Here is a 44,015-nt window from a genome sequence, read left to right as displayed (position 1 = left end):
GAGCTTTAGCTCAGGGCGGTGTAGATCTGATATTCATAGAGACGATGATGGATCCGAACGAAGCAGCCGCCGCCGTCAAAGCGGCTAAGAAAGTCTGCGATCTACCCGTCTTCGCCTCGATGAGCTATAACGTGGATAAAAAGGGGTTTAGAACGATGATGGGGACCTCACCGGAACAGGCCGTTAAAATACTGATCGAGGCGGGCGCGGACGTCGTGGGGGCAAACTGTGGAGATGTGCTTGCATCGATGATGCCATCCCTCATCCGTCAGATGAAAGAGGCCGGAGCGAAACTGGTTGTGGTCGAACCGAACGCCGGGGTGCCCAGGATAATCGACGGCAGAACCGTTTTCCCTCAGACGCCCCAGGAGATGGCCAGGAGCGTCCCTGAGATGATCGAGGCGGGCGCGGATGTGATCGGCGGCTGTTGCGGCACCACACCTGAGTACATCCGCCTTATCGCCCGGATCGTGAAAGGTGAACGAAAATGAGCATAGTGGTCGTCGGATCGGTCGCCCTCGATTCCATCGAGACCCCTTATGGCAAGCTCGAAAGAGCCCTTGGCGGATCGGCCACATACTTCTCAATCGCCGCTAGCTTCTTCCATCCCGTCAGACTTGTGGCGATCGTCGGCGAGGATTTCTCATCCGAGCATATCGAACTGCTTAAATCGCACGGCGTGGATTTGGAGGGATTGGTCAGGGCGAAGGGCAAAACCTTCCACTGGAAGGGGCGGTATAACGACCTTAACGTGGCCGAGACTTTATCGACGGAACTGAACGTCTACGCCGACTTCGATCCCGAACTGCCTGATAGCTATCGTAACTCCGAATATATCTTTCTGGCTAACATCAATCCCGATCTTCAACTGAAGGTGCTTGAGCAGGTCAGATCCCCGAAATTAGTGGCCTGCGACACGATGAACCTGTGGATCAACACCGCTCTGGATGAGCTTAAGGAGGTTCTCAGGCGGGTCGATCTGCTCATACTCAACGATTCTGAGGCGAAGATGATCGCCGGAGAGGAGAACCTGATAACGGCCTCCAAGAAGCTACTGGAGCTCGGTCCCGATAGGGTGATCGTTAAAAAAGGAGAGCACGGGGCCATATCCTTGACATCGGAGACTTTTTTTGCCATACCTGCCTATCCCGTCGAAAGGGTTGTGGATCCGACGGGAGCCGGTGACTCCTTTGCCGGCGGTGTCATCGGATATCTCGCCTCAAGGGGGCGGACCGATGAGGGAAGCTGGCGTAAGGCGATCGCATATGGAACGGTGCTTGCTTCCTTCAACGTTGAGGATTTCAGTCTCAGGAAGCTCTCATCGATCTCAAGGGAGGATATCGAGAGGCGGCTCGATCGATTGCATCAGATGACGAGGTTCTAGATGTCGTGGTTTGAGTATTCAGGCGCACTCCACATTCACTCCCGGTACTCCGACGGCGGAGGAACGGTCGAGAAGATAATAAAGGCGGCTCATAAAGCCAACCTCGATTTCATCATCCTCACCGATCATGAGACCTTAAAAGGGCGTGATCGATGGCAGGGATGGCATGACGGGTTGCTCCTTATCGTGGATGAGGAGATCTCACCGTGGATCGGAAATCACTATCTCGCTCTGGGAATCAAAAACGAGATAAGGGCCAAGATGGCGCTCAAAGCTCAACCCTTCATTGATGAAGTCAGACGGCAGGGCGGAGTGGGTATAATCGCCCACCCCTTCGGTGAAAAGAAGGGATTCTTCCCCGTGCTGGATAGACCGTGGATCGATTGGGATGTCATCGGGTTTGACGGAATGGAAATATGGTCGTATATGTATGACTGGATTAAGGATTTGACCCTTCTCACCCTACCCTATTACATCCTGCATCCGAGCAAAGCGATAGATGGCCCCCGGCCTGAGACACTGGCGAAGTGGGATGAGCTTAACCTCTCACGAAAGGTCGTGGGGGTGTGCGGTCTGGATGCCCACGCCAAAAAGGTGCCATTTCTCCCTTTCGTGGAGATCCTCCCCTACGAGTATCTCTTCCGAACCCTCAGAAATCATATCTTGCTCAAGGAACCGCTTGATCCCGCTTCTCCTTCGCGGAGCATATCCATGATCCACGAGGCGATCAGATATGGAAGCTGTTTCATCGGCTATGACCTGATCGCCGATTCCACGGGATTTCTATTCAGGGGTGAAATGGCAGGCGTGGAACTCAATATGGGTGATGAGAGGATTTTCGCGGGAAGGGCTATTCTGAAGGTTAAAACCCCTATTCCGGCGAGGATCAGAATTCTGAGAAACGGCAAGCCGATATTCGACGAGATGAGGTCGGAGGTCGAAATCGGTGTAACCTCCCCGGGCGTATACCGATCGGAGGCCTATCTTGGCCGTAAGCCCTGGATATTCTCCAACCCGATCTACCTCAGATCCCCTCGATCTGCATGATCAACCTGCCTATCTGAAGCCTCAGCAGGAGATGATAGAGCCTGATGAGGAGATTCACCTGTGCTGTAGATGGGATGTTCTCGTCCAGTATCATCTCCGCCATTTTGTCCATCAGCCTTCCCAGACTTTTGGCTTTTTCAAGGGAAGGCCCGCCCTCCGAGGAGGTATCGGCGTTGAAGAACTCCCACATGTGATCCTGTAGCTCCAGCAGATAATTGTGCACGGAGGCCTTGTGTTCCTTCCAGGCCGAATCTATCCAGATCGTATCCGCTCTCCATCCGAGATATATGGCTATCGCTTCGATAAGCACATCTCGAGGGGTTTCCTCGCCCGATATTATCTCCTCGACCTCAGATAGTATCCCCGCGTTGGCATCCAACATCCTGACGTTGTGGTAGTCCTTAACGGAATCGAGCACCTCATGATTGTCGAAGATGAGATGCCATAGCGAAGCGCTTGTCCGAAGTATGGCTTCGATCTGAGATCGTATCTCCTCCGGAAGCCCTGATCGGACGGCGAAGTGGTGTAAGGCGTGAAGCTTATTTCTGAAGCTCCACACATCCTCTGGTGATACCTCAGGAATAGGCTTAAGGAACCACCTCAGGAGGTCATCTTTTATATAGTCGATAACCCTCAAGGATAACTCGGATGACATCGGTTACCCCATATCTCGTTGGGAATACGCCCAGTGAGCTATTTTTGATTTTCAAATGGAACCCGGATGTCATATCTTCCGGGCCTTTCGACCTTGAGTATCCCTTCGCTGAGCATCATCTCAAGCGGCGATTCCTTGATCTGGAGAGGCATTCTGACCACATCCCTGATCCTGACCGACTCATATATGGCCATCATGATCTCCATGGTATATCTCGCCTGTCTGCCGGAACCTCTATGCTCCTCAACTCTGCCTTCGATCCACGCTATCAGTTCCTCAAGCTGGTTCATCCCATCGCCTCGGGGCTGCACCTCGGTCACTCCCTTCTTATTCGTCAGGAATATTCTGCCATCCTGGTATGTTATCATCCCATCCGACCCATACATCAGAGCGGCTGGCATCCCGGGGCCTGGCAGATCGACCTCTATGACTCCTCGGGTGCCGCCCTCGAAGCAGATGATAGCGGCGGAGAAATCCTCTATTCTCATCCTCCTCTCGTATCGATCGGTTTTGCGGGAGATCTGGCCCAGCACCCATAATGTCTCAGGATCGCCGAGCAGGTATCTTATGGTATCAATCAGGTGGGTTCCCCAGTTGAGAAGTCCGCCGATTGCCTTTCTGAAAGCGAGGGTCGGTTGGCCGATGGCGCCTTCCAAGATCAGTTTTCTAGCGGTGACGTTGACGGGTTCGAAGCGGCGTTGATGGCCCACCACCAGCTTAACCCCATTACGGTCACAGGCCTCCAGCATGGTATCCGCCTCGCCGAGGTTTGTGGCCATAGGTTTTTCACAGAGTATCCCCTTGATACCACCTGTCTCAGCGGCAGCCACGGTTATCTCGGCGTGGGACATCGGCCATGTGCAGACGCTGAGTATATCGATCTGCTCCGAATCGAGCATCTCCCGATAATCGGTATATCTGGCCGGTATGTCGAACTCCCTAGCGAAATTGTCAACCGCTTCAGGGTTGATATCCGCTGCGGCGACCATCTGGGTTTTGGGATGTCTTCTGTAGGCGTTAGCATGTGCCCGCGCCACGCCGCCGCAGCCTATTATACCAACCCGGTAGGTATCATCGGACATTTTGCCTCCTCTTACCTTCCGAAACGATATCCCGGTGCGGTCCCTGTTATCTTGAAGAGCGATTTGGCAGCGTTATAGTGGATGACGGAATCGTCATCCTTGATCGCCTCCTGCAGGAGAGAAGCCGCCTTGCGGTTCCCAGAGTCACCCAGGGCGGTCAGAATCCTCCGCCTGAGGCCGATCGGATAATCCGTCTTACGATAGGCATTGATGAGCGCATCGACGGCCTCATCGGTGCCTATCTGACCAAGGGATGAGGCGGCGTTCTTGCGGACGGACTCCTGAGCTGATGTATCGTTGAGGGTCTGGATCAATGCCTGGACGACCTCCTTAGTACTGAAATTACCCAGCGCTTTTGCCGCCTTGTATCTTTCGCTCTCAGCTTTTCCGGAGTTCTGCATTATGCCGATCAGATCCTTGATCACATCCTTTCTGCCGCTATGACCGAGCCCCAGGGCGGCGTTGCCTCGGACAGACTCTGAGCTGTCGGAGAGCATCTCCTTGAGCGTCTTAATCGCCTCGTCGGTACCCGTTCCACCGAGCGCTTCGGCAGCCGTGGCTCGCAGACTTTCAGGCTCCCAGGTATCCTTAAGCCTTTCGATGATAGCCGGCGCGGCCTCCTTGAGTTTCAGCTCCCTCCCGGCCGCAAGGGCCACCTCCTTCCACACATCATCGTATTCGCTTTCATCGTTGAGCCTTTCAAGCAGCGCCTTTGAGGCAGCAGGGTCCTTTATCTTCCCAAGGGCCTCGGCCGCCTTTGCCCTGAGCGAGGTAGGCAGTGATCTGTCCCGCAGGATCGAGATAAGCTTCGCGACAGCTCTTTCGCTTCCTATATCGCCCAACGCCGAAACGACCGCCTCATGAATGGAGAGGGTCTGCGATGTAAGCTCCTCATTCAGAACGGATAACAAGAGGTCCTCAATGCTCGAATCGCCGTATTTGGCGATAGCCGATATGGCGTCCGCCCTGATCGATGGGTCTATCTCAGTTTCGATCGACTTCGCTATCAGGTCGAAGCCTCTGTAATCGCCTATGTTGCCCAGGGCGATGATGGCCTTATCCCTCAGCTCGCTCATCGGAGATCCCGCCGCTCGAATGAGCGGTTTGATCCCCTTCTCATCCTTTATGTTTCCAAGTGTCTCAGCGGCCTTTGCCCTGTTCGTCTTCCATTCCTTCGGGTCAAGCAGTGAATCAACAGCACCGGCTGCTTCCTTCTTCTGAGATTTGACCGCCTTTCGAGTTTTGAAGTTGGCCAGGGCGGTTATCGCGTACCCCCGCACCATTGGGCTCTCATCCGAGGCGGCCACGCGCATTAGATCATCCAGAGCGGCCTTATCGCCTATCTTGCCCAGGCAATATACGGCGCGAGCCCTGACATAAGCCTTGTCGTGATCCAGAAGGCCGATGAGGGGTTTAACGGAGGGCGAGCCGATGTTTATAAGCGCCGTTTCGACCTTAGCTATCACGGCGTCCGATTCTCTCTCCTCTTCGCTCTTGCCTTTATCGCTGAGCACATCCACGAGAGCGCCAACGGCGGATTTATCCTTTATCTCGCTGAGCGCCCAGGCGGCGTTCTTACGGGCGGTTTCGTATTTGTCCTTCTTCATCGTCCTGATGAGAGCTCCGACCGCCTTTTTCGATGCTATTTTACCCAGGGCAACAGCCGCTTCATTACGCACAACCCCCACGTCATCCCCCTTCATCGCTTTTATCAGAGGACCGATTACCTTCTCACCTCCTATCTCCCCGAGCGCCCAGGCGGCATTTTTCCTGACCACAGCCCTGTCATCATCCTTGAGAGCTTTAATCAGCGGATCGACCACCTCATCCCCCTTGATTTTACCGAGGGCGAGGGCAACCTCTCCCCTGATGATTCCGGGGATGGGTTTTATCTCGGCCCACGTCCTATAATCGGTGCCCCACTTGCTGTTAAGCGCTTCGATCGTCTTGAACCTCTTCTTAAGCAATCTCTGATAATCCTTGGGTTTCTCGCGCAGTGCGCTTATGATCCTCAACATCGGCTCAAGTGCCTCTTTAGGCTTTATCTCACCCAGGGCGGCGACGGCGGCTCTCCTTACATCGGGAGTTTCATCCTCAGCCATCATTATCCCTATGAGGTTCTTACTCACCTCGCTCGGCTTGATCGTCTTCAGGACGGTCAGGGCGCTTATCCTGATGCTCTCCCTCTCGTTTTTATCCTCGGCGATCCTTAAAACCGCCTTGACCATATCGGGGTCGTAATACCCGATCGTGTTGAGGGCGTCCAGGACGTTGCTCCTTATCCTCTCATCCACATCCGAAAGGAGCTCGGTAAGACGGGGTATAGCCTTTCTGGCTTTCATCGCCCCCAGAGCTGCCGCTGCTGCGGCCGCGACCTCCTTATCCTGATCCGAAAGGGCCTCGATCAGTGCGTCGACAGCACGTTTATCCAGTGTGGATTTCAACACGTCCGCTGCAGCTACCCTGACCTTGCTCTCAGGGGATTTAAGGGCTTTGATCATAGCGGGCGTGGAGGCGGGACCGAATTTGACGAGCGCTGAGCTGGTACTGCTCCTGAGATCATCATCCGATAGGAAGGGAACGATCTGTGAGATCGCCCTCTCATCCCCTATACTCGCCAGAACGTCCATTGCCCTACCGATCACAGAATTTCTAGCTGATTTCTCCTTGTCTTCCGTCACGGTGGCCGAGGGTGGAAGTGGGACATCGGTCGCCTTGGTCTCGAGGACCTCCAGAAGCGGATTTACCGAGTCCGATCCGAAAGAGATCAGGGCCTCCTTGGCCGCTGTGACGACATAGCTGTTAGTATCGGCCAGTCGGTCGACGAGATCGGGTATCGCCTCTTTGGCGTTCATCTGTGCCAGGAGCTTGACGGCATAGATCTTAGGCTGGGCATATTGGCTCTTAAGCACGTTTCTGAGAGGAGTGACGATCGTTTCTCCCCCTATCAGCTCCAGGGCGATCGGAACCTGATACATCACCTCGTATGATTCAGAGCCGGGCTTGGTCAGATCGGTTATCGGGCCGATAGCCTCCTTGGCATGAAGCCTTCCAAGATAATAAACTGCCTGAGCTTTGATAAGCGGATCGTCGGACTTCAACTCCGATATAAGCGGTCTTACGGCGCTTTGTCCCATTTCCCTGATAACCGCCTCGACTTTACCCCGCACGTCCTCGTCGTAGCACTTCCCCGCTATAAGCATCGCTCTGACCACCAGATCGGAGCTTGATTCCAACAGAGGTTTGGCCCAACCGGTTTTCCTCTCCATCAGATCGGCGAAGCTCTTAGCTAGAAATCCCATAGCGTAGTTTCTGGATCTCACAAGCCTTTCGAGCCTCTTCAGATCCTCCTCATCCGGCTCCTCTTTCGCCTCCAGATCCTTTATCTCCTTCTCCAGAGGCTTGACGTTGTTCAGGCATCTCTCCAGGGCGGTTCGCCAGGCCTCAGGGTCCGGATTGCCCCTGACGGAAAGGATCTCTTTGAAGCATAACGCCTCGGCGTTATCCGGTTCCGTTTGCAAGGCGGCCTGGACCCTTTGAACTGCCCCTTTGAACTCCTGATTTTGGATAAGTTCCCTCGCTTTAAGGATATCCTTGTTCTCCTCCTCACCACAACCCGATAAAATCCAGATTGAAAAGGCAGCGATTAACAGAACACCAAACCAACGAAAGTGGTTCATTTGTCCCTCCCTAATCTTTATTGTATCTGTACGGCCCATACCGGCCTATCTCCTTGATAGCCGACCAGCAGGGTGATGATCTCACCGTCGGCCTTAACCGGAGTTGTGCTGTAGATCTCTCTGGAAAACCAGGAACCGGGCTTTAAAAACACCGCTTTCTCCGGTTCCCTGCCATATCCTCCGAACCTCACGGAGGTCTCCTTCGAAGTCGGATTGATCACCAAGAGGGAGGTTTTCCCATCGTGGACCGGCGAGGCCGCCGCCGTGATTACGCTTCCCTCCCGGACCCTACCGATCGGCTCAATCACCGCCGATGGGGTTGGGAAGTAGTATCCTATCAAAGGGTAGTTTGACCTTGCGGATATGGAGGCGATCTTTCCCCCATCAAGACGGCTTGAAAGTCTTATCATGACGGCACCACATCCGGGTATGAGCTTCCTCATCCTTCTGATCCCGGCATCGCCTTTCAGAGCGATCTCGACCCTTGCTCCGTCCCTGGAAAGGTTCGCTACGAAAAGCTTCCCATCCGTACTGAGAGGACCTAGCATCAGCTTGATCTCCCTTCCCATCTCCTCCACCGGTCGGGCATTGAGGGCGATGACCCCTTTCTCAGATATACCCCGATAACCGCAGATCACATCTCCATCTTTGACCTCGACGATACATATACCCATTTTCCCAACGGGTATTGCCCGAACGGCATTTTCCGGAATGCTCTCCATCGAGGAGTCAACAAGTTCTCCCCTTCGGTTGTAGAGTTTAACGTTAACGACCGCTCCGACGCCGATCTCGGTGGGTAGATCTGCCAGCACCAGATACCCCTTCTCGCTTCTTCCCAGGACGAACCGTCTGGAACGATCGGCCTTGACAAACTGCGATCCGAAAACCCTGCCGTTTTGGCCGATTCCCCAGTAGATCACCTTGAGTTTCCCCGCTGCGAACTTGGCTTGTATCAGTCCCTCGCCTTTCAGCAGCTCATCAACCTTGATCCTCACGGTGGTGTATGGCTGGACGACCTTAACCAGCGTCTTGATCCCATCACGACCTACAAAGGAGATGAGGGCGTCGACCGCATCCTCCGTGACATTGGTCAAAGTTACCAAGGGCTTGTATCCCCTTATCGGAAGGTGAATCTGATATAGATCTATCGCCGAGGCCGATGAGAAAACGAGGAGAATCGGGGAGACAAAGATAAGCCCGAATACCGTGAAGGTAACGAAGGGATTCTCATTTTTTTCGATATGAGTCAACACAAAGAGCAGTTTCATGCCCGTTTACTCCCCTGAGACGACCAACTTGGAGAAATCGGCCACAAGGCAGAGGCTTTCCGTGATCCTCTTAAGCAACGCCAATCTGTTTCGCTTTAATCCCTCATCCTCAGCCATCACCAGGACCTCATCGAAGAAACGATCTATGATAGGCTGGAGTTTTGAGAGTTCCCTCAAAGCTCCGGGGAAATCCCCATCTTCACACAACCTCTCGACAAGCGGCTCGATCTCGGAAAACCGATAGAACAGCTCCCTCTCACCATCCTCAATCAGTTTCCCCTCATCCACCGATGTGTCCTGCCACCCCTTCGGGATTATCCTGAAGGTGCGATAGAAGGATGGATAAATTTTATCAAATTCCTCGCTCGATTTAAACTCCGAAACCACCTTCATCCTCTCCTGCAGGTTATGAATCATGTTAAACCCGCCTGAGAGGACCGCATCCACAACGTCGTGTTCGAATCCCTCGTCGATGAACATGTTGAATAATCTATCCCGGATGAAACGCATTACCCCTTGGGCCGTGTTCTCATCGATCCTATCCTCATAGAGCGAGCAGGTATATCGAACCATGTCCTCTATGTCCAAGGCCAAGTTCATCCGCCGGATGATTCTGATAAGCCCTATAGCACCTCGCCTCAACCCGTAGGGATCCTGTGAGCCGGTTGGGGTTTCACCTATACCGAAGTGTCCGACGATCGTATCGATCCTATCTGCGATTGAGAGGATAGCCCCCAGCAGAGTTGAAGGTATCTCATCTTCGGAGGAATAAGGCTTGTAATGTTCCTTTATGGCCAGAGCGACCTCCTCCGGCTCGCCCGAATTTCGGGCGTAATACCCACCCATTATCCCCTGAAGCTCAGGGAACTCGATGACCATATGTGTGACCAGATCGGCCTTACAAAGCTCCGCCGCCCTGGCCGCCATCTCCATATCCTCCTCATCCATTCCCAGCTCACCGGCCATATAGACGACGAGGTTTCTGAGCCTCTGAGTTTTATCGTAGAGCGATCCGAGCTTCTCCTGAAAGATGACATGCCTAAGCTTTTCGACTTTATCGGCCAAAGGTTCTCTCTGATCCTCCTTGTAGAAAAACTCCGCGTCATCCAGCCTTGCCCCCAGAACCCTTTCGTTTCCCCTCTTTACGTTCTCCCAACCGTTATCCGTCCCGTTGGAGATCGTGATGAACTTCGGGAGCAACCCGCCATCTGGTTTTCTGAACGGGAAGTAGCGTTGATGTCTGCGCATGGAGGTTATGAGGACCTCCTCGGGCAGAATCAGGTGAGATTCGGCGAATTTACCCACAACGGCTTGGGGGAATTCCACCAGGAAGTTGACCGTCTCAAGCAGATTCTCATCTATCTCCGTCGAACATCCCTCCTCTCGGAGTATCTCGACCACCTGTCGTTTTATCTCCCTTCGTCTCTCCTCGTGATCCGCTATAACGCAGGCGGATCGGAGTTTGTCCTTATACTCCTCCAGAGAGGCAGTTTGAAGCTCCAGGTCTCCTTCCGAAAGCGATCTATGTCCGCGCGTGATCCTTCCGGATTGGAGGTTGCCCCAGGCAAAGGGCACGACCTCACCGCCCAGAATGGCCACGATCCATCTTACAGGCCGGGCGAACCTCATCCCATCCCATCTCATCATCTTTGGGAAGCTCAGGGATGAGATAATTCTGGGCAATATCTCGCCGAGCACCTCGGCTGTCGGCCTACCACTTTCGAACCTGTGGAGACAGACGTACTCCCCTTTTTCAGTCCGGGTGAGCTGTAATTGCTCCACCGATACACCCTGTTTACGGGCGAACCCCAGCGCCGCTTTGGTCGGGTTGCCGTCCGGATCGAAAGCCACGTGTTTAGGTGGGCCCATGATTACCCTTTCTCTATCCTCCTGGCGAAGGGAGACCGATTTGACGTGGAGGGTCAACCTTCTAGGGGTGGCCAACACCGTTATTTCGCCGTGTCTGATCCTATTTTCCTCAAGGAACCTCTCGGCCATCTCCCGCATCTGGCGCAGTGCTGGCGGGATGTATGAGGCGGGGATTTCCTCGGTTCCTATCTCAAACAGCAGGTCAGCCTCTCCCTCCGTCCGTGGCTTGTTCTTCTTCACATCCTTTACAGCCGGCGAGCTCGGTTCCTGAACGGGTATCCTATCGATGAAGGGATGTCCCATCTCCTGGCGCTGATCGACATATGCCCTTGCGACCCGACGTGCGAGGTTCCGCACCCGAGCGATGTAACCTACCCTTTCGGTAACGCTTATCGCCCCACGTGCATCGAGCATGTTAAAGGTGTGAGAGCACTTCAACACGTAATCCAAGGCCGGTAACACCAAACCGTTTTTGAGGCATTCCATCGCCTCTCGCTCATATGTCTCGAAAAGGGAGAACAACATCGAGCTGGAGGAGACCTCGAAATGGTATTTAGAATATTCGAACTCGCCTCGACGATGTATATCGCCGTATCGGAAGTATTCGTTCCATTGGATATCGAAGACGCTGTCGACGCCCTGAAGGTACATGGCGATCCGTTCCAGCCCGTAGGTTATCTCCAGTGATATAGGGTCCACCTCGATGCTGCCTATCTGTTGGAAATAGGTGAACTGGGTGATCTCAGCGCCGTTCCACCATACCTCCCATCCCAATCCTGACGCTCCGAGTGTGGGTGATTCCCAATCGTCCTCGACGAATCTGATGTCGTTCCGCTTGGGATCGATTCCGAGATACTTGAGGCTCTCCAGATATATCTCCTGTGAATCCACCGGTGCCGGTTTGAGGATGACCTGGTATTGGTAGTAATGGCCGAGCCTGTAGGGGTTATCGCCGTATCTGCCGTCCGTCGGGCGTCTGGAGGGCTCGACATATGCCACCCTCCACGGCTCGGGGCCCAAAGTCCGAAGGAAGGTGGCAGGATTGAAGGTTCCCGCTCCAACTTCAACATCATATGGCTGCTGTATCACACATCCCTGAGAGGCCCAGAACCTCTCAAGTGCCATTATCATATCCTGAAAGTTCATTGAACCACCCTCTCCATGGATTCGATGAAACGTAGGCTCTTCAGTTCCCTTTCAGTCTGGCTTTGGATAAAGGAGGTGATCGCCCTTCTGATCTCCCCTTTGCAGGTTCTGTTCGCCCTGAATCTGGTTGATCGGGAGATATCGCCGTTCAGCATCTTCCTCATCATCTCGAGCGCCCCTCTGGTTATGACAAACCGCTGTCCGCGTGACCTGGCCGCGCACCTGGCACACAGCACACCCCCTGATAAAGCGTTGAACCAGGGTGTGCCTTTGATCGGCGAAAGGCATGAGACGCATCGCTCCAGCTGGGGTCTGAACCCGCTGTGGGATAAGAATTTCAAGGCGAAGGCATATGTGACCAGATCCGGCTCGCTTGAGTCCTCGATCAGGTTCAGATACTCCGTAAAGAGCCGAAACCCCTCTCTGTCTGACATCCCCTCAACGGAGACGATATCGACTAACTCCAAGGCCATCGATGCCGAGGAGAACCGATCCAAATCTCCCTTTATCCGCTCAAACCGATCAATCACATCGAAGGAGCTGAGCGAGTGGAGGTTAGAGCTTGATCTTTCAAAATAAACCACCTGTCCGTAGTTCAGGGGCTCAAGCGCCGAGGCGAATCTGCTTCTTGGTTTTCTTGCTCCTCTTGCCACCAGCTTCAGCTTCCCTTTGTCTGTGTAGAAGGAAACGATCCTATCCGCTTCGCCGAAGTTAAAGGTTCTTATAAGTATCCCATGGCATTTACATAAGCTCATTCCCCCTCACCCATCGTTTCAGCTTTTCGATCGCCTCCATTTCGATCTGTCGCACCCTCTCTCTCGTGATCCCGAACCTTTTACCCGCCTCCTCCAGGGTAAGCGGCACGCCATCCTTCAACCCATACCTCAGTATTATAGTCTCACGCTCCCTATCGGAGAGCTTCTCCAAAAGCTTCATTATCTCCTCTCTTTGAAATTTTCTCTCGAGCTCTTCAAAGGATGAATCCCTCTTATCCTCTATCATATCCTCCACATATGTATCGTCGAATCCCTCGAGCTTATCCTGCAGGGATGCGGGTCGCTGGGCGAAGTTAAAGAGCTCCTCGATTCTCTCCTCGCTGAGACCCATCCTCTCGGCGATTTCTCCAATCGACGGTTGCCTGCCCAACTCCTGAGCCAATCTTCGGGAGATGTTGACCAATCTACTCAGCATATCCAGTATGTGGACGGGAAGCCTTATCGTGCGTCCCTGAGAGGCGATGGCCCTGGTGATGGCCTGTCTTATCCACCAAGATGCATATGTGCTGAACCTTGTCCCTCGTCTATAGTCGAACCTCTCCACGGCTTTTATCAGGCCGAGGTTTCCCTCCTCTATCAGATCCATGAGAGGCAATCCTCTGTTAACATATTTCTTGGCGATACTGATCACCAATCTTAGGTTCGAGAGGATCAGCCTTTTACGGGCCTCTTCATCCCCCTGAGAGATCCTTCTCGCCAATTCCGCCTCCTCATTCGGAGAGAGCAAGGGTATATGGCTGATCTCCCTCAGGTAGATATCTATCAGGTCGGAGCGCTCCTCCATGGGATGGAACAGCTCGACGCTTTCCCCGGTGGGTAGATCGATATCTCCCTCTGGCACCTCAGGGGTTCTTCTCCTGGAATCCATCTCGTCCGTTTCAGACAAGGGGAGGTGGTGTGTTAAAAATAAAAATGGTCGGGGCGAGAGGATTTGAACCTCCGACTTCCTGCTCCCGAAGCAGGCGCGCTAACCGAACTGCGCTACGCCCCGAACTCTCAACATATATATTTTAACAATCATCACCATGAAAGGCAAGGGCTTTCAGAGAACCTCCTTCTTCCATCCCTCCGAAATCGCTCATCGTTCGGCAGTATATCACTTGAAGTATAATATCCCGTATGCTAAAATATCAGCGAATATAATAACTTCAGAGGTAAGGGGGTAGGGTGACTTCGCCGATTTCATGAACATTCCCGTTTTGGTCTTAAATGCCAGCTATGAGGCGATAAATATCTGCGACGCCAAAAGGGCCTTGAAGATGATAATCAAGGGTGTTGCGCATCCCGAGAAGGAGTCGCAGTATGAGGTGAGGTCTACATCCTTTTCGATTCGCATTCCCCATGTCGTTAGGTTGGTGGAGTACGTGAGGGTGCCCCATTCCACCGTGCGGTTTTCCCGTAAGAACGTGTTCCTCAGGGATCAGTATACCTGCCAATACTGTGGCAGGAGATTTCCGGCTTCGATGCTAACGCTCGATCACGTTATCCCGCTTTCCAGAGGGGGGATGACCTCCTGGAAGAACGTGGTGACCGCCTGCAAAAGCTGCAACAACAAAAAGGGCAACCGCACACCGGCAGAGGCGGGGATGAAGCTCATCCGAAAGCCGACGATGCCTTCGCTCTACATACACATAGCGAAATTCGCCAAGGGCTATCACGAATCGTGGAAGGAGTATCTATTTCATGATAACGATTGATCATGCGTCAACTCTGCTGAGATTATCCCTTAGCCTGTTGATCCCCTTTATCTTAGCTTCATGTGCCCTTCATCCGCCGGTTGATTATTACTATGAATTCGCCCTGATGGAGAGATTAGGCGAGGAGGTAAGGGCTCAAACCGGCAGGGAGATCGGCGTCACAGGGGCGGAAAGCCGAAGGGAAACTTCCCTTTCGCTGCCGTTTCAATTCACCGATGCCCCGACTGTCTCGCTGATATCTAGGATATCTCAGACGGAGACGGGTGGGGCGGTCGAGATACCATTCGCACCGGATATGCTGAAGAAGTTCCTTTCGGAGAACCAGGGGCTCGACGTCAGCAGGGTTGAATTGGTTAACGGCAGGGCAAAAGGAGGCAAAAACGTCGTTCGAGTCAGTTTTCTGCCCAAATCCCTTACCGATGAAGGTTTGCTGTCCGAATATCTCATCATCTGTGCCGCTGTGAGGGGATTCGATAAGGAATCGAACTCGGTTGATACGGTCGTCGGATTAATTGAAGACGAAAACACGCTGATCCCATACATCGCCCTGCAATCCGACATGAAAGATTACATCGATTTGGAAGGAGGAAGGATCGGATACAGGGATTGGACCTCCAGGGTGGAGGTTAAAAAACTCAGAGAGAAGTGATGCAATTTCAAACTCTTCGCAGGAGATGGCAGTTTGAGAGGGTTTACAAAGAGGGAAAGAAATTCTGGAACGAAGTGTTCGTCATTTATGTCTTACCTAACGGGTTGAACGAGAACAGACTTGGGATAGCGGTTACCAAAAAGCTCGGAAAGGCCGTCAAGCGTAACCGCGTTAAAAGGCTTATCAGGGAATCATTCAGGCTTTTGAAGGATAAATTAGAGGAGGGTTACGACATAGTGGTAGTCGGACGAGCTCCGGCCATCACCATGAAATGTCAACAAACCCAGGCCGCCATGCTCGATCTTTTCAAAAGGGCGAGACTTCTGAAGGAGGAGACCGATGATGGCTAAATTGATCGTCCTCCTGATAAGAGGATATCAGATCTTCATATCGCCCCTTTTCCCTCCATCGTGTCGATTCTACCCCACCTGTTCTCAATACTCGATGGAGGCGATCTCGAAATACGGTCTGATCAAAGGCGGCTGGCTTTCCCTGAAAAGGCTTTCCAGATGTCATCCGTTCAACCCGGGCGGATACGATCCCCTCATGTAAACCCACTGCCATCTCCAACCTAAAGGTTAATCTACGCTTTGAGGAGCTGTTCGACATGGATAATAAAAGATATGTGATAGCGCTCGTGCTGATGGGATTGGTGATGATCGGATGGATATATCTTCAGACGAAGATAGCTCCACCCGGGGTGAGAGGGAAACGGGCCGAGGAGAGAACTGCCCAACAGGAGGTTCAGCCCGAACCTCAACCTCAGGTCGAATCGGTCGAGATATCGAAGCCCCCTCCCGGGAAGTCCAGGAAGGAAGGTAAGATAGTGACGGTCGAAACGGACCTGTATACGGCCAAGTTCGATACGAAGGACGCCACCGCTATCAGTTGGAAGCTGAAGAAGTATCGCAAAAAACACTCTCAGACCGCTGAACCGATAGATCTCATCCCGTTCTCAGCCATATATTGCCTTGAGATGGAGTTTGAGGATCCATCGCTTCAGTGGCTCGCTGCCGAAGGGTCATGGGAGGCGGACAAAAATGAGCTGGTTCTGACGGATCAAAACCCAACTGACACGCTCGCCTTTACCTCCAAGCTCGGAGATCTTCTCATCGTCAGGAAGGTGTTGACCTTCCATAGGGGGAGCTATACGGTGGACATGGAGATCAAGTTTGAAAACCTCTCAGATAAACCGTTTGACCGGCTCGCCTCAGGATACAGCTTGAAGTGGGGTCCGGGCATAAGCTGCGATTTGAAGAAATCCATGAGGAGATACGGGCCGAAGTCCTACATGATCAAGCAGAAACAGAGCAAAAAGCCGTCACTTCTTCTCTGGGTCGCCCTCAACAGCAGATACTTCGCCGCGGCGATAATCCCTGACCAGTCGCTTAACACATCCTATAAGGTGAGGAAGGTCACCACTTCGGAACAGATAAAACCGATGTACGTTCAATCCCCCGAGGATCTGGTTGAGCTGGAAGTCACCGGAATCACTTTAGGCCCTAAGGAGGTTAAATCCAACAGGTTCCGCCTCTTCGTCGGTCCTAAGGTTAGATCGATCCTTGAAAAGGTCGAAGCGCCGGAAAACTCTGAATCGGGAAAGCCGATCTACAGCGTGAGGCTCGATCAGCTGATCAATTTCGGCTTCTTCGGACCGTTCTCGAAGATAATGCTTTCGATCCTCCTTTTCTTCCATAAACTCGTCCGCAATTACGGAGTGGCTATAATTCTGTTGACGATTCTGATCAATATAATCCTCTATCCCTTAACCATCAAACGGATCAAGTCCGCGAGGGAGATGCAAGTTCTGCAGCCTAAGATAGCGAAGCTGAGGGAGAGATACAGGGACGACCCGCAGAGGATGAATAAGGAGCTGATGAAGCTATACAAGGAACATGGAATCAACCCGATGAGCGGTTGCTGGCCCATGTTGCTGCAGCTTCCGATTTTTTGGGCGTTGTTTAACATGTTGAGGGAAGCTATCGAGTTGAGAGGCGCCCACTTTATACTATGGATCAGAGACCTATCGGAGCCGGATACCCTGGGGGTGATACCGGGGATCGGTATACCGATAAGGGTATTGCCGATACTGATGGGTATCTCGATGTTCTACCAGCAGAAGATATCTATGGCATCGACCGATCCGCAACAGGCCAAATACATGAAATACATGCCTCTTATCTTCACCTTTATCTTCTTCGGCTTTCCTTCAGGGTTGGTCCTTTACTGGTTGACCAGCAATTTGCTTACTATCCTGCAACAATACCTGATGAGCGGCTGGTCGTTAGGAAAAGAGTCAAAGGAGGTATCATAATGGCCCCGCAATACATCGAACGGGAAGGCAGAACTCCGGAGGAGGCTCTCGAGCTTGCCCTTAAGGAATTGGGTGTGACAAGGGATCAGGTGATCGTTAAAGTTCTGAGTGAGGGAAGCAAGGGGATTCTCGGCCTCGGAGCCAAACCGGCCAAGGTCAGGGTCACCCTCAAGGAGGATCCCTACTCCACACCGGAGATCGTCCTGAAACGATTGATAAACCTCATGGGTGTCGAATGTGAGCTCGAGAGCGAGACGATCGAAGGCGTCATACACATAAACATCTCATCGCCGGATGCCGGTTTGATCATCGGGAGGCGGGGTGAAACCCTTCAGGCGATCCAATTCCTCCTCAACAACATCGTCAACAGGAGGGCGCTCGTCAAGAAGAGGATAATACTCGATGCCGGTGGATTCCGTGAAAAGAGAGAAAGGGTTCTCGAAGATATGGCCCATAGGCTTGCCGAGAAGGTTAAGATGACCGGCAGGGAGATAGTGCTGGAGCCTATGCCCGCGCATGAGCGCAGGATCATTCACCTCGCCCTTCAGGACGATGAGGAAGTGAGAACATATTCGAGAGGTGAAGGGGATAACAGATGCGTCGTCATAACAACACGTGAGGGCTATGAACGCGAACATGGCATCTGACACCATAGCAGCGATATCCACGCCGCCCGGCGAGGGCGGCATAAGCATCGTTAGGCTCAGCGGGCCTGAGGCGATCCGGATAGCCCATTCCGTCTTCAGGCCCGCTCGTCCCGATAAAAAACCCACCCACGTCAGATCACATACCATCACATACGGCCATATAGTCGATCCCCAGTCGAATCAGATAATCGATGAGGTCCTCCTCTCCGTCATGCGCGCCCCGTATACCTATACAAGGGAGGATATCGTCGAGATAAACTGCCATGGCGGAGCGATCGTGACGGCGAAAATACTCGATCTCCTGCTGCACCAGGGAGCAAGGCTCGCCGAACCGGGTGAGTTCACCAAACGGGCCTTCCTCAACGGAAGGATAGACCTCAGCCAGGCCGAAGCAGTTATAGATCTGATAAGGGCGAAGACGGATCTCAGCCTCAAGACGGCCACGAACATGCTCCTCGGCGGGCTTTCCGAGAAGATCCGAAAGCTGAGAAGCTCCATCGCTCAGATCCTGGCCGAGGTCGAGGCGTCGATAGATTTCCCCGATGAGGAGCTGGATTTCATGCCACCCGATGAGATGATAGAGAGGCTGAAGGCGATCGCCGAGGAGATAAAGAAGCTCATCGAGACGGCAAAAGAAGGGAGGATACTGCGTGAGGGAGTTCGAGCCGTTATAGCAGGCAAGCCTAACGTCGGAAAATCCAGTCTCCTCAACAGGCTCCTCAGCGAAGAGAGAGCCATCGTGACGGATATACCGGGGACCACTCGCGACTCCATCGAGGAATACATAAACATAGGCGGCATACCGGTGAAGATCATAGATACTGCAGGCATAAGATTAACCGACGATCCCGTTGAACTGGAAGGGGTCAAGCGAAGCAGGAGGATGATAGAGATGGCCGATCTGGTACTGGCTATGTTCGATTCCTCGCAGAAGCTGACGGAGGAGGATCTCGAGCTTATCAGGCTTATCTCGGACAAACCCGCCTTGATCGTCATGAACAAGATAGATCTGCCCTCCCAGATCTCATCGGAGGATCTGGCGAAACTCTCGAACAGACGGATCGTGAGGATATCCGCTCTCAAGGAGATAGGTGTGGACGAGCTGAAGGCGGAGATCGTCAAGCTTATAACAGGCGGTAAGGTCATCTCATCCGATTCCTCTGTGACGATAAACCTCAGGCACAAAGATGCCCTGAGGAGGGCGCTTGAGAGCCTCTCATATGCTATGGACTCCATCGATAGGGGGGAGCCGCCGGAACTCGTCGCAGTTGACCTCCACGGCGCTTTGAACTGCCTTGGCGAGATAGTGGGAGCGGTCACAAATGAGGAGATATTGGACAGGATTTTCTCCCAGTTTTGCATAGGAAAATAGCCTCCGGACCCTATATCCCATGATGAACTCTCAATCTTTGGAGGTGTGAGGTGCCATATATGATCGTCCTTTTGATCGGGCTTTCCATAAGTTTCGCATCGCCACAGGGGAAAAGCTACGATGCGAAGCTATGGAGAGGTGGATGGGGAAATAGCCCGAATCCCGAACCCGTCCTCCACCTGGACGGGTTCAAGGTGATCCGGATGTCCGAACGGAAAAGGGAGGGACCGAGCATGAGTGATGAGGAGTTTTTCAAATCGCTCGACCTAGATATGCCTCAGCTCAAAGCGGTCAAGGAGGCCGTCCTGAAGGGGGATTACGCCTCGGCCAGGAGAGCACTCGCCGAGCACATCCGGAGACGCGAATGGCCGAGATGGTTCTTCGACTGGCGTGATCATCCCTTCCTCGATGTGAAAGTGCCGCCGCCCGAAGCGGACAAAAACCCCGGGGGATGGGATTATTATCATCTGTTCCTCACGATCGACTGGCAGGGGTGGAAACACTTTAAGCTCAAAAAGGAGGATTTCTCCCCTACCAGAAATCCGATCGGATGGGAGTGGATCCGATATATCATGTTCAGTGCCACGGGATGGGGTTTGAAGGCGAACCCCGAGACCACCCTTTACCTCGATGGCATCAGGCTGGTGGGGAAGGAGGGAACGGTCACGGTCTGCGACTTCGAGTCCGAATCTCCACCCTTCGAGGGGATTGAACGCACCGATGAGCTTTCAAAAGAGGGTAAATTTTTAGGCAGATGGGCCGATCATCCCATCAATCCACGCATCAGATGCTGGAGGATACCGCATGATTGGAGCAAGTTCGACTATCTGGAGCTTTGGATCTATTCCGAAAAGGCAACCGGCGCTCGGATCGTCCTCGTCCTCGATTCGGATCTCCCCAAACCTCCCCGCGATGCCGAGGATTATGTGCATAAGAGGTTTACATGGACCTACGGAAACAGGCCGTGGACGGTACAGTTCAAGGATCGGATCGATTGGGCAGCCAATCCCACCGAAGGTGAGGCCAGGACACATCTGTGGAACGAGGCCCTTAACCGGCATTTCCACTTCCAGAAGCTCGCTCAGGCCTACTGGGAGACGGGATATGAGCGGTATGCAGAGGCATTGGCCGAACAGTGGATGGATTGGATCAGGAGCAACCCTCCGCCGCTCATCACATCGGGCAATCAGGCTCCGGGAGGTTGCTATGCTTGGCAGACCCTGACGACCGGGATAAGGCTTGAAAGGACATGGCCCGATGCCTTCTATCGCTGTCTCGGTTCACCGGCGTTCACCGACGAGGTGATCGTCACGATCATGAAATCGGTTGCCGATCAGGCGCGACATCTGGTTAAGTGGCCTACAGGTCGAAACTGGCTCACGGAGGAGTCCATGGGGCTTTTCACCGCCGGGATGCTTTTCCCCGAGTTTAAGGAGGCCGAGAAGTGGCGACACACGGCCATCGAAAGGCTGTATGGACAACTGGATGAGGAGGTTTATCCTGACGGGATGGAGGATGAACTGGCGGCTGGATATAACAACTGGGTCGTCAGCAACATGTGCAACCTTATCGAAAGGGCGAAGATGAACGGGTTTGAGGATGAGATACCGATCGATTTCAAGGATAAGCTCGAGAAGATGTTCAACTACCTGCTTTACGCTATGATGCCTAACGGGGCGATACCCGGACTGAACGACTCCGGTAACTCCGACGTGAGAGAGCTGCTGATGCGGGGTTACAGGCTTTTCCCCCATCGCGAGGACTTCCTCTTCGGCGCCACGCTGGGTGAGAAGGGCCAAAAACCCAGATATACGTCCTATGCTTTCCCCTACACAGGTCATTACGTGATGCGATCAGGCTGGAAGAGTGACGCCGTTTACCTCCTCTTCGACTCCGGCCCCTTCGGCAGTGGACATCAGCATGAGGATAAGCTTCATTTCGTTCTCTGGGCTTATGGAGATCAGCTTGTGCTTGATCCGGGAAATTACTCATACGATCGAAGCAGATGGCGTCGATACATCATCACCTCCCCCGGCCATAACACCATCATGGTCGATGGGGAAGGGCAGAACAGGCGAAGGAGACGGGAGACCTGGGTTTGGCCGAGGCCATGGGATAAACCGAAACCTCCGAATGACGATACCCGCTGGGTCAGCAAGCCGCTCTTCGATTTCGTCCGTGGCAGATATAAAAGCGGTTATGGGGATCGAAACGAGATCAACGTCATCCACACCCGTCGCATCCTCTTTGTGAAACCCGATTACTTCGTCATCCAAGATACCCTCGTTCCGGCCGACAGAAGGGAACATACCTATGAATCCCTTTTCCACCTCGACTGCGAGGAGGCAAGCCTCGATGAGGGGACGTTGAAGGTGGAGACGAGGAGGGATAAGGGAAGCAATCTCGTTATAATCCCGCTCCTGGATGGCGATTTGAAGGCGAGGATCGTAAAAGGGCAGAAGAACCCCGTTCAGGGATGGGCCAATCATCCATGGCGCCCCATACCGACGGCGATATACACCAAACGAGGTGACGGCGTTATCCGGTTCCTCTACCTGCTCTATCCGCTTCGGCAGGGGAAAAAGGACCCCATCCTCTCCGTCGATCCCTTGGCGTTACGGCCTTCAGACGCCAACGCGATCGGCACAGTAATCAGGTTCTCCGACGGATATACCGATTATGTCCTGTTCAACGATTCGCCGGGAAAGGAGGTTGAATTCGCCGGATTCATCACCAAATCCGAGGCGATGTGTGTGCGCGAGGATGAAAAGGGGAGGATAAAGGCCAAATTCGAGGCGCCTTAAGCTTAAACCTTCAACGCCCCTTCGGCGTATCCTCATGAAAAAGCTCTGGATAACAGGGCATATTGCGTCCCTACCGGGGCAAGAGGGAGGTTAAAAATGGGTTTATTAAAGGATCTCTTCGGCAATTATGTGGGTGAGGTAGATTCCTCAGGGAACGTGCGAGACCTCTACGGCAATCACATCGGCAGAGTTGATCTTTCAGGAACTGTTTTCGATTTTTACGGTAATCGTATAGGGGAGGTGGACTCCTCCGGCGTAGTTTATGATTTCTACGGCAATCGAGTGGGAGAGGTGGATTCCTCCGGCATAATCAGTGATTTTTGGGGAAACTGCGTGGGCTACGCTGAGCCTCCTGATGTAACAGCCGGTGGAGCGGCCTTTCTCCTGTTGATCCGGTCATAGCGATCCGGCACGATCAGGAGTGGCATAAACCTAGAATAGCTTTTACAGCTTATCCACCTTACTTTAGCCCGTATACTTGACAGGGCACTGACGATCGATTATAATCGGATATCGACAAACCAAGACCCGCTAATAAGCGTTAAAACGTTCAACGTGTTTTCCTATCCCGCTTCATAGGGGATTGCGATAGTATCGGTATATCCTGTTAGACATGAGGGGAAACAAGGAGAAAGAAACTAGAAACAAGGGAATGAGAACCTTGTTCTTTGCTCCTAGTTCCTCGTTCCTTTTCGCTCTGAGAGGATCAAACTGTAGGGCTAGGCATTGAATGCCTAGCCCCCTACAAACTTACGATCCTCTTTCCTGTTACCGATGAATTTCCTATGCACCCAATATACGAGCGTCTTTGACTCCACCCTAAGGATGTGATATAATAACTCCGCTCATGTTGTTGTTAAGTGTAGCGAGGACCTGGGGTTAATGTCTGCCATGGCCGAGAAGGATATCATATAGAAGGCATCTTGGATGGCGGCGAAGTTAAATGTGGATGCTGGTCGGTGGCGACGCTACACTATAAGTGAATAGCTTCGTTGATAACAGCGGGGGAGTAAGTGTTGGATCTCGACGGATTGAGATTTTCAATCTACAGGTTCTCCCTCGAGGCGGAGGATCGGTTTCATATCCCGGGTTACCCCGGATTTATCCTTAGGGGAGCCTTCGGGGCGAAGCTGAAAAGGATATGTTGTGTCTCCAGAGGTAGAGAGTGTTCCGATTGTGTCCTTCATACCGGCTGTCCATATGCCTATCTCTTTGAGACGGTCAGGTTTGAAGGAGCCCCGAAGTTTCGGACGATCCGGGATATCCCCCGCCCTTTCGTGATTTCGCCCCTCCCATCCGATGATCCGGCATCCCTGAAATTCGACTTCACCCTTATAGGGGATGCGGTGGAGGCCTTCCCGTATGTGTTGTCGGCGTTCATCGAACTGGAGAAAAGCGGTATAGGACCTAAAAGGGATAGGTTCTCGCTTCTTTCCGTCGACTCGATCACCCCTCAGGGCAGCGTTAACATCTACCGGAAGCAAGAGGTAAACTCACCGTTCAAGCATTACCTCTTCACCCATCTCGATCTGCTTCGACGAGCGGAAGAGATAAACGACAATAAGGTGAAAATCAACCTCCTCTCGCCACTCAGAACTAAATTCAGAGGACAACTCGTGAGCGATCTGATGTTTCACCATCTTGTCAGAGCGATCCTGAGAAGGCTTTCCTTGATATGCGCCTACCACTGCGGATTCAAGCTTAACCTGGATTTCACCGCCACCTTCTCTATGGCCGAAAAGGTGAAAAGGAGATCATCAAAGCTCAGATGGATCGATATGGAACGATTTTCCACGAGACAGAAAAGAAGGCTGAAGATAGGCGGGGTGATGGGATATGCGGGATTCGAAGGCGAAATAGCTCCCTTCAGGATCATCCTGGCAGCTGGGGAGAAACTCCACGCGGGTAAAGGATGCGTGATGGGGCTTGGGAAAATGGAGGTGATGGATGATATGGAGGGATCGCCTGACAGGGATGGAGGTGGAACTGAGCGAGGAGAGGATCAGACGGACGAGGTCGTATCTGGCCGAAAAACTGGCGGGTAGGCTGCAAAGACACAATAGCCCGAAGCTGGCAGCCGATGAAGCAGCTCGTTTCTGGAGGGATTATTATGGTATCATCTTCCCGATCCGCTTCGGATTAGGATTCGATGAGGAAGGGCTTATAGATGGGGTCAGGTTGGATCTGACCGGCTCGGGGTGGTTTAGAGGGAAATTCCTGGACGGAACGAAGCTTCCTCCGTTGCTTCCTCCACGAAATCCATCCCACCGATCGGAACTGGTATCGGATAGATCTCTGAAGGAAGCTATAATCGTCAATCTGAGCCTCAGAGCATCAGGGAGTTCTCCGGAGAGAATCAACCTCGCCAGGCTCGCTGCCCTCACATCAGAGCTGGCCGACGTCGAACCCCTATCCTCCCTCCTTCGATCCCGCTTCCCATCGTTAGATGAACACTCCAAGCTGAATGTAAACGATCGAACGGCTGTCCATCTGATCGTATGTGCCGCACAGAGGATTAAATCCTACATCTTTGAAACCTCAGGTCTCAACGAGATAAGGGGCGCATCGACGCTGCTGGATGAGCTAACGGAGGAGTTCGCCGAGGAGATAGGAGATCGAATGGGGCCCGAACTCGTCCTGCGCCAGGCCGCATCTACCGTCGAGTTCCTGATCCACGACCCGGGGGATTGGGCTGAACGGTATAAGCGGCTGATGTACGAAAGACTGGGGACGGGAATCTTCGCCGTCGGATCGGCACGAATCGAACTGAGGGATTTAGTCGAACGATTCAACGACTCGATAGGAAAAGCCTACCTCTCCCTGAATCGGGACCGCCTGCAATCCCAGATCCCTCTCGTCCAGACGCTGCCCTTCGAGGAGAGATGCGAGCTCTGTCGAAAGCGTCCGGCGGAGGGATGGTATAAACGGGAAGGGGAGTTCCACCCCGTATGTGGTATCTGTATGACGAAACTCGAAAGGGGTAGAGAGGAGAGGAAGGAAAAGCTGGGATATCTCCTTGAATGGCTCGACATGCAGGATGATCCGAGCCCGCTCGGAATCAAACGCCGAAAGGAGTATACCCCCACAACCTTACAGGATATGATCCCCCAAGGGAAGGTCAGAAGAAGCCTGATAGGCGTCATTTATGGCGACGGCAACAACTTCGGGGCAATTCTCCAGCGCCACTCCTCCATATCCGATGCCATACAATGGTCAAACAGAGTTGATAGGACGATCAAGGCGGCCATCACCCTTGCCGTCGCTCGATCGTGCCAGGAAGGAGCGATGAGCCTGAAAGAGGGATGGCGCCCCGGATCTCCGCCTCCCCTGGAGAGATTTCCCTTCCAGATACTTGCCCTCGGCGGAGACGATCTGAGCTTGATATGCTGGGGGAGAATTGCACCGAGGTTCTGCGAGAGGTTCGTCGCACTGACCGATATGGAGCTTTCGCCCGGAGCCGCCTTCTCGCTCGGAGGACTCATATGTGACGACAAAACCCCCATACAGATCGCCGTCGAGTTCGCCGAATCAGGTCTCATGAAATGGGCTAAGAGGGCGTGGCACGCGGAGCCGGAAGGGGGCGGGACGATCGCCCTGATGCTGGCGGATTCCCCCGAAAAAGTGCCCTCAGACCTCAAATCACATCTGGAAAGGATGTTCGTCAGAAAGGAAACGGCATGGGAGATGTATATGACGCTCAGGCCGTTCAGAGCCGATGAGCTCAGATTCCTGCTGGAGAAATCCCGCCACATGAGCGCTTCCCACAGAGGGAGATTGTATAGGATGACGCAGACATTCCTGGAAGCCAGTCCTTTGGCAGCTATGCTGTATTATGCCTATCAGATGGGAAGAGGAGGGAAAGAGTTCTTCGAGGATCTGGAGTCGGCCGAAAAGACAGGATCATGGCAGGGAATCTTCGGATTCAAGTTCCTTCCCGCACACAGGCTCAACCGCCGACCCTTTGGGGAGAGAGATCAAAAGGACGGGATTTTCTGCCCTTTATGGGATCTGGTTGAGATAATGAAGATGCTTGAGTAACAAGACGTCGTTCTCACTTGGTCTCCCCCATAAAGGGGAAGGGCTAGGATAAGGATGGATATAAGAGGTGTCATGATGAAAAAGCGGTTCACTTTGATCCTGGAGGGGATACCTCTCTCGCCGCTTCATATCTCAGGTCCTGGTGAGAGCCTACCTCTGATCGATAGATGCATTCAGGTCGATCATCGGGGCATACCCCTCATACCCGCCTCCAGCCTGAGGGGCAGGATAAGGGCACACCTTGAGCGTCTGGCCAGATCTTTCGGCCATCCGATCTGCACGCCTCCCAGGCCTGATCTGACCTGTCCGCACAATCCCCATGTGCCTCCCCCCTGCTTAGCATGTAGGATTTTCGGCAGCAACTGGTTCCGTTCTGAGATCTCCTTCACCGATATGATCCCCATCTCCTACCCGGAGGCTCCACCTCCCCCCTGGTATCGAACGGGGGTAGGGATAAACAGATACACCGGAACCGTCAGGGAGGAAAGGCTCTTCGTCACCCAAGTTCTCCCCGCCAAGGAGATGCTCCTCCGGTGTGAGATCGAGGGGGAACTGGAAGAGGAGGAGCTGGGATGGCTGATAGCCGCGTGCAGAACGGTCAACCATATCGGCGGTGAAAAGGCCAGGGGAATGGGCAGGATAGAGCTGAAGGTCAAATCCCTGCTTATTGCCCATCCTGAAGGCGAGAGGGAGGAGGAATGGGAAAGATTCATCCGGATCGCCCTGGAAAAGGAGGTTGAAGGTGATCGAGCTTGATCTCACACTCACGCCCATCTCACCACTCCTCATCGGAGGCGGCATGGACGTGAGAAACGTCAGACGAAGCCGATCCTACATCCCTGGAAGCGTCCTGCGGGGAAGCCTTGCGATCGAAATGCTTAAGGTTGCCGAGGAACAGGAGGAGCTTAAGGGGTTATTCGACGATCTCTTCCTCGGCGAACATCCCGCCCTTTTCGGCCCGCTCTATCCGACATATCAGCCCGGCGAAGAGATCATCCCGGCGCCGGTAACGGCAGTGACATGCAAGGATTACGGCGTGGACCACCTCTTGGCCGATACGCTGATCTCAAGGATAAAACCCGGCCGAGGATCACAATGGCTCTGCCCTAAGTGCGGTGGAGGTCGGCTGGAGAGATGGAGGGGATTTATATGTCGGGGGGAGAACACGGGATACCTATCGCTCTCAGATGTGCCTAAGAGGATGCACGTCAAGGTAGGACTGAACAGATACACTGAGACCGCCGAGGAGGGGATACTCTACACCCTTGAAACCATCGAACCGACGTTGATCTTCCAGGGGAAACTGATAATCGATGAGAAACTGTGGGAAAAGCTGGAGCAGTTCCTGAGGATAAGGTTCAAGATGGAAAAGGGCGGATACAGGATCAGGATCGGCGGCGGCAGGGCCAGAGGATACGGATCGGCGATCCTATCCTTTAGACCCAGCCCTCCAATCTCGATCGAAGAAAGGCTGAGGAGGTTCCAGGAGAGTATCGGAGATCCGGGGAAGATCTACTTCACCCTCACCGTCATATCCCCTCTGTTGATCCTGGATGAGACAGGGGAGAGCATGAAAAGCCTCCCCGCCGAGATGATCGCCGAATGGGTCAAGCCGATCACGGAGGGAAACATGGTCGAAGTCGAAGAGTTGACCGGATGGTCTGAAGCATGGAGTATGCCGAAACCTATACTTCAGGCGATAGCCGCCGGAAGCGTCTTCACCTTCTCAGCTCCCGCCTCCAGATGGGAGGAGCTCATACCGATATTGAACCGAATTCATGTGGAGGGGATGGGAGAAAGAAGGACTGAAGGGTTGGGAAGGATCTCCGTATGTGACCCATTCCACCTTGAAACCCTCTAAGCATTCGTATCCTTCAGGGTGGGAATATGAAGGCCATAAAATGGGAGGTGATCGACATGTTAAGCGATGACGAACTGGTTATAATGGCCGAAAGATTGGTCTATGAACTGAAGGATAAACTCCGCAAACGGGCTTCAGAAGGCCGATCGCAACTGTCTAAGGCGATAGAGGTCGCAAAGGCCTCAAAATCCTTCCCCGTCTTCGTGAACTGGGTGAGATATCAGATGGCCCGGGAGAGAACCTCCGGTGGAAGCGCGTCGGAGATATGGAGGGTCATCGGCGAGTCGATCTATGCCGCGACGGCCGAGATCGAAAGATCCGATCCCGATCCCCAATCGGCCATCACCTCGCTCGTCAAGTTCCTCGGCTATCTTCGCAGGGCGTTCATCGGGCTCGATTACATGGACAGGATACCGGCGATAGGGGGTGAGAGATGATCTGGGATAGCTTCCAGAACCTGATGAGGATAGAAGGTGTGCTGCGGCTGGAGACGGGTTTGAGGATAGGAGCGGGGGTGCAATCCGCCGAGCCCACCGCCTCAGATCTGCCCGTTATCCAGCTCCCGGACGGAAGACCTTTCATCCCCGGCTCCTCCCTCAGAGGAGCCCTCAGAAGCCACATGGAGAGGATCGTGAGGGCCCTGGAGCCGGTGGAGTCAAGGCCCTATGCCGGCAAAGGCGCATGTAACCCCGTCGATCAGGAGGAGTGGTGTATAAAGGCGAAGCAGATGCAGAAATGGAGGGAAGAGATCAGAGGGGAGAGAAATCCCGATCTGGAGCTGGCAAGGAGGATATGGGACGGATCGTGCAGGATCTGCAGGCTCTTCGGATCGCCCTGGCTCGCCTCCAGGCTGAGGATATCCGATCTGACTCCTATCGGTGAGCCGATGACCCAGGTGAGAGACGGCGTCGCCATAAACAGGGATAAGGAAACGGTCGAGCACAAGTTCGACTTCGAGGTCGTCGTTCCAGGAGCCGGATTCAAATTGGAGATGGTAGCCGAAAACCTGGATGAGACCGAAAGAGGGTTGATCTCGCTCATGCTGAACGAGATGAGAAACGGAAACGTCCAGATAGGCGGCTTTAAGGCGAGAGGGATGGGCTGGATCACACTGGAACAACTCACCATCCGATTTCTCGATTACACCGATAGAACGGCCGCCAGGAGATACCTCCTGGAAGGGGAGATGGAGGAGATCAGCGAGGAGAGGATGAGGGAATGGATCAAAGCGCTTCTCGATGACATGGAGGTGCCCGATGCATAGCAGACTTTACAACGAGATGGAAATCCACCTTCGGCTCACCCCCTCCTCACCCCTGCTTATAAAATCGGGCGAGACGGGAATGAACGACATAGATCCCACCCTGCCCGACATGTCCTTCGTGAGAACCTTCAGGGCCGACCTCGGCTATGAGACGGTCTATATCCCCGGATCATCCCTCAGGGGAGTTCTCAGAAGCCACGCCGAAAAGCTGCTTCGATCCGTCTCGGACGAACTGGCCTGTCAGATAACGGGCAGAAGCTGTCTCAGGGTCAAAGGGCTGAAGGAGAAGAAGCTGGATGGGCCGAAGGCATATCTGGAGTCATGCTATGCATGTCGTCTCTTCGGCAACACCGCTATAGCTTCCAGGGCGAGGGTATCCGATTTCTACCCGATAGGCTCCATCAGGACTGAGGTGAGATACGGAGTCGCCATAGACAGGGTGACGAACGCCGTTGCACATGGCCCCTTCCAGATGGAGGTGATCACCGAGGGAACGTTCGAGGGGCGCATAACCGTCCGCAACTTCACCCTCGGCCAGATCGGCCTCCTGGGAGCAGGGATACTCGATATGGCCGACGGTCTCCTCCCGCTGGGCTTCGGCAAATCCAAGGGATTGGGCGTCATGGAGGTGGAGATACAGAGGGTGACCTTCTCCTCACTCAGAGATCCCAAAGGCTCCCTGAAAGGTGTGGGATTGTTAGCTGATGAGGGGATTAAGAGGCTATACCGGCTGCCGAGCGGTAAGGGACAATCCCTGCCGGTCGGGGAAGAGGCCAAGCGACGAGGGCCGTTTTACCTGCTGGAGGCTACGGGACAACGGGCTGCAGAATGGCTCGATGCCCTCACGCCGGTGTGGATCGAGGAGGTGTCGGAATGAAGGGGTTCCTCCTCAAAGCGGAAGGCGAAACAGCAGAGATCTGTCGGACGCTGATGGAAGAGGGGATGCTGCCTGAAGGGGAATCCTTCTGGTTCGCATGGAACGAAACCGAGATCCTCCTGCCGCGAAGATTGAATGAAACGGACGAGATCGAGGGGAAATGGGATCTGATCAGGATCTTCTCGGAGGATATCGAGCTGAGGGCCTTCAGGCGAAACGGGGAGATCACAAACCTGATCCTGATCGAAGGCGAAGACGAGGATGATATCCTCCTTGAGGGGACGAAGATCCTTGAAGTCTGCCCGAACATCGTGAGTGGAAACAGAATATTCTGGGGCGAAAGGATGAGGTTCGGGGATAGGGAGGCCAGGGGCGTTGTGACCTTTCCCAGGATCCTGGATTACGACGTCAGGGCTCCGCTGGAGATGGCCCTGACCGCCAGGGTCTGGAGCTATCTGGACGAATTGATGCGGCTTAGACACGTCAGATACAGGTCAATACAGCCGGCCGAACTCGGCTCGATCCCCGTCAAATCGATAGGGAGGTGAGAGTATGAGGGAGTCGGAAAAGCCCTTCGACTTCGTCATGATAGAGGAGGATCTGATAGATCACGGCCCGGCTAGGGATAAAGCCGCCGGACATCACGTGATCAAGGAAGATAGGATCTCCGGCTATATCAGAGCCGAGATGGTCACGCTTACGCCCGTCCAGGTGGCCTGTGGATTGATGAAGCCGGTTAGGGTGAAAAAGAGAGGCGAGTGGACCGAAGAGGTAGCGCTGGATCACTACAGGGTGAGGGATGGAGCTGTCATACCCGGCTCATCGGTGAAGGGCGCTGTGAGAGCTGTAGCGGAGGCCATATCCCCATCCTGCCTTGCCGTTCAGGAGAGACGAACACGACCGAACGCCCCAAAAAGGCTGCGCCAGTGCTCGATAAAAGGAAACGGGATCTGCCCGGCATGCAGGATCTTTGGAACGATGGGATACCAGGGACAGGCGCGCTTCCACGACATCGTCATACCCCCGAAATCCCTCATCATGGCGAGGGTTCCCATCCTATGGAAACCCGGCGGAAAAGATGAAAGGAAACTGGCATCGCTTTATATCGAAGAGGATGGATTCATCAGGGGACGCAAGTTCTATTATCACGCGAGATATGCCGAAAGAGATGACGCGAGGGTGGCGGTCAAAAAGGGCGTTACGGCCGAGATGAAGGTGAGCTTCCAGAACCTCTCCGAGTCAGAGTTCGGCCTACTTATAGCGGCCATGGGATGTCATCCTCTGAAACGTTTCCCCATAAAGATCGGGGCGGGGAAACCGGTGGGATTGGGCTCCGTCGAGATAAAACCCATCGAAATAGGGTTGCTACAAAGGGATCAGATCGCAAGGACAGGAAGAATGGGAGGGATGAAGAGGACGTCGGACGACGAGATGTGGAACCTGATCTCCAGGTGTGTCTTCGCCGCCGAAAGGGATGGAACGATATTGCCGGACCCTTTGGAGGATGTGGTCGGGATATATGACAGGGTAGGATTGGAGAATCAAGCGCCATCAGGACCATATTGAAGGTTAAGCCTACAAAAAGCGGCATGTGGGGTGAAACGTGAAAACGGATTGGAATCAGATCATGAGAGAGGCCGAAAAGGTGGCCAATCAACTGGTGAGGAGGGATGTGGATCTCTCCGAAGCTGAAAAGATGCTGGATATATACGTCCAGAGCGACTACAATGAGGAAATGATCAGGAGGTATCTCGATACAATGGCCAAAAACCCACCTCCCAGAAGCAAACAGAGCCAGAGGTACTTCAGGGGAATGAGGGATATATGGAACATGTGGAAACCCGAGCTTGGAGGAAAAGAGAAAGCGATGGCATGGGGATGGGGGGTGAGGATAGCCAAGGCCCGGACGAAATAATTGTGAGGTGAGGAGATGAAGGCTACTTTGATACTCTCCGTCGGAACGTCGGCGGAACCGCTGATCAAAGCGGTCGAAGAGGCAGGCGAGGAGGTGGAGGAGGTCTTCCTCGTCTACGGCAGACCCTTTGAGGGCCAAACCCCATCTCCCTTCGATGTGGCCTACGAGCTGAAGCGCCATTCACAGGAGAGGGGATTAAACGTCAGAACCTTCGAGGTCCCCGATCCGGAGGATTTCAACCTCTGCCTGAAGATCTCGAAGGAGGCACTTGATGCGGCTAAGGAGAGCGAGATGATCGTGGTCAACTACACAGGGGGAACGAAATCGCTCTCGGCCGCCCTAGCACACGCGGCCCTGTCAACCGAGATAGCGGGCGAGCTGATCTTCGAATACGTCGGCGGCAAAAGGGATCGAAATGGAAGGGTTATCGGCAAGGAGATGAAGATCAAAAGGATAAGCAACACGCTCACCGTGGAGATATCTCACAGGATAGTAAACCTGCTCAGTGAAGCCAACTACGCCGCCGCCTTTTACCTGTCCGAGAGACTCCCTGAGACGGGATGGGCCGGATTTCTCAAAAGAGCGACTGAGGCGCTGTGGCTGTGGGATAACTTCGACTACGAGCCCGCGACGGCCATCATCCGCGATGAGCTGCAACAAAACGCGCAGGTCTTCCTCGATCACGACCTTCTCTCCCCTATAGCTGAGACTATCGTAAGGCTCGCCCGCACCTCAAGGCCGCTTAGGAAAAGCGTTCCTATGCTGAAGAAGCTTTCGGCCAAGGACAGAAACCAGACCGATCTCCCCGAAACCGAGGCGATGTCCCTCATCTGCGCCGACACGCTCGAAAACGCCCAACGCAGGATGAGACAGGGCCGTGCCACAGACGCCGTCCTGAGGGCCTATAGGGCCGTGGAGGTGGCGGTGCAGGGAAAACTTATGAGCATGGGGATCAATCCGTGGCTGCCGAATTGGGACGCTATCGATACGGAGGCTTTGAAGCGATTTCAGGAAAGAATGGGATATCTGCCCAACGATATCGCCCTTTCGGCGGGGATCTGTCTGATCGAATCGATCTCCGGCCAGACGCTGGATGAAAGGAAAAACGATATGTTGAAGGATCTCCTGCGATCCAGGAACATGAGCTACCTGGAACACGGATATACCCGCCTCGACGGAGAGACGGCCGAAAGGCTGATCTCATACGCCCAGACCTTGGCCGAGACCGTCCTGGATGTGGATCTGAAGGAGCTCAGGGAGAAGGTAAGACATCTCCGTTGATCGGACGGTGTAACCATGCCTACCTTCGTCGTGTTCGCATACGATATACCCGACGATAACCGCAGAAATAGGGTCGCCAAGATCCTGGAGGGATACGGGTTCAGGGCTCAGAAAAGCCTCTTCGAATGTTTCTTAAGCGAGGAGAGGATCAGAGAGGCAGTCGAGGATCTGATGAAGGTGATCGATCCGAAGGAGGATAACCTGAGGCTATATCGGCTCTGCAGGTCATGTCAAAGCAAAAGGGAATCATACGGCGTGGCGCAGAGGATAGATGAGCCAAAGAGGTTCATCGTCTGAAGGGGGTGATCCGAATCTCGACACTATGGGATCAACTGACGGATATATCCACCCTCAGAGAGGCGTGGATGAAGGTGAGCCAGAACAGAGGCGCTCCAGGGATGGACGGGGTGAGCGTCGAGGATTTCGAGCGGAACGCCGAGGAGAACCTTGCCCAAATCCAACGTGAGCTGATCTCACGAACCTACTCCCATTCTCCCGTCAGGAAGTTCAAGCTCAGCTCGGTGGACGGATCGGAACGTGAGATCGCCATACCGACGATCAAGGACAGGATCGTGCAGGTCGCCCTGCATAAGGTGCTCTCTCCCGTCTTTGAGCCCACCTTTCTGGAGTGCAGCTTCGCATACCGACCTCATAAGGGCGCCCTCAAAGCCGTGCGTATCGTCCAGGAGCTCATCCAGGCCGGGTATCACTGGGTGCTGAGGACCGATATAGACGACTTCTTCGATACCATAGACCATAAGATACTGATGCAGATGGTTAACGAGAGGGTGAACGAGCCGGAGATATCGAACCTGATCGAGACGATGCTGAAAGTGGAGGTTTTCGATAACATGAGCTTTCGCGAGTGTGAGATAGGGGTCTTACAGGGAAGCGGCCTGTCGCCGCTGCTGGCGAATATCTATCTCACGCCGTTCGATAGATACATCACACAACGTGGATACGAGATGGTCCGATACGCCGACGATATAGCCCTCTTCGGCCGAGATGAGGATGAGGTGAGACGAGCTCTTGAGGATATAGAGGAGATGCTGGAAGGACTCAAGTTGACCCTGAACGAGGATAAGACGCATATCTACAACGTAGAGGAGGAAGGGTTCGTCTTTCTGGGATACCAGTTCGATTCAACCGGCAGGCGTGCCAGTCAAAAAGCCTCTGAGATACTTAAACTGAAGCTCCAGTCCCTCCACGAGGAGATCAAGGCGATGCCGCCGATGAGACAGCTCCAGCAGATTCTGGTCTCCATCCGCGGATGGCGTAACTACTACGGCCTAACCCCGTGGTTCGATCCGATCAGCCTCCCCATGCTTGCCGCCCTGCTGACATCGGCGGTCGAAACGGGAGATAGACGCCCCATCTCAGATCTCGCCAAAGCAAGGCTCAACATGCGGGATCAATCGCCGCAGATGAACCTCTATCTGGCGGAGCTCTGGATCCGGGCCGATAGAAGGGAGATGGCCCTCATCGAACTGGTATCCCCTCTGCATGATGAGGAGACCGAAGGGAAAGCCGTGGAGCTCCTAAGGAAACTACTCTCAGAGGAGAAGGCGGGGATTACCGAGGAGATGCTGAGTAGGATCAGGGAAACCCTCATCGGCTGGCAGGATGATATGATGCCCTCAAAGCTAGAAGAGCTCTCCTTCGATCTGGCGGAGATGGGATTTTACAGGCTGGCCAGAGAGATGAACCGGCTGGGCGAAGGGATAAAAGGTGAAACGCAGCCCGCTATCGAAACAGCGCTCCCCGAAAGCTCAAAACTGACCGCATCAGCCCAGGTTAAGGTGGAGCCATCGGAAGAGGATCTGGAGATGATGCTGGAGATCTTCTCCGGAAGGGAAGGTGTCTTCGCCGTCGAGGGGATAGATTCGATGGGGGTGAGGGTTTTCAGGAGGATCGATAGGCAGATCCGGACATCAGATCTCAAGGAACATATCCGGGGAGGAAAAACGGTCGGGGTGTATCTGCTGAGGTTGAACAACACCGTCTCTTTTGCAGCCGTGGATGTGGATATAGGTAGGAAATACCTGTTCAGAGCGGATGATCAGGAAAAGGAAGAGCTACTGCAAAGGACTCACCAGGATGCCCTCAGGATAGCCGCCGCGGCCGAAAAGCTGGGCGTCAAATGCTATATCGAGGATAGCGGTTACAAGGGCAGACATTGCTGGTTCTTCTTCCTGGAGCCGGTCAAGGGCGAGATCGCTAAGGAGTTCCTGCAGAGGATAACCGAACAGGCAGGGAAACCCTCTCCTTCCATAGGATGGGAGCTTTTCCCGCAGCAGACCAGGGTTAAGGAGAACCAGTTCGGCCAGCTCATAAAACTCCCACTTGGGATCCACTCCAAATCGGGCAGGAGATGCCTTTTCCTCGACGAGGCTGGGCTGCCATATGAGGATCAGATGGAGCTGCTCAAAAACATCGAGCCCATACCGCTGGAGAAGGTCAACCGGATACTCAACGTTGGAACAACGGTTGAGCCGTTCGGCGGAGATGAGTCGTGGATCGCCGAGATGTTCCCCGATATGCCGCTCACGATCAAGGTGGTATCGGGATGCAACGTGCTGAAGTTCCTCTGTAGGAAGTCCAAGGAGACGAACTGGCTCCAACATCACGAACGGCTCCTCATACTCAGAACGCTGGGACACCTTGGAGAGGAGGGCAAAAAGGCGATCCACGCCGTCATGAGCCACACCCTCAACTACAGCGAGAGGATAACGGACAAATTCATCTCCAGGCTCGAGCCGTATCCGTTGAGCTGTGCCAGGATCAGGGGGAACTACCCTGAGCTGACCGCCAATCTGAGATGTAACTGCAGGTTCAGATTGCCCCCAGGTGGATATCCCAGCCCCATACTCCACGCCCTGAGGGTGGATCAGGTGCCGGCGATGAAGGATAAGATGGAGAGGATCGAGAGGGAAGAGGAGGAGAGATCAGAAAGGAGGGAGCTTAAAGAACAGGCCACCTCGCTGGTGCAGAAGCTCTCAGAGCTTAGAAAACACCTGCGCGGGATACAATCCAGCATCCGTAAATGCGAGGACGAGCTGGAGGAACTTTTCAAAAAACATAACGTGGAGGAGGTGGAGCTGGAGCTGGGCATGTTGAGGATGGTCAGAGATGGGGATAAGGTGAAATGGGTTATAGAGGTGTGATATGGCGGTCGTCTACGTGGTCGAGCAGGGATCGGTCGTCAGAAAGGAGGGTGGAAGGATAGTCGTCGAAAAATCTGGCGAAAAGCTCCTGTCAGTGCCCCTGATACATGTGGATAGGATGTTGATCTTCGGAAACGTCCATCTGACCGCCCCGGCGGTGGCCGCCTTGATGGAGACCGGCGTCGACGTGGCCTTCCTCTCCATGAGGGGAAGGCTGCGCGGGATGCTCAGCTCTCTCAGCTCGAAGAACGTCTTTCTGAGGATGGCCCAGCATGACAGATGGCGCGATCCGGCTTTCAGGATCAGAACCGCAAAGGCGATCCTGAAGGCTAAAATCTTCAACCAGAGACAGCTTCTGCAACGATATGCCAGAAACCATCCGGAGCTCGATCTATCCCAGGCGATGGATGAGGTTGGCAGGGCGTTGAGACAGATCGAGGAGATCGATGAGAGGGGAGAGGCACGATCGGCTATAGGGAGTTTGATGGGTATAGAGGGGAAGGCCAGCGGGGCTTATTTCGGCGGGTTCGGCAGGATGCTCAGGGCCGAGATGGGCTTTGAAACCCGACAGCGCCGTCCTGCCCCAGATCCCATAAACAGCCTGTTGAGCCTGGGATATACGATGCTGACCAACGAGATCGCCTCGCTGCTGGAGGCGCATTCATTCGACCCCCTCTTCGGATTCCTCCATTCCGTCAGATATGGACGAAAGTCGCTCGCCCTGGACCTCGTCGAGGAGTTCCGTCAGCCGGTGGTGGATAGATTCGTGTTGAGAACGATCAACCTGAGGATATTCAAGGAGGAGGACTTCCGGAGACACTCCGATGGGGGGATCTATCTGACAGAGGATGGCCTGAGACGATTTTTCGACCGATATGAGGAATATATCGAAGAGGGGATATCGGTGAAGGGGAGGAAGATGAGCTTCAGAAAGCTCTTCGACGACCAGGTTCTGGAGCTGGAACGGGCGATAATGGATAACGACACCTACAGACCCTTCACGATTCAGCTTTGAGCTTATATTCTTAACCTCTCCCCCCATCCCCTCCCCGAAACGGGGAGGGGGGCTTTATCCTCCGCCGAATCACCTTCTCCTATTAAGAGGGCTCTTCCCCTGAGGGGAAGTAGGGGCGAGGCATTTTTCCCACGATGCCTCGCCCCTACTTGACAACATATTAAAGATCGATTATAATCGAATATCGACAAACCAAGATCCGCTTCATAGGGATTGCGACGGCGGAGGTAATGATGCCTCCGCCTTTAACCCTGTCGGCAGATCCTCCGCTAACCTCCGAAACCCCCGAAAAAGGGGGGTAGGTTAGCGGAAGGGTCGAAAACGGGCATGAGCTCTTACGGCATCTGGGTTTTCGCTCTTTGACAATCGAATATTCCCTCCTCAAAAAAGGGGGTTTTCCGGTTGCTCTGGAGGAGGTTAGCGGAAACGGCCCTTTCAGCCCAGTATTCATAAGGGCTGGAGAGGGGGGCGTGACAAACCAAGACCCGCTTCATAGGGGATTGCGACAGAGATATAACCTCTGGGATGGTTCATAAACAGGAAACGTGACAAACCAAGACCCGCTTCATAGGGGATTGCGACCACTTTCGATATTCCTTAAGCTTCTCAGCTAACTCTGTGACAAACCAAGACCCGCTTCATAGGGGATTGCGACTTTGCAGCTGTTCATCGTAAAGTTTTGCTCCGAAGAGTGACAAACCAAGACCCGCTTCATAGGGGATTGCGACGGACCCGGCTCTTTGCAAGGGCTTTGAAGCCCTTACGTGACAAACCAAGACCCGCTTCATAGGGGATTGCGATAATCTAATGGAAGGGGGAAAATCAACTTGAGGTTTTCGTGACAAACCAAGACCCGCTTCATAGGGGATTGCGACACTGGGGAAACACTTCTATCCAGACCGTTTGAATCGTGACAAACCAAGACCCGCTTCATAGGGGATTGCGACAGGTCCTTATAGAGCCGGAACCACTTCCCCGGTTCCGGGTGACAAACCAAGACCCGCTTCATAGGGGATTGCGACACGGCCTAGCTCATCAGGCCCTGGGCGGCCACCCCCAGGTGACAAACCAAGACCCGCTTCATAGGGGATTGCGACTTGGGGAAACCAACCTCCTTACGGTTTCACGGTGATTGTGACAAACCAAGACCCGCTTCATAGGGGATTGCGACAATGAGGGTTTTGGCTTCCATCCTCACACCTCCTCGTGACAAACCAAGACCCGCTTCATAGGGGATTGCGACCATCTATTGAAGGCCCTCGCTTTACATACTCCTCCCAGTGACAAACCAAGACCCGCTTCATAGGGGATTGCGACTAACTAAGGATAATCTTCCAACGGTTCCTGAACAAGTAACCAAGTGACAAACCAAGACCCGCTTCATAGGGGATTGCGACTTTCGTCCCGTCTGACGATAAGCCCTCCTGATATGGGCTGTGACAAACCAAGACCCGCTTCATAGGGGATTGCGACATTATACATTTTCATCATCCCCTTTTTATAGATTTAGTGACAAACCAAGACCCGCTTCATAGGGGATTGCGACAGGTCTACTATCTTTTTCCCGGCTTCATCCGCGAGTGTGACAAACCAAGACCCGCTTCATAGGGGATTGCGACACTTCTTTAGAGAGCCTTCTGAGAAGCATTTGGAATGTGACAAACCAAGACCCGCTTCATAGGGGATTGCGACTCTACCGGCGTCTTCACCAAGCGGTGGAATCCTCCGGTGACAAACCAAGACCCGCTTCATAGGGGATTGCGACACCTCCTTATCGCCTAAACCCCGCAAACTTATGCTTGGTGACAAACCAAGACCCGCTTCATAGGGGATTGCGACGTTATCGCGAATAAAGAGTCTCACCCCGTTTATCAACGTGACAAACCAAGACCCGCTTCATAGGGGATTGCGACTAACCGGTCGGGAGGGGGACCAGATCACCGTAGTCAGTGACAAACCAAGACCCGCTTCATAGGGGATTGCGACAGACATTCAGCTGAGTACTGCCTAGCGGGTTTGAAAGTGACAAACCAAGACCCGCTTCATAGGGGATTGCGACCCTCTCTTTCTTCTTTTGTTAACTGGGTGGAGGTTCTGTGACAAACCAAGACCCGCTTCATAGGGGATTGCGACACCTCGTTGTACGGCCTTGGCTTTTCGCCGCCTCGGTGACAAACCAAGACCCGCTTCATAGGGGATTGCGACAACGAGAACGACAAGTTTGTGCGGAGAGAGGTTTCTGGTGACAAACCAAGACCCGCTTCATAGGGGATTGCGACAAGGCGACATCCGCCATATTTCAGGCCCTCCAGGAGGTGACAAACCAAGACCCGCTTCATAGGGGATTGCGACGGTTCTTGCCCGAGCCGGTCCTTGCGGATCCGGCTCTGTGACAAACCAAGACCCGCTTCATAGGGGATTGCGACGAAACACCTCCTTCGAAATCGATTGCCTCCCCTTCGGTGACAAACCAAGACCCGCTTCATAGGGGATTGCGACTTACGGGGCCGTTTTCATCCTCTTTGAGGAGGGTGAGTGACAAACCAAGACCCGCTTCATAGGGGATTGCGACTCTACAGGATCCTTCGGGTTGTCTACGAGCTCCTTCGTGACAAACCAAGACCCGCTTCATAGGGGATTGCGACACGGCGTAGTTGTTGTGGATGCGTCGCGCGTTCCTTAGTGACAAACCAAGACCCGCTTCATAGGGGATTGCGACTTTAGTTTGATCATTGCTCTACCTCCTTATTTCGGTTGTGACAAACCAAGACCCGCTTCATAGGGGATTGCGACCTTCGGGGGAGGACGAGATCCTCATAACGGAGCCCTGTGACAAACCAAGACCCGCTTCATAGGGGATTGCGACACCATCTACATTCAACCTAACAGGATCTTCCGCTAGTGACAAACCAAGACCCGCTTCATAGGGGATTGCGACAAAGATCTCTCCTACCATTAAGGTAGGAGCCATCACGTGACAAACCAAGACCCGCTTCATAGGGGATTGCGACCTGCCTGGCAGGTTTGAAAGTGACAACGAGTACGTTGTGACAAACCAAGACCCGCTTCATAGGGGATTGCGACAACCAGATATCTACTATCTCTTTAACGTCTATTTCGTGACAAACCAAGACCCGCTTCATAGGGGATTGCGACCAAAATCCTCAACTTCGAGAACCGACTCCTCCTGTTGGTGACAAACCAAGACCCGCTTCATAGGGGATTGCGACTAGATGCACCTCTTCCGTACCTGAGTACGAACTCGATGTGACAAACCAAGACCCGCTTCATAGGGGATTGCGACTCTAGAGCCACTTTCGATATTCCTTAAGCTTCTCAGCGTGACAAACCAAGACCCGCTTCATAGGGGATTGCGACGTTGCACAGATCATCTATTGAAGGCCCTCGCTTTACGTGACAAACCAAGACCCGCTTCATAGGGGATTGCGACATTCTGGGTCGGTGCGATCTGGATGCTCCTCTATAGTGACAAACCAAGACCCGCTTCATAGGGGATTGCGACCGACTCGGCATCTGATTTGACGTTGAGCCGGACCGTAGTGACAAACCAAGACCCGCTTCATAGGGGATTGCGACACCTTCAATCTCTACCGTGACCATCATTCTCTCACCTGTGACAAACCAAGACCCGCTTCATAGGGGATTGCGACAACCAGATATCTACTATCTCTTTAACGTCTATTTCGTGACAAACCAAGACCCGCTTCATAGGGGATTGCGACCCTTATAAAATAACCAGATATCTACTATCTCTTTAACGTGACAAACCAAGACCCGCTTCATAGGGGATTGCGACACTGCCTAACGGGTTTGAAAGTGACAACGAGCACGGTGACAAACCAAGACCCGCTTCATAGGGGATTGCGACGAAATAAAGGATATCATCCCCTCCCCCTCTTCTAGGGTGACAAACCAAGACCCGCTTCATAGGGGATTGCGACAACCGGAGCACCTGGCTAGCGCAGTTTCTTAACTGGTGACAAACCAAGACCCGCTTCATAGGGGATTGCGACTCTCAAAACCTCCTTATTTCGGTTCTTTGTTTTTGGGTGACAAACCAAGACCCGCTTCATAGGGGATTGCGACAAGTTATACTCCCAACCCTCAGCCTTCTCGGCTACTTGTGACAAACCAAGACCCGCTTCATAGGGGATTGCGACTGGATTATATCTGTGGTCTCAATCAATCGCCCCTCAGTGACAAACCAAGACCCGCTTCATAGGGGATTGCGACATGATGAACGAAATCGTCCCCTCCTTCCCTTCTTCTGTGACAAACCAAGACCCGCTTCATAGGGGATTGCGACAGTGACAACGAGCACGTTGTTGTTAATCGTTGCCTCGTGACAAACCAAGACCCGCTTCATAGGGGATTGCGACACTGACTGCCTTAAACCCAGCCTTCTGGAGCCTCTGGGTGACAAACCAAGACCCGCTTCATAGGGGATTGCGACGCCCTCGTTTAGTTTGATCATCTCAAAACCTCCTCTGTGACAAACCAAGACCCGCTTCATAGGGGATTGCGACAGCTATTCCACGATATCAGCCCCTTGCCCTCCTCAAGGTGACAAACCAAGACCCGCTTCATAGGGGATTGCGACAAGGAGAAGGTCTACCTTTGGAAGGAAGTTGATCCAGTGACAAACCAAGACCCGCTTCATAGGGGATTGCGACAATTTTCAAAGATCCTCCTGCCATTAAGGCAGGAGCGTGACAAACCAAGACCCGCTTCATAGGGGATTGCGACTGGTAGTAGTACCTCCTCTTTGTTTTTGGGAGCTGGGGGTGACAAACCAAGACCCGCTTCATAGGGGATTGCGACTTACACCAACTGGAGGTGTTATACCTATCTCAACCATGTGACAAACCAAGACCCGCTTCATAGGGGATTGCGACGAGCATCTTCATTTAGAGTACTCGGGTCCTGGCCTAGTGACAAACCAAGACCCGCTTCATAGGGGATTGCGACACCCCACCGTGGGCGAGTAAATCGAAGGATAGCATTGTGACAAACCAAGACCCGCTTCATAGGGGATTGCGACACGGCAACAACATCCATGAGGGTGAAGACCCCCTTATGTGACAAACCAAGACCCGCTTCATAGGGGATTGCGACACCTCAGTGTCGTTGGGGTCAAGGGGGACGTATCCCCGTGACAAACCAAGACCCGCTTCATAGGGGATTGCGACATGTTGCCGTGCAGTTGTACCGTCTCGATGCTCTTGGTGACAAACCAAGACCCGCTTCATAGGGGATTGCGACAACTGCCAGGACCCGGCCGTCACGGGCCACCGTGAAGGTGACAAACCAAGACCCGCTTCATAGGGGATTGCGACCCACATACCCCCCAGGGATATCGCACCCTGGGCAATTGTGACAAACCAAGACCCGCTTCATAGGGGATTGCGACTTGCCTTCAGCAGCTTGTGGGCCCAGGCATCATTTAGTGACAAACCAAGACCCGCTTCATAGGGGATTGCGACCCTGCATGGGTGCACCTAGTTTTTCTGTCCTTTGAGTGACAAACCAAGACCCGCTTCATAGGGGATTGCGACTCTGCAAGACTTGCGCCTCAGATAAGCCTAGATCCTGGGTGACAAACCAAGACCCGCTGATAAACGTTAAAACGTTCAACGTTTGAACGTTCAACGTGTTTTCCTATCCCGCTTCATAGGGGATTGCGACTCATTATCTCAGTTCCTCTCATTCTCTCTCCTCCTCTGTGACAAACCAAGACCCGCTGATAAACGTTAAAACGTTCAACGTTTGAACGTTCAACGTGTTTTCCTATCCCGCTTCATAGGGGATTGCGACCATCCTCAGCCTTGACTAGTTCGCCGTCTCTTTCGATGTGACAAACCAAGACCCGCTTCATAGGGGATTGCGACAGTTACCTGCCGTTAAGTCTCGCGTTTGGCGGGTTGCCGTGACAAACCAAGACCCGCTTCATAGGGGATTGCGACTCTGATTCTGAGGTGTCCTTGCTCCTCCTCGCTTATGTGACAAACCAAGACCCGCTTCATAGGGGATTGCGACCCTCGTCCATTACTGCACCTCCACTAAAAATTCTAAGTGACAAACCAAGACCCGCTTCATAGGGGATTGCGACATGTTTCGCTTTCCACTAGCCACTCTGAATCACTCAGTGACAAACCAAGACCCGCTTCATAGGGGATTGCGACGAAATGA

At 53.4% G+C, this 44,015-nt stretch carries 33 protein-coding genes, 1 tRNA gene and 2 CRISPR repeat arrays (1 of these 36 only partly in view); of the genes, 26 read left to right on the top strand and 8 right to left on the bottom strand.

The annotated features are described in order from the left end of the window. From J7M22_18745 to J7M22_18735, 3 genes are all read left to right on the top strand, one after another. On the top strand, positions 1 to 491 hold a 491-nt coding region (locus tag J7M22_18745; GenBank protein ID MCD6508644.1), incomplete at its 5' end, for a homocysteine S-methyltransferase family protein. Further along, entirely contained in the window at positions 488 to 1,384 is an 897-nt protein-coding gene (locus J7M22_18740) for a bifunctional hydroxymethylpyrimidine kinase/phosphomethylpyrimidine kinase (GenBank protein MCD6508643.1), read from the top strand. The genes J7M22_18745 and J7M22_18740, both read left to right, overlap by 4 nt. Next, the gene (locus J7M22_18735; GenBank protein MCD6508642.1) at positions 1,385 to 2,431 is read left to right on the top strand and encodes a CehA/McbA family metallohydrolase; all 1,047 of its coding nucleotides are present in this window, start codon (positions 1,385 to 1,387) and stop codon (positions 2,429 to 2,431) included. On the opposite strand, the gene J7M22_18730 is transcribed toward J7M22_18735, so the two are convergent. The 8 genes from J7M22_18730 to J7M22_18695 all read right to left on the bottom strand — a co-directional run bounded on the left by J7M22_18730 (position 2,409) and on the right by J7M22_18695 (position 13,898). Continuing rightward, a complete protein-coding gene (locus tag J7M22_18730) occupies positions 2,409 to 3,086 on the bottom strand; it encodes a hypothetical protein (protein MCD6508641.1) in 678 nt (225 codons plus the stop codon). The two genes, J7M22_18735 and J7M22_18730, sit on opposite strands and share 23 nt — an antisense overlap. Before the next feature lie 38 nt (positions 3,087 to 3,124). Next, positions 3,125 to 4,168: a Gfo/Idh/MocA family oxidoreductase gene (locus J7M22_18725; protein MCD6508640.1), complete on the bottom strand. Its 1,044-nt coding sequence runs from the start codon at positions 4,166 to 4,168 to the stop codon at positions 3,125 to 3,127. Positions 4,169 to 4,179: 11 nt separating this feature from the next. Then, the gene (locus J7M22_18720; protein MCD6508639.1) at positions 4,180 to 7,848 is read right to left on the bottom strand and encodes a HEAT repeat domain-containing protein; all 3,669 of its coding nucleotides are present in this window, start codon (positions 7,846 to 7,848) and stop codon (positions 4,180 to 4,182) included. 17 nt (positions 7,849 to 7,865) lie between these two features. After that, positions 7,866 to 9,116 (bottom strand): hypothetical protein, encoded by a 1,251-nt coding sequence (locus J7M22_18715; GenBank protein MCD6508638.1) that lies wholly within the window; start codon positions 9,114 to 9,116, stop codon positions 7,866 to 7,868. A 6-nt stretch (positions 9,117 to 9,122) separates the two neighbouring features. Then, positions 9,123 to 12,131: a glycine--tRNA ligase subunit beta gene (locus tag J7M22_18710; protein ID MCD6508637.1), complete on the bottom strand. Its 3,009-nt coding sequence runs from the start codon at positions 12,129 to 12,131 to the stop codon at positions 9,123 to 9,125. Next, a complete protein-coding gene (gene recO / locus J7M22_18705) occupies positions 12,128 to 12,886 on the bottom strand; it encodes a DNA repair protein RecO (protein ID MCD6508636.1) in 759 nt (252 codons plus the stop codon). The genes J7M22_18710 and recO overlap by 4 nt, the downstream gene beginning before the upstream one ends. Further along, positions 12,873 to 13,775 carry a sigma-70 family RNA polymerase sigma factor gene (locus tag J7M22_18700; GenBank protein ID MCD6508635.1) on the bottom strand — a complete coding sequence of 301 codons (903 nt, stop codon included), beginning with the start codon at positions 13,773 to 13,775 and terminating at the stop codon, positions 12,873 to 12,875. Before J7M22_18700 ends, recO begins: the two co-directional genes overlap by 14 nt. Positions 13,776 to 13,820: 45 nt before the next feature. Continuing rightward, positions 13,821 to 13,898, bottom strand: a tRNA-Pro gene (locus J7M22_18695). A gap of 193 nt (positions 13,899 to 14,091) precedes the next feature. Between J7M22_18695 and J7M22_18690 the strand changes: the two genes are divergently transcribed. From J7M22_18690 to cas1, 23 genes are all read left to right on the top strand, one after another. Next, positions 14,092 to 14,604 carry an HNH endonuclease gene (locus tag J7M22_18690; GenBank protein MCD6508634.1) on the top strand — a complete coding sequence of 171 codons (513 nt, stop codon included), beginning with the start codon at positions 14,092 to 14,094 and terminating at the stop codon, positions 14,602 to 14,604. Beyond that, complete coding sequence (locus J7M22_18685; GenBank protein MCD6508633.1) at positions 14,591 to 15,253, top strand: hypothetical protein; 663 nt, start codon at positions 14,591 to 14,593, stop codon at positions 15,251 to 15,253. Before J7M22_18690 ends, J7M22_18685 begins: the two co-directional genes overlap by 14 nt. Then, on the top strand, positions 15,253 to 15,603 hold the full coding sequence (rnpA, locus tag J7M22_18680) for a ribonuclease P protein component (GenBank protein ID MCD6508632.1): 351 nt from the start codon (positions 15,253 to 15,255) through the stop codon (positions 15,601 to 15,603). The genes J7M22_18685 and rnpA overlap by 1 nt, the downstream gene beginning before the upstream one ends. Further along, a complete protein-coding gene (gene yidD, locus J7M22_18675) occupies positions 15,596 to 15,805 on the top strand; it encodes a membrane protein insertion efficiency factor YidD (GenBank protein ID MCD6508631.1) in 210 nt (69 codons plus the stop codon). Before rnpA ends, yidD begins: the two co-directional genes overlap by 8 nt. A gap of 55 nt (positions 15,806 to 15,860) precedes the next feature. Further along, entirely contained in the window at positions 15,861 to 17,567 is a 1,707-nt protein-coding gene (gene yidC, locus J7M22_18670) for a membrane protein insertase YidC (GenBank protein MCD6508630.1), read from the top strand. Then, complete coding sequence (locus tag J7M22_18665) at positions 17,567 to 18,214, top strand: protein jag (GenBank protein MCD6508629.1); 648 nt, start codon at positions 17,567 to 17,569, stop codon at positions 18,212 to 18,214. Before yidC ends, J7M22_18665 begins: the two co-directional genes overlap by 1 nt. Continuing rightward, a complete protein-coding gene (gene mnmE, locus J7M22_18660; GenBank protein ID MCD6508628.1) occupies positions 18,204 to 19,586 on the top strand; it encodes a tRNA uridine-5-carboxymethylaminomethyl(34) synthesis GTPase MnmE in 1,383 nt (460 codons plus the stop codon). The genes J7M22_18665 and mnmE overlap by 11 nt, the downstream gene beginning before the upstream one ends. A gap of 50 nt (positions 19,587 to 19,636) precedes the next feature. Next, positions 19,637 to 22,390, top strand: a complete 2,754-nt coding sequence (locus J7M22_18655; protein ID MCD6508627.1) for an alginate lyase family protein — start codon at positions 19,637 to 19,639, stop codon at positions 22,388 to 22,390. 96 nt (positions 22,391 to 22,486) lie between these two features. Then, positions 22,487 to 22,792: a hypothetical protein gene (locus J7M22_18650; protein MCD6508626.1), complete on the top strand. Its 306-nt coding sequence runs from the start codon at positions 22,487 to 22,489 to the stop codon at positions 22,790 to 22,792. Between the two features lie 611 nt (positions 22,793 to 23,403). Next, positions 23,404 to 24,435: a CRISPR system precrRNA processing endoribonuclease RAMP protein Cas6 gene (cas6, locus tag J7M22_18645; GenBank protein MCD6508625.1), complete on the top strand. Its 1,032-nt coding sequence runs from the start codon at positions 23,404 to 23,406 to the stop codon at positions 24,433 to 24,435. Further along, on the top strand, positions 24,338 to 26,428 hold the full coding sequence (locus J7M22_18640; GenBank protein ID MCD6508624.1) for a hypothetical protein: 2,091 nt from the start codon (positions 24,338 to 24,340) through the stop codon (positions 26,426 to 26,428). The genes cas6 and J7M22_18640 overlap by 98 nt, the downstream gene beginning before the upstream one ends. A gap of 75 nt (positions 26,429 to 26,503) precedes the next feature. Next, entirely contained in the window at positions 26,504 to 27,184 is a 681-nt protein-coding gene (locus tag J7M22_18635; protein MCD6508623.1) for a hypothetical protein, read from the top strand. Further along, positions 27,171 to 28,289, top strand: coding sequence for a hypothetical protein (locus J7M22_18630; protein MCD6508622.1), 1,119 nt, complete (start codon positions 27,171 to 27,173; stop codon positions 28,287 to 28,289). Before J7M22_18635 ends, J7M22_18630 begins: the two co-directional genes overlap by 14 nt. Positions 28,290 to 28,315: 26 nt before the next feature. Next, positions 28,316 to 28,726, top strand: a complete 411-nt coding sequence (locus J7M22_18625; protein ID MCD6508621.1) for a hypothetical protein — start codon at positions 28,316 to 28,318, stop codon at positions 28,724 to 28,726. Next, positions 28,723 to 29,553 (top strand): CRISPR-associated RAMP protein, encoded by an 831-nt coding sequence (locus J7M22_18620; GenBank protein MCD6508620.1) that lies wholly within the window; start codon positions 28,723 to 28,725, stop codon positions 29,551 to 29,553. The genes J7M22_18625 and J7M22_18620 overlap by 4 nt, the downstream gene beginning before the upstream one ends. Further along, entirely contained in the window at positions 29,546 to 30,430 is an 885-nt protein-coding gene (locus J7M22_18615) for a hypothetical protein (protein MCD6508619.1), read from the top strand. The genes J7M22_18620 and J7M22_18615 overlap by 8 nt, the downstream gene beginning before the upstream one ends. After that, positions 30,427 to 30,978 (top strand): hypothetical protein, encoded by a 552-nt coding sequence (locus tag J7M22_18610; protein ID MCD6508618.1) that lies wholly within the window; start codon positions 30,427 to 30,429, stop codon positions 30,976 to 30,978. Before J7M22_18615 ends, J7M22_18610 begins: the two co-directional genes overlap by 4 nt. 4 nt (positions 30,979 to 30,982) lie before the next feature. Continuing rightward, entirely contained in the window at positions 30,983 to 31,996 is a 1,014-nt protein-coding gene (locus tag J7M22_18605; protein ID MCD6508617.1) for a hypothetical protein, read from the top strand. A 61-nt stretch (positions 31,997 to 32,057) separates the two neighbouring features. Continuing rightward, positions 32,058 to 32,345, top strand: a complete 288-nt coding sequence (locus J7M22_18600) for a hypothetical protein (GenBank protein MCD6508616.1) — start codon at positions 32,058 to 32,060, stop codon at positions 32,343 to 32,345. Positions 32,346 to 32,360: 15 nt separating this feature from the next. After that, the gene (locus J7M22_18595) at positions 32,361 to 33,626 is read left to right on the top strand and encodes a TIGR02710 family CRISPR-associated protein (protein ID MCD6508615.1); all 1,266 of its coding nucleotides are present in this window, start codon (positions 32,361 to 32,363) and stop codon (positions 33,624 to 33,626) included. A gap of 15 nt (positions 33,627 to 33,641) precedes the next feature. Continuing rightward, positions 33,642 to 33,923: a CRISPR-associated endonuclease Cas2 gene (gene cas2, locus J7M22_18590; protein ID MCD6508614.1), complete on the top strand. Its 282-nt coding sequence runs from the start codon at positions 33,642 to 33,644 to the stop codon at positions 33,921 to 33,923. 5 nt (positions 33,924 to 33,928) lie between these two features. Then, positions 33,929 to 36,790 (top strand): group II intron reverse transcriptase/maturase, encoded by a 2,862-nt coding sequence (gene ltrA / locus J7M22_18585; GenBank protein ID MCD6508613.1) that lies wholly within the window; start codon positions 33,929 to 33,931, stop codon positions 36,788 to 36,790. Position 36,791: 1 nt separating this feature from the next. Beyond that, positions 36,792 to 37,805 (top strand): CRISPR-associated endonuclease Cas1, encoded by a 1,014-nt coding sequence (gene cas1, locus J7M22_18580; protein ID MCD6508612.1) that lies wholly within the window; start codon positions 36,792 to 36,794, stop codon positions 37,803 to 37,805. A gap of 470 nt (positions 37,806 to 38,275) precedes the next feature. Next, positions 38,276 to 43,456: direct repeats of the CRISPR family, unit length 37 nt; unit sequence GTGACAAACCAAGACCCGCTTCATAGGGGATTGCGAC. A 147-nt stretch (positions 43,457 to 43,603) separates the two neighbouring features. Continuing rightward, a CRISPR array of direct repeats spans positions 43,604 to 44,015; the repeat unit is 37 nt; unit sequence GTGACAAACCAAGACCCGCTTCATAGGGGATTGCGAC (it continues 67 nt past the right edge of the window).

The sequence above is a fragment of the Candidatus Poribacteria bacterium genome (genome assembly GCA_021162805.1).
In the GTDB taxonomy this organism is placed as follows: Bacteria; Poribacteria; WGA-4E; order B28-G17; family B28-G17; genus JAGGXZ01.
The sequence above is the reverse complement of the archived record's forward strand: the minus strand, read 5'-3'. Positions and strand labels throughout refer to the sequence as shown.

Excerpts from the sequence above, each read along its gene's own strand:
- J7M22_18685 (MCD6508633.1), top strand. The coding sequence starts at position 14,591 with ATGATAACGATTGATCATGCGTCAACTCTGCTGAGATTATCCCTTAGC.
- J7M22_18725 (MCD6508640.1), bottom strand. The coding sequence starts at position 4,168 with ATGTCCGATGATACCTACCGGGTTGGTATAATAGGCTGCGGCGGCGTG.
- J7M22_18625 (MCD6508621.1), top strand. The coding sequence starts at position 28,316 with ATGAAGGCCATAAAATGGGAGGTGATCGACATGTTAAGCGATGACGAA.
- rnpA (MCD6508632.1), top strand. The coding sequence starts at position 15,253 with ATGCAATTTCAAACTCTTCGCAGGAGATGGCAGTTTGAGAGGGTTTAC.
- yidC (MCD6508630.1), top strand. The coding sequence starts at position 15,861 with ATGGATAATAAAAGATATGTGATAGCGCTCGTGCTGATGGGATTGGTG.
- J7M22_18735 (MCD6508642.1), top strand. The coding sequence starts at position 1,385 with ATGTCGTGGTTTGAGTATTCAGGCGCACTCCACATTCACTCCCGGTAC.
- J7M22_18605 (MCD6508617.1), top strand. The coding sequence starts at position 30,983 with ATGAGGGAGTCGGAAAAGCCCTTCGACTTCGTCATGATAGAGGAGGAT.
- J7M22_18595 (MCD6508615.1), top strand. The coding sequence starts at position 32,361 with ATGAAGGCTACTTTGATACTCTCCGTCGGAACGTCGGCGGAACCGCTG.
- J7M22_18610 (MCD6508618.1), top strand. The coding sequence starts at position 30,427 with ATGAAGGGGTTCCTCCTCAAAGCGGAAGGCGAAACAGCAGAGATCTGT.
- J7M22_18620 (MCD6508620.1), top strand. The coding sequence starts at position 28,723 with ATGATCTGGGATAGCTTCCAGAACCTGATGAGGATAGAAGGTGTGCTG.
- J7M22_18615 (MCD6508619.1), top strand. The coding sequence starts at position 29,546 with ATGCATAGCAGACTTTACAACGAGATGGAAATCCACCTTCGGCTCACC.
- J7M22_18710 (MCD6508637.1), bottom strand. The coding sequence starts at position 12,131 with ATGAACTTTCAGGATATGATAATGGCACTTGAGAGGTTCTGGGCCTCT.
- cas2 (MCD6508614.1), top strand. The coding sequence starts at position 33,642 with ATGCCTACCTTCGTCGTGTTCGCATACGATATACCCGACGATAACCGC.
- J7M22_18665 (MCD6508629.1), top strand. The coding sequence starts at position 17,567 with ATGGCCCCGCAATACATCGAACGGGAAGGCAGAACTCCGGAGGAGGCT.
- J7M22_18650 (MCD6508626.1), top strand. The coding sequence starts at position 22,487 with ATGGGTTTATTAAAGGATCTCTTCGGCAATTATGTGGGTGAGGTAGAT.
- J7M22_18700 (MCD6508635.1), bottom strand. The coding sequence starts at position 13,775 with ATGGATTCCAGGAGAAGAACCCCTGAGGTGCCAGAGGGAGATATCGAT.
- J7M22_18640 (MCD6508624.1), top strand. The coding sequence starts at position 24,338 with ATGATATGGAGGGATCGCCTGACAGGGATGGAGGTGGAACTGAGCGAG.
- J7M22_18715 (MCD6508638.1), bottom strand. The coding sequence starts at position 9,116 with ATGAAACTGCTCTTTGTGTTGACTCATATCGAAAAAAATGAGAATCCC.
- J7M22_18690 (MCD6508634.1), top strand. The coding sequence starts at position 14,092 with ATGAACATTCCCGTTTTGGTCTTAAATGCCAGCTATGAGGCGATAAAT.
- cas1 (MCD6508612.1), top strand. The coding sequence starts at position 36,792 with ATGGCGGTCGTCTACGTGGTCGAGCAGGGATCGGTCGTCAGAAAGGAG.
- recO (MCD6508636.1), bottom strand. The coding sequence starts at position 12,886 with ATGAGCTTATGTAAATGCCATGGGATACTTATAAGAACCTTTAACTTC.
- J7M22_18600 (MCD6508616.1), top strand. The coding sequence starts at position 32,058 with ATGAGAGAGGCCGAAAAGGTGGCCAATCAACTGGTGAGGAGGGATGTG.
- J7M22_18635 (MCD6508623.1), top strand. The coding sequence starts at position 26,504 with ATGAAAAAGCGGTTCACTTTGATCCTGGAGGGGATACCTCTCTCGCCG.
- yidD (MCD6508631.1), top strand. The coding sequence starts at position 15,596 with ATGGCTAAATTGATCGTCCTCCTGATAAGAGGATATCAGATCTTCATA.
- mnmE (MCD6508628.1), top strand. The coding sequence starts at position 18,204 with ATGGCATCTGACACCATAGCAGCGATATCCACGCCGCCCGGCGAGGGC.
- J7M22_18720 (MCD6508639.1), bottom strand. The coding sequence starts at position 7,848 with ATGAACCACTTTCGTTGGTTTGGTGTTCTGTTAATCGCTGCCTTTTCA.
- J7M22_18730 (MCD6508641.1), bottom strand. The coding sequence starts at position 3,086 with ATGTCATCCGAGTTATCCTTGAGGGTTATCGACTATATAAAAGATGAC.
- J7M22_18740 (MCD6508643.1), top strand. The coding sequence starts at position 488 with ATGAGCATAGTGGTCGTCGGATCGGTCGCCCTCGATTCCATCGAGACC.